The 50,896-nt window shown below is 55.5% G+C and carries 52 protein-coding genes and 3 pseudogenes; 13 read left to right on the plus strand and 42 right to left on the minus strand.

Annotated features, from left to right (window positions below; all coding sequences use genetic code 11):
• Positions 1–191 precede the first annotated feature (191 nt).
• The 10 genes from OCV69_RS11185 (at position 192) to OCV69_RS11230 (ending at position 11,416) form a co-directional block, all read left to right on the plus strand.
• Positions 192–1,160 carry a helix-turn-helix domain-containing protein gene (locus tag OCV69_RS11185; protein ID WP_009260270.1) on the plus strand — a complete coding sequence of 323 codons (969 nt, stop codon included), beginning with the start codon at positions 192–194 and terminating at the stop codon, positions 1,158–1,160.
• A gap of 175 nt (positions 1,161–1,335) precedes the next feature.
• A complete protein-coding gene (locus OCV69_RS11190) occupies positions 1,336–2,277 on the plus strand; it encodes an ABC transporter permease (RefSeq protein WP_081029069.1) in 942 nt (313 codons plus the stop codon).
• Positions 2,274–3,092 (plus strand): ABC transporter permease, encoded by an 819-nt coding sequence (locus OCV69_RS11195; RefSeq protein WP_009260272.1) that lies wholly within the window; start codon positions 2,274–2,276, stop codon positions 3,090–3,092. Before OCV69_RS11190 ends, OCV69_RS11195 begins: the two co-directional genes overlap by 4 nt.
• Entirely contained in the window at positions 3,082–3,852 is a 771-nt protein-coding gene (locus OCV69_RS11200) for an ABC transporter ATP-binding protein (protein ID WP_009260273.1), read from the plus strand. Before OCV69_RS11195 ends, OCV69_RS11200 begins: the two co-directional genes overlap by 11 nt.
• Before the next feature lie 6 nt (positions 3,853–3,858).
• Complete coding sequence (locus tag OCV69_RS11205; RefSeq protein ID WP_009260274.1) at positions 3,859–4,626, plus strand: ABC transporter ATP-binding protein; 768 nt, start codon at positions 3,859–3,861, stop codon at positions 4,624–4,626.
• 50 nt (positions 4,627–4,676) lie between these two features.
• Positions 4,677–6,335: a nickel ABC transporter substrate-binding protein gene (locus tag OCV69_RS11210; protein WP_009260275.1), complete on the plus strand. Its 1,659-nt coding sequence runs from the start codon at positions 4,677–4,679 to the stop codon at positions 6,333–6,335.
• A gap of 145 nt (positions 6,336–6,480) precedes the next feature.
• Positions 6,481–8,256 carry an ABC transporter ATP-binding protein gene (locus tag OCV69_RS11215; RefSeq protein WP_044945071.1) on the plus strand — a complete coding sequence of 592 codons (1,776 nt, stop codon included), beginning with the start codon at positions 6,481–6,483 and terminating at the stop codon, positions 8,254–8,256.
• A gap of 10 nt (positions 8,257–8,266) precedes the next feature.
• Positions 8,267–10,006, plus strand: a complete 1,740-nt coding sequence (locus tag OCV69_RS11220; RefSeq protein WP_009260277.1) for an ABC transporter ATP-binding protein — start codon at positions 8,267–8,269, stop codon at positions 10,004–10,006.
• Between the two features lie 18 nt (positions 10,007–10,024).
• Positions 10,025–10,396 carry a metal-dependent transcriptional regulator gene (locus OCV69_RS11225; RefSeq protein WP_009260278.1) on the plus strand — a complete coding sequence of 124 codons (372 nt, stop codon included), beginning with the start codon at positions 10,025–10,027 and terminating at the stop codon, positions 10,394–10,396.
• 57 nt (positions 10,397–10,453) lie between these two features.
• Complete coding sequence (locus tag OCV69_RS11230) at positions 10,454–11,416, plus strand: helix-turn-helix transcriptional regulator (RefSeq protein ID WP_009260279.1); 963 nt, start codon at positions 10,454–10,456, stop codon at positions 11,414–11,416.
• Positions 11,417–11,518: 102 nt separating this feature from the next.
• Here the strand turns inward: OCV69_RS11230 and OCV69_RS11235 are convergent, their stop codons facing one another.
• From OCV69_RS11235 to OCV69_RS11255, 5 genes and pseudogenes are all read right to left on the minus strand, one after another.
• Positions 11,519–13,609: a C40 family peptidase gene (locus OCV69_RS11235; RefSeq protein WP_009260280.1), complete on the minus strand. Its 2,091-nt coding sequence runs from the start codon at positions 13,607–13,609 to the stop codon at positions 11,519–11,521.
• Between the two features lie 30 nt (positions 13,610–13,639).
• A pseudogene (locus tag OCV69_RS11240) lies at positions 13,640–14,029 on the minus strand (TraG/VirB4 family ATPase); the annotation flags it as partial.
• Positions 14,030–14,135: 106 nt separating this feature from the next.
• On the minus strand, positions 14,136–15,947 hold the full coding sequence (locus tag OCV69_RS11245; RefSeq protein ID WP_007489947.1) for a reverse transcriptase/maturase family protein: 1,812 nt from the start codon (positions 15,945–15,947) through the stop codon (positions 14,136–14,138).
• Between the two features lie 584 nt (positions 15,948–16,531).
• Positions 16,532–18,526: pseudogene (locus OCV69_RS11250) on the minus strand (VirB4-like conjugal transfer ATPase, CD1110 family); the annotation flags it as partial.
• Positions 18,519–18,872, minus strand: coding sequence for a PrgI family protein (locus OCV69_RS11255; protein ID WP_044944356.1), 354 nt, complete (start codon positions 18,870–18,872; stop codon positions 18,519–18,521). The gene OCV69_RS11255 and the pseudogene OCV69_RS11250, both read right to left, overlap by 8 nt.
• Positions 18,873–18,979: 107 nt before the next feature.
• Here OCV69_RS11255 and OCV69_RS11260 point away from each other — a divergent pair, with 107 nt between their 5' ends.
• Entirely contained in the window at positions 18,980–19,324 is a 345-nt protein-coding gene (locus OCV69_RS11260; RefSeq protein WP_009258932.1) for a hypothetical protein, read from the plus strand.
• Here OCV69_RS11260 and OCV69_RS11265 read toward each other — a convergent pair.
• The 37 genes and pseudogenes from OCV69_RS11265 to OCV69_RS11445 form a co-directional block, all read right to left on the minus strand.
• Positions 19,321–20,166, minus strand: coding sequence for a VirB6/TrbL-like conjugal transfer protein, CD1112 family (locus OCV69_RS11265; protein WP_055270877.1), 846 nt, complete (start codon positions 20,164–20,166; stop codon positions 19,321–19,323). The genes OCV69_RS11260 and OCV69_RS11265 overlap by 4 nt on opposite strands.
• A gap of 65 nt (positions 20,167–20,231) precedes the next feature.
• The gene (locus tag OCV69_RS11270; RefSeq protein ID WP_226928282.1) at positions 20,232–20,501 is read right to left on the minus strand and encodes a formate hydrogenlyase; all 270 of its coding nucleotides are present in this window, start codon (positions 20,499–20,501) and stop codon (positions 20,232–20,234) included.
• A gap of 38 nt (positions 20,502–20,539) precedes the next feature.
• Positions 20,540–22,285 carry a VirD4-like conjugal transfer protein, CD1115 family gene (locus OCV69_RS11275; protein ID WP_009258927.1) on the minus strand — a complete coding sequence of 582 codons (1,746 nt, stop codon included), beginning with the start codon at positions 22,283–22,285 and terminating at the stop codon, positions 20,540–20,542.
• Positions 22,286–22,359: 74 nt separating this feature from the next.
• Positions 22,360–22,818, minus strand: a complete 459-nt coding sequence (locus OCV69_RS11280) for a recombinase family protein (RefSeq protein ID WP_009258926.1) — start codon at positions 22,816–22,818, stop codon at positions 22,360–22,362.
• Positions 22,819–22,905: 87 nt separating this feature from the next.
• On the minus strand, positions 22,906–23,553 hold the full coding sequence (locus OCV69_RS11285; protein WP_009258925.1) for a DUF3801 domain-containing protein: 648 nt from the start codon (positions 23,551–23,553) through the stop codon (positions 22,906–22,908).
• Positions 23,534–24,940 carry a relaxase/mobilization nuclease domain-containing protein gene (locus OCV69_RS11290; RefSeq protein WP_055270879.1) on the minus strand — a complete coding sequence of 469 codons (1,407 nt, stop codon included), beginning with the start codon at positions 24,938–24,940 and terminating at the stop codon, positions 23,534–23,536. Before OCV69_RS11290 ends, OCV69_RS11285 begins: the two co-directional genes overlap by 20 nt.
• Positions 24,941–25,249 (minus strand): plasmid mobilization protein, encoded by a 309-nt coding sequence (locus tag OCV69_RS11295; RefSeq protein ID WP_009258923.1) that lies wholly within the window; start codon positions 25,247–25,249, stop codon positions 24,941–24,943. It abuts the gene before it with no gap.
• Between the two features lie 212 nt (positions 25,250–25,461).
• Positions 25,462–25,791 carry a DUF6329 domain-containing protein gene (locus OCV69_RS11300; protein WP_009258922.1) on the minus strand — a complete coding sequence of 110 codons (330 nt, stop codon included), beginning with the start codon at positions 25,789–25,791 and terminating at the stop codon, positions 25,462–25,464.
• Between the two features lie 129 nt (positions 25,792–25,920).
• Positions 25,921–26,631 (minus strand): annotated as a pseudogene (locus OCV69_RS11305) (DNA-methyltransferase); the annotation flags it as partial.
• 7 nt (positions 26,632–26,638) lie between these two features.
• Entirely contained in the window at positions 26,639–26,968 is a 330-nt protein-coding gene (locus tag OCV69_RS11310) for a hypothetical protein (RefSeq protein WP_158359195.1), read from the minus strand.
• A 1-nt stretch (position 26,969) separates the two neighbouring features.
• Positions 26,970–27,743: a DUF7768 domain-containing protein gene (locus OCV69_RS11315; RefSeq protein WP_009258919.1), complete on the minus strand. Its 774-nt coding sequence runs from the start codon at positions 27,741–27,743 to the stop codon at positions 26,970–26,972.
• Complete coding sequence (locus OCV69_RS11320; RefSeq protein ID WP_009258918.1) at positions 27,740–28,453, minus strand: DUF1281 family ferredoxin-like fold protein; 714 nt, start codon at positions 28,451–28,453, stop codon at positions 27,740–27,742. Before OCV69_RS11320 ends, OCV69_RS11315 begins: the two co-directional genes overlap by 4 nt.
• Positions 28,454–28,470: 17 nt before the next feature.
• Entirely contained in the window at positions 28,471–29,109 is a 639-nt protein-coding gene (locus OCV69_RS11325) for a phosphoadenosine phosphosulfate reductase (RefSeq protein WP_243208555.1), read from the minus strand.
• 101 nt (positions 29,110–29,210) lie between these two features.
• The gene (gene metK / locus OCV69_RS11330) at positions 29,211–30,368 is read right to left on the minus strand and encodes a methionine adenosyltransferase (RefSeq protein ID WP_470207085.1); all 1,158 of its coding nucleotides are present in this window, start codon (positions 30,366–30,368) and stop codon (positions 29,211–29,213) included.
• A complete protein-coding gene (locus tag OCV69_RS11335; protein WP_009258915.1) occupies positions 30,352–30,732 on the minus strand; it encodes a DUF3846 domain-containing protein in 381 nt (126 codons plus the stop codon). The genes metK and OCV69_RS11335 overlap by 17 nt, the downstream gene beginning before the upstream one ends.
• A complete protein-coding gene (locus OCV69_RS11340; protein WP_009258914.1) occupies positions 30,722–31,120 on the minus strand; it encodes a hypothetical protein in 399 nt (132 codons plus the stop codon). Before OCV69_RS11340 ends, OCV69_RS11335 begins: the two co-directional genes overlap by 11 nt.
• Positions 31,121–31,138: 18 nt before the next feature.
• The gene (locus tag OCV69_RS11345) at positions 31,139–31,681 is read right to left on the minus strand and encodes a gamma-glutamylcyclotransferase family protein (protein ID WP_009258913.1); all 543 of its coding nucleotides are present in this window, start codon (positions 31,679–31,681) and stop codon (positions 31,139–31,141) included.
• A 1-nt stretch (position 31,682) separates the two neighbouring features.
• Positions 31,683–31,931: a hypothetical protein gene (locus OCV69_RS11350; RefSeq protein ID WP_009258912.1), complete on the minus strand. Its 249-nt coding sequence runs from the start codon at positions 31,929–31,931 to the stop codon at positions 31,683–31,685.
• A 4-nt stretch (positions 31,932–31,935) separates the two neighbouring features.
• Positions 31,936–32,889 carry an amidoligase family protein gene (locus OCV69_RS11355; RefSeq protein WP_044944401.1) on the minus strand — a complete coding sequence of 318 codons (954 nt, stop codon included), beginning with the start codon at positions 32,887–32,889 and terminating at the stop codon, positions 31,936–31,938.
• A gap of 5 nt (positions 32,890–32,894) precedes the next feature.
• Positions 32,895–34,034 (minus strand): DNA (cytosine-5-)-methyltransferase, encoded by a 1,140-nt coding sequence (gene dcm, locus OCV69_RS11360; protein ID WP_009258910.1) that lies wholly within the window; start codon positions 34,032–34,034, stop codon positions 32,895–32,897.
• 14 nt (positions 34,035–34,048) lie between these two features.
• Positions 34,049–34,345, minus strand: a complete 297-nt coding sequence (locus OCV69_RS11365) for a hypothetical protein (protein ID WP_009258909.1) — start codon at positions 34,343–34,345, stop codon at positions 34,049–34,051.
• A complete protein-coding gene (locus OCV69_RS11370; protein ID WP_009258908.1) occupies positions 34,338–35,267 on the minus strand; it encodes a ParM/StbA family protein in 930 nt (309 codons plus the stop codon). The genes OCV69_RS11365 and OCV69_RS11370 overlap by 8 nt, the downstream gene beginning before the upstream one ends.
• Positions 35,264–35,926 carry a DUF4240 domain-containing protein gene (locus tag OCV69_RS11375; protein WP_009258907.1) on the minus strand — a complete coding sequence of 221 codons (663 nt, stop codon included), beginning with the start codon at positions 35,924–35,926 and terminating at the stop codon, positions 35,264–35,266. The genes OCV69_RS11370 and OCV69_RS11375 overlap by 4 nt, the downstream gene beginning before the upstream one ends.
• Positions 35,927–35,946: 20 nt before the next feature.
• Positions 35,947–36,609 carry a hypothetical protein gene (locus tag OCV69_RS11380; protein ID WP_187333578.1) on the minus strand — a complete coding sequence of 221 codons (663 nt, stop codon included), beginning with the start codon at positions 36,607–36,609 and terminating at the stop codon, positions 35,947–35,949.
• A 1-nt stretch (position 36,610) separates the two neighbouring features.
• A complete protein-coding gene (locus tag OCV69_RS11385; RefSeq protein WP_009258905.1) occupies positions 36,611–37,015 on the minus strand; it encodes a hypothetical protein in 405 nt (134 codons plus the stop codon).
• Positions 37,012–37,749 carry a hypothetical protein gene (locus OCV69_RS11390; protein ID WP_009258904.1) on the minus strand — a complete coding sequence of 246 codons (738 nt, stop codon included), beginning with the start codon at positions 37,747–37,749 and terminating at the stop codon, positions 37,012–37,014. Before OCV69_RS11390 ends, OCV69_RS11385 begins: the two co-directional genes overlap by 4 nt.
• Entirely contained in the window at positions 37,746–38,642 is an 897-nt protein-coding gene (locus tag OCV69_RS11395; RefSeq protein WP_009258903.1) for a ParB N-terminal domain-containing protein, read from the minus strand. The genes OCV69_RS11390 and OCV69_RS11395 overlap by 4 nt, the downstream gene beginning before the upstream one ends.
• 5 nt (positions 38,643–38,647) lie before the next feature.
• Positions 38,648–39,022, minus strand: a complete 375-nt coding sequence (locus tag OCV69_RS11400) for a single-stranded DNA-binding protein (RefSeq protein WP_009258902.1) — start codon at positions 39,020–39,022, stop codon at positions 38,648–38,650.
• A gap of 90 nt (positions 39,023–39,112) precedes the next feature.
• The gene (locus tag OCV69_RS11405) at positions 39,113–42,382 is read right to left on the minus strand and encodes an S-layer homology domain-containing protein (protein ID WP_226928278.1); all 3,270 of its coding nucleotides are present in this window, start codon (positions 42,380–42,382) and stop codon (positions 39,113–39,115) included.
• Between the two features lie 61 nt (positions 42,383–42,443).
• Positions 42,444–43,337: a DUF3991 and toprim domain-containing protein gene (locus OCV69_RS11410; RefSeq protein WP_148337871.1), complete on the minus strand. Its 894-nt coding sequence runs from the start codon at positions 43,335–43,337 to the stop codon at positions 42,444–42,446.
• Positions 43,338–43,457: 120 nt separating this feature from the next.
• Positions 43,458–43,781 carry a hypothetical protein gene (locus OCV69_RS11415; protein ID WP_154040042.1) on the minus strand — a complete coding sequence of 108 codons (324 nt, stop codon included), beginning with the start codon at positions 43,779–43,781 and terminating at the stop codon, positions 43,458–43,460.
• Complete coding sequence (locus tag OCV69_RS11420) at positions 43,768–44,199, minus strand: hypothetical protein (RefSeq protein ID WP_070103425.1); 432 nt, start codon at positions 44,197–44,199, stop codon at positions 43,768–43,770. The genes OCV69_RS11415 and OCV69_RS11420 overlap by 14 nt, the downstream gene beginning before the upstream one ends.
• 113 nt (positions 44,200–44,312) lie before the next feature.
• Positions 44,313–46,349: an ATP-dependent DNA helicase gene (locus OCV69_RS11425; RefSeq protein ID WP_262563104.1), complete on the minus strand. Its 2,037-nt coding sequence runs from the start codon at positions 46,347–46,349 to the stop codon at positions 44,313–44,315.
• A gap of 296 nt (positions 46,350–46,645) precedes the next feature.
• The gene (locus tag OCV69_RS11430; RefSeq protein ID WP_009258896.1) at positions 46,646–47,140 is read right to left on the minus strand and encodes an AsnC family protein; all 495 of its coding nucleotides are present in this window, start codon (positions 47,138–47,140) and stop codon (positions 46,646–46,648) included.
• Between the two features lie 251 nt (positions 47,141–47,391).
• Positions 47,392–47,592, minus strand: a complete 201-nt coding sequence (locus tag OCV69_RS11435) for a hypothetical protein (RefSeq protein WP_009258895.1) — start codon at positions 47,590–47,592, stop codon at positions 47,392–47,394.
• A gap of 54 nt (positions 47,593–47,646) precedes the next feature.
• Entirely contained in the window at positions 47,647–48,246 is a 600-nt protein-coding gene (locus OCV69_RS11440) for an ImmA/IrrE family metallo-endopeptidase (protein WP_009258894.1), read from the minus strand.
• Positions 48,247–48,262: 16 nt separating this feature from the next.
• A complete protein-coding gene (locus OCV69_RS11445) occupies positions 48,263–48,640 on the minus strand; it encodes a helix-turn-helix domain-containing protein (protein ID WP_009258893.1) in 378 nt (125 codons plus the stop codon).
• Positions 48,641–48,921: 281 nt separating this feature from the next.
• Here OCV69_RS11445 and OCV69_RS11450 point away from each other — a divergent pair, with 281 nt between their 5' ends.
• Together OCV69_RS11450 and OCV69_RS11455 are read left to right on the plus strand one after the other, a co-directional pair.
• The gene (locus OCV69_RS11450; protein WP_009258892.1) at positions 48,922–49,161 is read left to right on the plus strand and encodes a hypothetical protein; all 240 of its coding nucleotides are present in this window, start codon (positions 48,922–48,924) and stop codon (positions 49,159–49,161) included.
• Between the two features lie 20 nt (positions 49,162–49,181).
• Positions 49,182–50,819, plus strand: a complete 1,638-nt coding sequence (locus OCV69_RS11455; RefSeq protein WP_009258891.1) for a recombinase family protein — start codon at positions 49,182–49,184, stop codon at positions 50,817–50,819.
• Positions 50,820–50,896: the final 77 nt, after the last annotated feature.

Consider the following 50,896-nt stretch of genomic DNA (forward strand, 5'->3'; position numbering starts at 1 on the left):
AAGGGCCCGGCCGCATAAGGGTATCATTTAAAACCGTCCAGGTTCAGTAAGTTGGGACACATGCTACACACCGTGTGGCATGTGTCCTGCTTTTAATTATACTTCAATTACATATCCTTGTTGAAATTAGAATACACTTGCGTTATCATTTTCTTTAGTCAATCACGATTTCCAAGAAAGGGCAAATAAGTATGGCTGATGTTGTTGATATTCCGGAATTCAGAGCATTTTATTATACAGATGATACGCCCCGCCAGTTTTATACCCTCCGGCGATACGAGGATGAGAGCGGGTCTGGGAAAATGCACTGTTATAATATTGCGCCAGGTATTCAACTGTCTTTTAATGATCTAAATCTAAGTTCTTGCTATCAGCCACTAAATGTCCAAAAAGATTTTTTAGAAATAAATTATTGCCTTGAGGGCGGACACGAAGTTGAAATGGTCGGAGGCGGAATTACCTTCTTGGGTGAAAAGGATTTAAGTATATCTGGCCTATACCATGATAAACGGGTTATTGTCAATTCAAGAATCCCTTTCAATAAATATAAAGGTATAACCATTCTCTTGGAGCTAGAAACAGCCCAGACGACTCTCGACAATGAATTCTCTAAGTGGCATATAGACTTGCAAAAAATCCGCACAACTCTATGTCCGGAAGGACGTGTTCTTTTAATAAAATCCAAACAAAAAATCGACCATATTTTTGCAGAGATCTTGAGCGTTGAGAACCAGATAAGATTGCCGTATTACTGGCTGAAAATCCTGGAAATCTTACTTTTATTAAGCCAACTGGATAACAGTTATGTGGAGCCGCCCCAACAGTTTACGGAGAAAGTATCCCGGCGGACTCAACAGGTCTATCAGTATATTATTGAAAATCCTTTTACACAAAAAAATATTTCTGAGATAGCAGAGATTTATGGGGTTTCGGAATCAAGTATGAAACGCTGCTTTAAGTCAATTTCCGGTGCTTCTCTAGGCACGTTTATGAAAAGGAAACGGATGGAGGCTGCTGCGGAATTACTTAGGTCAGAGCCGACATTGAGTGTGGGTGAAATTGCCAGTCTTGCAGGGTATGAAAATCAAGGAAAGTTTTCTGGGGCATTCAAATCAGTATACGAAATGACTCCTATCGCATATCGTTTGAAATACTCGTGACCTAAATGGATTAAGACTTGACCTAAACAGTTATAGACGAATATATGATCTTGTGCTATCATAATTGACGTTAATTAGAGAATGGTGAAAAGAGCCGCGTTCAGCGGTTCTTTTTAAGGGTGTTAGTTAGCGATGTCTAACCTCGAGCGAATGGGGGGCAAATCAGTTGTTCAGTATGGGGATCAGTGCGCGAATTGTAAAACGTATTATAACCTTGCTAATTGTGACTTTGGGAGTCGTTACTCTCAGTTTTTGCTTGCAGATATTTACCGGTACAGATCCGGCAGAAATGCTTGTAAGAAAGACTACATTGTTCGCAACAGAAGAGCAAATCCAAGCAATGAGAGTTGAACTTGGCCTGGATGGTACACTCTCTGAGCAATATGCAGATTATATAAAAGGACTACTTACCGGGGACTTGGGTATTTCAATTACCAATCGAAAGCCTGTCATTGATAATATTAGAAATGCCCTTCCTGTTACATGTATGTTAGTTATTATGTCTATGCTCTGGGTTGCTATTTTAACCGTTTTAATATCAGCGTTTTCTGTCATATGGAAAGACAAAGCATTTGACCATGCAACAAGAGTTATCTGCATAATTGGTATATGTGTTCCGAGTTTTTGGCTGGCACTCATTCTGCTAATTGCTTTTGCAGTTGAGATTCCGATATTTAGTGTGATTTCAGACGGGAGTATTAAATCCCTTATATTGCCATCTATTTCTATTGCCATTCCAATTGCTTGTATTTCTATCAGAGTTTTGCGCGCTGCTGTAATAAACGAATTAAAAAGTGACTATGTTACTTACGCTAAAGCGAGGGGGTTTTCCACATCTAAAATTGTATACGGCGAGGTCCTGAGGAACGCATTTCCATCGGCCATAACACTTTTCGCACAATATTGCGCATCAGTTTTTGGAACCTCTGCACTGATAGAAACTGTCTTTTCCATTCAGGGTCTTGGATACTATTTAACTGAAGCGTGCGAAAGTATGGATGTATATGGAATATCGGGTGTGGTACTTATTTGCGCAATCCTATTTGTTCTTTTTAATACTGCAGCAGACATCTTCTCGGGCATTATTTGCCCTGCGTATAGGAGGAAACGTGTATGAGGAAACATCCACAAATTGTCATTGGTGTTTTGCTTATTGCGTTATTTATTTGTATTGCGATAACTGCACCCCTCCTTGCCCCAAATGACCCAAATGCAACAAACCTTGCACTAAAAAATGCCCCGCCATCAGCCGAGTATCCTCTTGGATGCGATCAAATGGGGCGGTGTGAACTTTCGCGCTTAATTTACGGAGCGCGATATTCACTAAGCCTTACGGTGCCTGTGCTGATAGTACTAGCAGCGATTGCATTGTTTATTGGATGCTACACTTCTTATAAAGGTGGCCTAATAGATGAGGTCATCCGATTGTTGTGCGATATATTTATGGCATTTCCGCTTTTAGTAATAGCAATGTCATTAGTGTCAGTTATTAACAATTCTGTTGCGAGCATTATCACTGCAATTGGTATTTCTATGTCTGCGTGGTTCTTACGCATGGCGCGTTCTTATGCAAAGACCGAGTGTGGAAAGGGGTATGTAGAATCCGCAAGAGTATCTGGTGCATCTGCAATGCGGATCGTACTTCACCACATTATCCCGAATGTATTGCCACAGTTTGTTGTCTATTTTACCACGGGAATAGCATCAGCAATTCTATCGGTATCAAGTTTTGCATTTTTGGGTGTGGGCCTTATTGCTGGTACTCCGGAGTGGGGAGCCATGCTTAATGACGCTCGAAACAGCATTTATACAAATCCCGCCCTAATTGTTTATCCCGGCATATGCCTCATTATCTGTTGTGCGGGCTTTAATTTATTAGGTGAAGGTATTCGGGATTTTATTGGCAAGGAGGACCAGATCAGTGTTTCTTGACGTCAGAGATCTCACTATTACTCTCAAAACGGGTGAAGAAATTGCAAAGGATATTTCTTTTTCAATAGATGGAGGAGAAATGTTGTCCATTGTGGGCAGCTCTGGGGCAGGAAAAACGACGGTATGCAAGGCCGTTATGGGCTTACTTAGTTCTAATTATTCCATTTCAGGTGAGGTGCTTTATAGGGGGGAAAACTTGCTGCACTGTTCAAAGAAACGATTGCAGGCAATCTACGGTAAAGAAATATGCTATATTATGCAAAACCCCATGACAGCATTTAATCCATCGCTGCGTATTGGAAGGCAATTAGAAAAAACATGTTACTTACATAACCCCCAAATATCGCGGCAGGAATTACAACTATTAGTGAGCAACACACTACAACAGTTGGGCCTTGATGATTTGAAACGGATACTGAAGAGTTACCCTGATGCCCTTTCAGGTGGGATGTTGCAGCGGATTATGATTGCAGCAGCACTAATCAATCAGCCTACTATATTGGTTGCTGATGAAGCGACTACAGCAATAGATGCCTGTAACCGAATTGAATTGATGCAATTACTTAGGCAGTTATGCAGTGGCGGCATGGCGATCTTATTTGTTACACATGATTTAAGAGCGGCGTCAATGGCGGATCGAATTTTAATAATGAATGATGGCCAGTTGGTCGAGGCAGGGACAACAGAGCAGATATTCAATGAACCTAAAGAAGAATATACAAAATATCTGCTTAGTGCTTGTACGTTGGAAAGGCGGTGATTATCTATGATTGAGGCGAAAGATGTAAGTTGCACTTTTGCCCGCAATCCGTTTTCCAAAGAGGGATTCATGGCGGTTTCCCCAGTTTCAATCCAATTCATTGATGGTGAACGGTATGCCATCGTTGGTGAGTCAGGGTCAGGTAAGACAACACTCGCCAGAATGATTGCGGGCCTCCAGCGTCCTACGACGGGGAATATCTATGTCGATGGGATGCCTGTTTACGGTAAACACAAGGTTCATACAAATTACTTCAAGGAAGTCCAAATTATTCAACAGGACTCTTCATCTGCATTAGATCCTAAAATGTCCGTGGGTAGATCAATCGAAGAACCTCTTTTGTGTTTTTTTCATTTAGACAAAGGAGAACGCAAAAAAAGGTGTCATGATCTGATGGATTTATGTAATTTGCCTGTTGAATACTACTCGCGTCTTCCCGCAGAATTATCTGGGGGCGAGCAAAAACGAGTCGCTATTGCAAGGGCCTTGGCAGCAGAACCTAAGTGTCTAATTTTTGATGAGGCAACAAATGGCTTTGACCTTCCTTTACGCAAGAAGATCATTGAAGAAATTGTTGACTTGCAGAGGAAACTCGCATTTACCCTTATATTTATTACACATGATATGGAGTTAGCCGTCGTTATTGCTGACGTAATTTTGGTTATGAGAAATTCCACCTTGATTGAACAGGTTGAATTTTCTGGAGATATATCAGTATTTACAAGCGAATACAGCAAGACGCTTTTATATGCGAGTGGAATTACTGATACATAATCATTGTTGGAATTGATCATAGCAGAAATAAAATGAAAGGATAGTTTGCGATGAAATTCAAAAGACTTGCAACGATTCTTATGGCTGCGGCCATGATGGTTTCGTTGGTTGCCTGTACAGGCGACAATGGCGAAAACTCAGAAACGCCTGTTACTTCGGGCAATGATGTTGTGGAGGAAACGGAAACCAACCACATCACTTTGGCCGAAAGTTGGGGATTTGAAAATTTCTATACAATTATGACGCCCGATGTATCGGCAAGCAACTTCGGTATCACATATTATCTTAGCAATTTCTACGATGTGCTTGTAGAATATCAAGATGGAGAATACGTTGGTGGTCTGGCCGAGGATTGGACAATTAGCGAAGATGGAACGGTCTACACATTCAATCTACGGCATGATGTGAAATTTTCTGATGGTAGCGATCTGACTGCGGAAGATGTTGCCAAATCGCTTTTGGCCGTTCCCATCAATTTGGGGCAATACAATGGAACCTATGGCCGCCTGTCTACAATTATTGAAGATGCAGTGGTCGTTGATGACTATACTGTTGAAATGCATCTGACGCAACCTTATTATAATGCGCTGCGGGAGCTGTGTTTGGCGAATCCATTCGGAATCGTATCGAGTGAACAACTTAATGATGATTTAACGAAAAAGGATACTTTTGAAACTGCAACCTATGGTACAGGTCCCTATATGTATGCTGGAGATAATGACGGGCAGACCTGGAATTTCGAGAGCAATCCCTACTATTGGGGTGAAAGACCTGATGTTGAGAGTTTTTCTATCAAGAGCATTCCTGACAATGATGCTAAAATTCTCGCATTGAAAAACGGGGAGATTGATTTTGTCGCAGGAATCACGAACGTCTCCAACGAAAGTTTTGTGGAAATGCAAAACACTGAGGGATTTGGCGCCAAGGTTGACGACAAATCTTTCCGCACCGGATATATTGGTTACAATTTAAGTAGCTCTATGTTCGGTGATGAAGTTGTTCGCCAAGCCATTACATTGGCCTTAGACAAAGATGCAATTTCTGAGAGCATTTATGGCGGCCTGTATGAAAAAGCAGATACATTCTTCCCGAAGACCCTACCCTATTGTGATGTAGAGCAAACCGTATACTCTTATGATATAGACAGGGCAAACCAATTGCTTGATGAAGCAGGATACATTGATACGGATGGCGATGGCATCCGTGAAAAGGACGGTGAGAAACTATCCTCTCCGTTCCAGTACCAAGCAGGCTCCGCTTCTGATGATAACTTGGTTGTTTATATCTGCGACCAGTTAGGGAAAATCGGAATCGAACTTACACCGCAGTCTGCACAAATGATGGACTGGTATGCAATGATTACAACTGGAGAGTACGGCCTTACCTTATTTAAAACACAAGGCGGTTTCTATGATCCGGGCAATACGATCGGTAATATCGATCCCAGCATGGCCATGGACCCAATTATCTCCCAGGTCGCTGCATACTTGCCGGGCGGTGCCGATCTGATTACAGAATTGGAATCTACTACTGACGAGGAACGAATCCAAGAGATTTATGGAATTATTTTGACTACGATGGCGGATCAGTGCCTTACTACACCTCTGGTGTATCCTCACCAACTTGCAGTATATAGTGATAAGATTGCAAACTACGATTTTCCGCCTGATGCAAACTTTACTGCTGTACAAAATATCACATTAAAGTGAGCATTTTCCCATTCTGCAAACGGCGTGCTATGCAAAACATAGCACGCCGTTTGTAGAAAGAGAAACGACATATTGCAAATAGATTACAGAGAAGTTATGTTAAACCATATATTTGCTCTGCCGGTTGAAAGGAGTCCAGATATTGGTGAGCAATCAATCAAAAGGAATTAAGCGGATTCTCAGTTTTGCCGGCAGATACAGGGGCCTCTTGACTTTTGCCCGTTGCCTTTCCGGCATCAGTGCGTTGTTTATTATAGGCCCTTTTATCTGTGTATATTTTGCGGCAAGAGAACTTATCGCTGTATTTTTAGGCGATCAATTGAATGGCCAAGCATTATTGAATTGGGGCCTTTTTGCATTAGGATTAGAACTCGTGGGAGTAGTACTCTACTTTTTGGCTTTGCTATCTTCTCATATCGTTGCGTTCCATATTCAAAAAAACCTGCAGATGGCAGCATTAAGGCACCTTGCTCATATGCCAATTGGCTATTTTAATGCCAATCCAAGCGGAAAATTGCGTAAAATAATTGATGAAAACAGTTTTCAAACGGAGACCTTTATTGCACATCAGTTGCCAGATTTAACAGGCGCCCAAGTAACCCTGATTGCTGGTGTTTGCTTTATGATCATTTTTGACTGGCGTATTGGAGTTCCACTTATTATCTTATATGGAATGGCCTTTTATCTGCAAAGCTCTCTCATGGGAAAGAATAGTGCTGAGTTTATGAGAATTTATCAAGACGCTCAAGAAACAATGAACCATGAGGCTGTTGAATATATTAGAGGAATCGCCGTTGTCAAGGTGTTCGGACAAACTGTAAAGTCGTTCGCCAAATTTCATAATGCGATAGAGACCTATAAAAAGTACGCACTTGCTTATACTATGTCTTGCAAGAAAGGCATGGTTGCATTTAATGCTATCGTAAACTCATCCTTTTTAGTGCTGGTTCCGATTGGCTTTCTAGTTGGATTTACGACCCCGACACTCAGAGATTTTATTCAAAGTTTTCTGTTTTACGTGATTTTCTCTCCGGCATGCGCAGTGATGCTTAATAAAATTATGTATATGACTAGTTATAAAATGCAGGCAGAGGAGTCTATGCGTAGAATCGATATGATTTTAACTTCTAAACAGCAACCAGAACCAGCGATCCCCCAATATCCTGATACATATGAGGTCGCTTTTGAAGATGTGACATTTGCATATGATAATACCGATCACCCCGCAGTTTCACATCTCACTTTTATGGCAAAAGCAGGAGCAATAACGGCCCTTGTGGGACACTCCGGGTCAGGTAAAAGCACAGCGGCCAGTCTGATCCCTCGGTTCTATGACGTGCAGGATGGCGCAGTAAAAATTGGCGGCGTTGACATCAGGGAAATCCCACAGGGTGATTTAATGAAAATGGTGGCATTTGTGTTCCAAGACCCCAAGTTGTTTAAGGATAGCCTATTAGAAAACATAAGAGCCGGAAGACCATCGGCAACCCGTGAGGAAGTTCTAAAGGCAGCTCATCTGGCGCAGTGCGACGACATACTGAAAAAGCTTCCAAACGGAATAGATACAATTATTGGAAGTCAAGGTATATACCTGTCCGGGGGCGAAACACAGCGCATTTCTATTGCCCGCGCTATTTTAAAAGATGCTCCTATTGTAGTTTTAGATGAGGCGACAGCATATGCTGACCCCGAAAATGAGCATCAAATCCAGAAGGCCTTTGATGGACTTATAAAGAATAAAACGGTTATTATGGTTGCACATCGGCTTTCGACTGTCCAGGATGCAGACCAAATATTGGTGATGAAAAACGGTGCGATAGCGGAAAGCGGAACACATTCTGATTTGATAAAGCATCAGGGCGAGTATGCTAAAATGTGGGACAATTATAACAAAACGGTGCAGTGGCATATAGAAAGTTGAGGTGCTGTCTATGCTAAAACGTGCGTTTGCATTAAGCGATCAAGGCGCAAAAGATTTAGCGAAAGGAATTATAGCAACTGCCTGCGCCAATTTGATACAGATCATTCCAGCAAGTTTGTTGTTGATGGTAGTAATGATGCTTTTAGAAAAAGCGGCGGGGACTCAAGTTAATGTAGGTCGGAATATTCCGTTCTTTGTCGGAATTACCCTGGTGCTTTTTGGCATGATCGCGATTGCCCAATTAGTACAATACAATTTGACATACACTGCTGCATATAAGGAAAGTGCAAACCGAAGAATTGTGCTGGCTGAAAAACTCAGAAAACTTCCACTGTCATTCTTTGAAAAGAAAAATTTAGCCGATCTGACAACTACTATTATGGGGGATTGTACAGCATTAGAAAGGACATTTTCTAATGCGATTCCACAGTTGTTAGGCACAATTCTTATGTTTGTTATTATGTCCGTGGGGCTGGCAGTTTTAGACTGGAGGATGGCTCTTTGTATTATTGTCCCGGTACCAGTTGCCTCAATTGTTGTTGTTCTTGCTCGTAAGGCACAGAGTAAGGCGGAACTTGAAAATCTGGAGGCAAAAAGGTGCGCCTATGACGCAGTACAAGAATATATTGATACTATAAAAGAATTAAAAGCATACTCAAAAACGGATGTATACTTGGATGAACTTGATAAAAAGTTAGAGAATGTTATTCGTTGTTCCTTCCGAAATGAGTTAGCCCCCGGAGCATCTACAACAGCTGCTCAGTTCATCCTGCGCTTTGGTTTAGTTGCTGTTTTGCTTATAGGGGGAAACTTGGTGATTGAAGGTATGCTTTCTATTCCCATGCTCATACTGTTCCTTCTTTTCGCTGGTCGAATCTATGATCCATTCACCAACTGTTTCATGCTATTAGCGGAGGTTTTTGCCGCACTTGTAAGCATTGGCCGGATGAAACAGATAGACAATACACAGGAACAAACCGGCTCAGACTGTTGCAATAACATTGGCTGCGATATTGAGTTCAAGGATGTTTACTTTTCTTATAACGAGGAACCAGTTCTGACAGGAGTATCTTTTGTAGCAAAGCAAGGCGAAATAACTGCTTTAGTCGGGCCATCTGGCAGTGGAAAATCAACAGTTTCAAAATTAGCAGCGCGTTTTTGGGACGCCGATTCCGGACTCATAACACTTGGAGGCATAGATGTCAAAACTGTTGAACCAGAAGTATTGTTAAAAAACTATGCAATCGTATTCCAGAATGTCACCCTTTTTGACGAATCGGTAATGGAAAATATACGGCTTGGCCGTAGCGGAGCTTCTGACGAAGATGTTAGAGCCGCAGCAAAGGCCGCCCAATGTGATGAGTTTATTGATCGTTTACCGCAAGGCTATGACACGAATATCGGGGAAAACGGAAGTAAATTATCCGGTGGCGAGCGCCAGCGCATTTCTATTGCCCGTGCCTTGCTAAAAAATGCTCCTGTTATTCTTCTCGATGAAGCAACTGCATCTATGGATGCAGAAAGTGAAACAATGGTACAAACTGCCTTGTCAGCGTTATTAAAAGGTAGGACAGTGATAGTTATTGCGCATCGAATGAGGACCATAGCAAATGCAGACAAGATAGTTGTTTTGGACAAAGGAAAAGTGACTGAAGTGGGGACTCCCAGCGAGTTGGCTAAAAAAGGCGGGTTGTATGCGCATTTGGTTGCACTCCAGCAGAAACAGCAAATGTCTTCCTTACCGACATGAACGTCCTAAGAGGGAAATATGAAAAGAAAACAGCAAGCCACCACATCGGGTGAAGATTATTTAGAGGCAATTTTAGTGCTCCAAATGCAGAAAGGAACAGTGCGCTCTGTTGATGTCGCCCGGCATATGGAGGTGTCAAAGCCCAGCGTGAGCCATGCGGTGGCGACCCTGCGGGATGGAGGTTTTCTGACGATGGACAGCGACTATTTCCTGCACCTGACCGACATTGGCCGGGAAGTGGCGGAACAGATTTACGAAAAGCACCGTTTCTTTACCGAGCGTCTGATTGCCGCCGGCGTGGATCCGAAAACCGCAGAGGCAGATGCCTGCCGGATTGAGCACGTCATCAGCGACGAGAGTTTCCAAAAATTAAAGAAACAACTCATGTAACCTGTGGAGATCGAACTCATTACACCAAGAGTGTCTTCGAAATTGAGGATGACCAATATGCAAAACGATCCGCGCTCCCGAATTCTCCTATTGCTACAACTTCTCCTGAAGCAGACAGATGAGCACCACTACGCAACTGGCGCGGATATTCTCCGTTTTTGGGAGACTCATGGCATCCAGACCACCCGGAAAAATGTGTACAGCGATATCCAACTGCTCATGGACTTCGGCCTGGACGTCATCTGCATCAAAAGCACGCAAAACCGCTACTTCGTCGGTTCCCGGCTGCTTGAGCTGCCGGAACTGAAACTGCTGGTGGACGCTGTGGAGTCCTCCCACCTCATCACAGAGAAGAAAAGCACCGCCCTCATTGAGAAGTTAGGCCATCTTACCAGCAGACACAACGCCGCGCTCCTGAACCGCCCCGTCTACATGGACGGCACGGCCAAGCCGGACAACGAGGCCGTGTACTACGCCATCGACGCGATCCAGACGGCGATTCACAAACAACGGGCCATCTCCTTCCAGTATTTCGAGTACACGCCGAAAAAGGAAAAGGTCCTGAAACACAAGGGCTACCGCTATGGATTCAGCCCCTATGTCCTCATCTGGAGCCGGGATTTCTATTACGCCGTGGGCTGGTCGGAAAAGCACGGCAAACTGGCCCAGTTCCGGGTGGACCGCATGACGGCCATCCAGGATTCAGATGCCCCTTACATAGCGGATCCGTCCTTTGACCCAGCGTCCTACATCCGGGAAATCTTTGGCATGTATCACGACATGCCCCAGCGGGTGACGCTGCTGTGTGAGAACCGCACCATGCGAAACATCATAGATCACTTCGGGGAGGATGTGGACACGGAGGTGGTGGACGCCAACCACTTCCGGGCCACCGTGGATGTGGCGCCCACGCCGCCGTTCTTCTCATGGGTATTCACCTTCGGCGGCGCTATCCGCATCGAGGGGCCTGGGGAGGCGCTGGCGAAGATGCGGGATATGGCCTCGTGGCTGCATACATAAAAGCAAGAGGGATCCGCCCAGGAAACGCTGGGCAGATCCCTCTCACCTTTACGGGGCAGGAGGACCGCTGCGGGGTGTATCCCCGCAGCGGTCCTCCTGATTTTAGTCCGAAAAGTATACCGGCCTGCCAATGGATGTAAAGCCCTCGATGCCGGTGATCACCACATTGTTGTATCCGCTGGCGCAGTGGATGATGAGCAGATTGCCGCTCTCATCCCTGCCGCCTACGATGCCCACATGGGAGTCCTCTGGGTAAAATACCAGATCGCCGGGCAGCGCCTCGTCCCAAGAGATGGTGGTGCAGTAGGTGTGCTGCGCGGAGGCCCCTCCCCCGTGACCGATGATATACTCGCCGCCTGTGGCATTATAGAATACCCAATCAACGTACCCTGAGCAATCCATCCCGTAGGGCCGGTAGGTGCCGGAACTGGAGCTGCCGGGGGCAGTGACCTGCATGGTGGTACCCCAGCGGGAGTCCCAGCCGAGGACCAGGCTCTTGCCGCCCCAGAAGTAGTTGACCTTACCCACCAGTTGGCAGGCGGTTTCTATGATCTCCCGGCGCTCGGCGCTCAGGCCCGCCGGCAGCGAGGCAAGCAGTTTTTTGGCGTCGGCCTCCGTCACGGCCAGATTCCCAATGGCCCCGCCCAGCAGGTCGAGGTTCTCTAACAGGTCATCCAGCATGTCGTTCTGTTCGTCGGTAAAGGCGTAGTGTTCCCGCATCTCGTCCACGGTCTTTCCCGTGACGGAGATGGTCAGGATGGTTTCCGTCCAGCTGTCGTCCTCGCCGTCGTCCGGGTCGCTGTCCGGGTGGTCTATGGTTTCCGCCTCGGAGGAGAGGGATACCATATCCCAGAACACCTCCCGCAGACGCTCCACCCGGCCGGCGTCCAGGGTGACCACATCCACGCCGTCATTGGTCCCTGCGGTTTTCACCGCAAACACCGCCACGACCTCCCGCCAGTCCGGCGGGGCGCCGTCTATGATAATCTGGTCGTAGTCCCCGGCCTGCAGTTCCTCCAGCTTACCAGCGTATTCCTCATTGATCTGGGCGATGGCCGTACTGAGCGCCACAGAGGTACTGTCAGCAGGCTCGTTGGCGAACAGGATACCAAAGGGGGAGGCGATTAACAGGCCGACGACACAAATCAGGACCAACAGGGCAAGGACGACAGATCCTCCCGCAGCCGCAGCGGCGATCAGGCTCTTGGCGGCGGCATAGATGGCCCGCAGGGCGTTTCCAGCCTTGGCAGCGGCCTTTTTCGCCGCACTCCCCGCCTGTTTTGCCGCCTGCCGGAACCGGGCCGTTTGCTGTGCCACATGGGCTGCTTTGGCGCTCTGGGCGGCACGGGTGGCCCCACGCCCCGTCTGGGCCGCAGCCCTCCCAGCATGGTCCGCTGTTTTTACCACCCGCCTGGAGGAGCCGGCAACCGGCTTTGCGTGGCGCACGGCCCTGCCACGGCCTGCCTCCTTTATGGCAGGTGTTTTGCGTTTCCCTTTTGGCAGGGGGCCGGCATCTTGGGCAGGCTCCACCTTTGGCCGCATGGGCGATACAGTCCCGTCCCGCCTGCCCCCATTCCCATGTGCAGTTCTGCCGGAAGACCGGCGATCTCCTACAGGTTGCATAGGCTCTTGCCCGCTGCCTGCTGGCTGACGCATCCGCTCGACTCTGTCCTGCGCGGACTTCTGCGCTGCCTGCCGCCCGCGCTCCCGGATGAAGGGTTGCTGGCCCTGGGTGCGCTCTGGTGACAGGCCGGAAACCTGCGTTTCCGTTTGAGCGCGCAGGTATGCGTCCTTGGTCTTGATCCGCTGCCCGGCTTTTCCGACCGGTTCCGCCGGCTGGTCTGCCGCTGCGGCGTTGACACGGCTTTCATGCTCCCGTGTACGGATCTCCGGCGCGGGATCCCCAGCGGTGGAATCCGCGGAACTGCCGTCGCGGGAGGCACGGTTCTTCCGTTTCTCCTTAATGAGCTTTTCCGCACCGCGCTCCATGCGGCGCATGCTGTCCGCAGTGGTATCCTCGATTTGGTCGCCGCCATAGTCATCCCGCCGCCCCTGCTGGGCGGCGTCACGGAGCTGCGTCCGCAGGCGGTCCGTCCCATCCTCCAGGCCGCGATGGACCAACTCCTTCGGTACGGCCGTTATCTTCTCCCGGATGGAGGATGTGGCCTGCGGCTTCTCCTTGATCTTATCCATCCAAGCACCTCCCCATGGAAACGGGCCGCGTCACGCGGCCCGCCCCATCCCGATGGTGCCATCTGTGTCAGAGGGCTTGGTAGTCATCAATTTATACAGTCGGTTCTTCGGGAAGTTGTCCATGAAGGGTACGATAGCACTGCCGCACTTGATGAGGCCGCGGCCGGAGTCCACATTGGTGATGTAAGAGAGCTGGTTGTCCGAGATATTCAGCAGCCGGGCCAGTTCTGTCCGGTCCGTCGCCGCCTGGTTGAGCATGACGAGGAACTCGCTGTTGGCCAGCATGGTCCGGGCGGTGTGGGACTGGAGGAGGTCGTCCACATTCTGTGTGATGCCGGTGCAGCAGGCCCGGTATTTGCGGACGCGCTTCCAGAGGGTGAACAGGAAGTTCGCGCTGTACTCATGCTGGAACAGCAGGTGGGCTAAACTATAGACGCCTTACCGCCTCGCGGCGGCGGGTTTTCCATAGCTCGCCCCCGAACCGTACTTACACCTCTCGATGTATACGGCTCTCTATTTATCCACCCTACGAATTTGTGATTGTTTTGTAGCAGTCCTCGCACACAATCAGCGTCTTGCGGCGCTTTTTCAACATAAATTGTTCCCAGGGCTCGTTGCCGGAAAGACTTTTCAGGTTCTTCACCTGGTAAATCATAACCGGGAGTTCATTTTTACAGCACAGCTCACAGTATCCGGTCATAAATCTGGCAATGACTTCCTTGGGTCGGATGGAGTATCTATAGTCCGGCGTTGTGTCCATGTCTAATTTAGACGGCGCACTTTTCCGGAAACCGTTATGGTAGAACTCGGCCCGTTTTATCCCGTGTTTTGTTTCGTATTCTATGCCAAATATGCGGTCTCTCGTATATTTCTTCTTGACTTTCGCTGCGGAGCACCGCATTTTCCTTGCGATAGTCTTATACATGCTGTACTCCATGACATAGCAAAACTTGTTCAGGACAGATACATTCCGTGCCAGACGATAATAGTTGTAGATACCCCGGATTTCTCCGTTGAATTGTGCGAGGATTTCAATAGGTTCTTTGTTTTGCAAGCCGTTCCTTGCCACAGGCATCCAAATTTCTTTCCCCGTGCCATCCTTTTGTATATTAAGCGCCCTATACTCTTGCAGTTTACCCATCCATTTTTCCTTTGGAAGCAGGAGGACAACGCGCCCATTATAGGCTCGCTTTACGCCGCCCTTTGTCTTTTTGACCGCCTGATTCTTGCTGATGGTGATGTCGTATCCCAGGAATCTTGCCTTGTCATGTCCGTGGGTAATCAGGGTTTTCTCAGGCGACATGGTGAGGTTCAATTCCTGTTTCAGAAATTCACTGACGGCGGTCTTGATTTGTTCGGCGTCCGCTTTATTTCCAATCACGCCAATTAGAAAATCATCGGCGTAACGGACATATAGAACTCTGCGATAGTTGGGGTCCATTGGCTCCCGACTGGGGGTAGATAGCAGGATTGCCTGTAATTTCTTCTGCATGACTTTGGCGTCTTTCCGTTCTTCTTCGCTCATGGTGTTCCATTTTTTGGCGTTTCGTTCTCTGGTTCGCGCATAGTGGTGGTTGGCATTGACATAGTCGTTGCTGAACCGCCGCTTGTCGCCCTTGCCGAATTGCGCCCGGAGCTTTTCCATGAACAGGTCCAGCTCGTTCATATAGATATTCGCCAAGAGTGGACTTACCCCGGAGCCCTGCGGCGTGCCACTGTAGGTCTGGTGCTTCATCCAGTCCTCCAGATACCCGGCCCGGAGCAGCTTCCAAATCAGGTCTATGAAAGCCTCGTCCTTTATCCTTCGTTTCAGAATGTTGACCAGGATGTGGTGGTCGATGTTGTCGAAACACCCTTTGATGTCGCCCTCCACAAACCAGCTGACGCCGGTGAAGGTTTTCTGTATCTGCGACAGGGCGGTATGACAGCTTTTTCCGGGCCGAAAACCATGAGATGTGCTTTGAAAGGTCGGTTCATAGATGCTTTCTAAAATCATGCGAACGGCTTCTTGTACCAGTTTGTCGTCTGCCGCCGGGATACCCAGCGGGCGCAGCCCGTTTCCACTTTTCTTGGGGATGTACTGCCTCCTGGCGGGGTGGGGTTGATAACTGCGGTCCCGCAGTTTTTTAATCAGGGACTCAATTCGCTTCAGGCTCATACCGCTGAGGGTAGCGCCATCTGCTCCAGCCGTCGTACTCCCCTTGTTCGCATATAGGTTCTGATAGGCCAGAAGGTAGAGCTGAGGGTTATACAGGTTGCGGTAAAGACGCTCATACTGGTAATGCGCTTTCTGCGCGTGCTTTCGTAGGGTTTCCAATACTGTCTGTGGACTTCTCATAGTGCCTCACGCACCTTTCCTTTTCAGTATCAGGGGATAAACTGCCACCCTTCGCCATGTGGACGCCATTAACGCCCTCGGACTACTATGGTGGCTCCGTGACCGTGCCGGATATTCAGGCCCAGGCCATAGCTGTTTCCAGCGTTCCGGTTTAGGTCATCTCCGGTTAGAACTATGCAAATTGGCCTGTTCTGCTGTCGGATGCGACTTCCGTCATTTCCCGCTGACTGCGGGCGGCTGATATGGATGTGTACGCATTTGGCGATTTACCTTCACCACTTGCCCATATCACACGGCGCATATAGTCATCTTTTCGCCGTGGCGGACGATAACGCTCCTCTGACTATCGTTCAGGCAGTTTGGCTTTCATCCTCATGCAGAACTTTTCATCTTGGCACTCAGTCGCAGCGTGATGACTGGCTGACTTATGCCTTTTCCGGCGTGCTGTGTTCCCCTTGGGATTTCTCTTGCGGGTAAGCCGGATGATGACAGGGTTTCAGATTTCACATTTTCCCTTCCACTTGCCAAAGGTGGAATTTGCATAGTCCCGCGCTGCCTGCGTTGCTTCAGGCGGCTTCCGGACGCACATAGATCTCGTCAATATAGATCCAGGTATTCCGCCCCTGCTGGCGGTTGCGGATGATACGGTTGAAGATGCTGTCCAGCACCACCAGCATGCCCACGGGCAGAAGCTGACGGCCCAGGTCCCGGATGTCATAGCAGAGGATGCGGGAATTGGTGTCCACATTGGTGGGTTTGGCGAAGGTGTTCAGGCTGCCCTCGGTGAACAGTTCGATGGCCAGCGCCACGTCCCGCGCTTCCGGCTCCGGCTGGCGGAGCAGCTCGGCATGGAAATCCTGCAGGGTGGGCACCGCGCCGGTGTAGCCCCTGCGGATGTACTCCCGATAGCACTGGGCGGCGCAGCGGTCGATGATGGACTTCTCCTTGGCGGAGAGTTTCCCGGATCCCATGAGCTGCTCACACAGGGACAGCAGAAACTCGGACTTCAGCACCACCGGGTTCTCCCCGTCGCCGTAGCCCTGCTCCATATCCATGGCGTTGATGTGGTTGGGCGAGGTGGCGGACACCTCGATCACCTCGCCGCCCAGCCCCTCGATGAGTGGCCGGTACTCGCTCTCCGGGTCGATGACGATGATGTCGTCCGGCGCCCCGCCGTCACCATTCTCCGCCGCCAGGGCCAGCCCCACCATCTCCCGCTTGGCGGTGAAGGACTTGCCGGAGCCGGACACGCCGAGGACAAAGCCGTTGGCGTTGAGCAGCTCCCAGCGGTTGGCGAGGATGAGGTTCTTGCTGATGGTATTCTGGCCGTAGTACACGCCGCCCTGATGGAGGATCTCCTGGGCCTTGAACGGCATGAGGACGGCCAGCGCCTCGGTGGTAAGGGTGCGGAGGGCATCGATGCGGCGCAGGCCCAAGGGCAGCGCCGTCACCAGCCCCTCCGCCTGCTGCCAGTTGAGGGTGGAGAGCTGACACAGGTGCTTGCGGGCAATGGACTGGAGGGTTTCTGTGTCGCTGTCCAGTTCTTCCTTGCTGTCCGCCAGATGCACCAGCGTCACTACGGCGAACATCATGCGCTGGTCACGGGTGGTGAGATCGTCCAGCATCTCACGGGTTTCCTTGCGCTGCTGTTCGAGGTCATATGGTACAACGGCGGAGAAGTTGTTGTTGCTGTTCTGCCGGCGCTGCCAGTTGGTCACATTGGTTTCCACGCCCAGCAGCCGGTTCTGCATCTCACGCACCGCCTCGTCCGTGGGGACGGGGATCACATCGATGGACAGCATGAGCGTCCGGTTTAGTTCCGTCAACTCGTTGATCATGGAGTCTTTGATGTAGGAGGCGTACTCCTTGAGGAACAGGACCCGCCCGAACTTATCGCCCATGACAAAGTGGTCCTTCTTGAACTCCATGCTGTCCGGGCAGATGGCATCCTTATAGGAGGCCCCCTTCCGCATGCTGTCCTTCAGGTTGAAGTGGAACTCCGTTTCCTCACCTACCCGGTAGAAGTCGTGGAGGATCCGCAGACGCTCGATGGCGTCCAGTTCCTCGCTGTGGGAGTCCAGCTTATTGAGCCGGCTGGTGACGTCGCCGATGACACGGTCAAAAAAGGTCCTGGCCTCATCTACATTTTTCTTATGGGTGGATACGGTGATGTACCGCTCCTGCACCACGCTGTTGGACGAGTCGGTGACCTTGTCCGTGAGCATGGCATTGTACTCGGCCCGGTATCCGTCCAGAAAATCCCCGCGGGGCGGGAGAAGGATGGTTTCCTCGAAGTTCTGGCGGTTGAGCCGCTTGTTGTTGATGGTGATCTTGGTGGTAGAGCCAGTGTCCAGCGCATTGAGCAGTTCGGAATAATTTAGGAACATCGCCGTCTTGTCCTCTTTGGAGGCGATGGCGTAGTTGATGTCCGAAAAACGGATGCACTTGGAGAACTTGCTCCCAAACTGAAAAACCCCATCCGGCCAGATACGGCGAATGGGGATGGCGTCCTGTACGGATTTTGGCACGGTAAATTGTTCTTTGTCCTGCTTTAATGTATTTTGCAGGGTTTTAATCAATCTTCAGGGCCTCCTTCATACTCGAACGCTCCATGAGTTTTGCGTACAGGTTGTCCGATTGGAAGACGAGCCGGTGAGGATATATAAATTCCGTGCGGATATAAGCAAGTAGAAACCGCTCCAGCGTCATGCCGTTATACTGGAAAAATCCGCCGAGAGCGAACGGGAAAGCGCACAGGACGCAGACCCATCCGATCTCGGCGGTCGCCAGCACAGAGCGCAGGCCAAAATACACGCCTACGGCAACAGCGACGGCCAGCAGCGCAAAGATGAGCTGGCGGAGCGACAGCCCGAAAAACAGGCTCTCCTGATAGTTTCGGACCTCTTTGTTGATGCGTACCTCGATTGGATTTCACCTCCGTTTCCGTTCCTGGACTTTTGGCAGACAGGAGTTGCCATGTCCGCCGGGGTATGCTAACATCAAAGTGAAAAAATAGCGAGAGGGGTGTACCCATGTTCTATGCATATATTTTTCTGGGGGCCGGGATCCTGATCCTGTCCATCCTGTTCCGCCTGGCCGCGGTGTTCCGTCTGACGATCCCGCTGCTGTATGCGCTGGTGGTGCCGACGCTGCTGAGCGATTGGTACTACGCCCACTACACGCTGGCCAATGTGATCTGGTACATCCTGCTGGCGGTGACGGTCCTGTCCTGGGTGTACTCCCTGGTGCGGAAACTCTCCGCCATCATGGAGCGGCGCCGGCGCGGGAAAGAAAAAGAGGAAATTTTGATCCAGCGGGTGCGCGAGGCCGGCCTCAACGGCGGCGGTATCGTCCATATTGACGACCTGCAGGATTAACCAAGGCCCATCAGTTCCCGCACCAGCCGGTCGCTCATCTTGATGGCGCCCACCAGAACCAGCATATTGAAAACCAATTCCCCGATATAGTTCCAAACGATGGTAGCGGCAGCCATGGTGTCGTCCGCAATAGCGGGAGGCGCCGCGGCAAATTGGGAAAAGATAATACAGGCCAAAACGATCATACAGCCCTCCAGGCAGATGGCGGCGTAGCTTTTGATAAAAGCCACGCCGATGCTGCTGGAGGGCTGCCCCGCGAAACTGGCCAGGGGGATGGGCGCGATGGCCGTCGCCATATAGAGTTTGAAAAAGCGGGAATAGACGGTCAAAATCATGACCAGCGACAAAACCCAGATAAACAGGGATCCCAGGAGCGTTACCGCCCACAGCGGGATACTCTCCAGAAAGCCCACGTCCTCGATGATGGTCACCATCTCGTCTGGCAGGGCCGTGTCGGACATGGCCGTGAGGCCGGAGGCGTCCATAATGGTGGACACCGCGCCCTGGGCGATGCTGAACAGGGTCATCATCAGCTCCAAGCCGTAGGTGACGGCCCCCTGCGCCAGCGCGAACCGCACAAAGGTCTTGACCGCCACCTCCGGGCGCTTGAGTTCCGTAAAGCTGCCGCAGGTCTTGACCACGCCGGCGACGAAAAACAGTACCAACAGAGCGTAGCCGATGGCTCTCAGCGCGTCATGGATGTTGAGAATGACGTCCCAGATCCCGCCGCCTTTGAATTCTTCCGGCGACGTGGAGATGAGCGTCCAAATCTCGGTGAGTTTTTCATTCCAGGTAGCAAGGGCTGAGTTCAGGTTGTCAACGATCCAGTTTCCACTTCCCATTGTGCATCACCTCCGTGTGGGAAGGGAGCGGGAGGACGCTGTGTGCGCCCTCCCGCTTTGCCCACTCAGCCGGTGATGAGGGTGAGGATCTCCTTGGTAAACGTGATCACAATGCCGCCCGCGATGGTGAGCATGCCGTTGGCGCGCTGGGAGGGGTCGTGGCTCTTGAGGGACAGGCCCAGCTGGAGGACGCCGAAGCCCAGCAGGATGAGGCCGATGGCCCGGATGAGGGAAAAAATGAAGTCGCTCAGATTTGTCACAACCGCCAGCGGATCGTCCGCCGCGAAGGCAGGACAGACGGTCATGACCGCGACCAGCACAAAGCAGGAAAGCATGGCGTAAATGCGCTTGACCCGCTTTTCGAATTTATGATTCATGCTGCATTCTCCTTGTTTTCATTGGCGTCATCGGTGGAAAATGCCGCAAAAAATTCATGTCCAGAAATCACCGGTGCTTGGTTCTGCCTGTGGTGAATATAGGGTGGCCCGCCAGCCAGTGAGGTTTGCCGGACGGCGGGATGTTTCATTAAATCGTATTTCAGGTCCATGACCGGTCCGGCACCGCGAATGAGCAGGATGGCGTACCGGTTGTCCAACCGGCGCACTTCGTCCGGCGTCAGCAGCTCCCGGCCGCTGATCTGCATGTTGGTGGACCATGAGCCGGACTTACCTTTGGTTTCCCCATGAGTCTTGGTATCGATGGTGGATTTGCCCAGGGCCTCGGAAATGTACTTGTGGGTGCTGGACTCGTTGCCGCCGAGGTACAGCAGGGTGTCCGAGTTGCCGGGGATGGTTTCCCAGGAGTCCTTGAACTGCTCCTTGATCTGCGCCATGTTTTGGATGATGGTGCTGCAGGAGATGTTTCTGGACCTCATGGTTGCCAGTTCGCGGGGCAGCCCCGGCAAATTGACCGAGGGCGCCTCATCCAGGATGAAGTGGACATGCCGGGGCAGCGGACCGTGGTGGATCTGGTCTGCACAGTAGTAAAGGGTCTGGAACACCTGGGAATAAAGCAGACTTACCAAAAAGTTATAGGTATTGTCATTGTCCGGGATAACAGCGTACAGGGCACATTTCTTCTCTCCCAGCGTGTACAGATCCATATCGTCGTGGTCCGTGATGGCCCGGATCTGGGGCAGGTTAAAGGGGGCCAGACGCACAGCGGTCGACACAAGGATGCTCTTGGAAGTCTTGCCCGCCGCCATCTTAAAGACCTTATATTGCCGGACGGCGACGCTGTCCGGCTTCTCCCGTTCAATGGCGCTGAACAGCAGATCCAGCGGCGAGACGTGGTCCTCGTCGTCCTCTTTTACCTCCGCGTATTCCAGCACCCGCATGACCATGGAAAAGTTCTGCTCGGACTCCGGCGCCTCCTGAAACAGCATGAGGATGATGGCCTGCAGCAGCGCCGTTTCGGCCTTGGTCCAGAACGGATCCGACTCATGGCTGTTCTTGGGTGTTGTGGCTTGAATGAGGTTATTGACAAGCCGCAGGGCATCCTTCTCGTCCCGGATATAGCGGAAGGGGTTGTATCCGTCCGACTGCTCCAGATTGACAAGGTTCAGCACCCGCACATCGTAGCCCTGGCTTTTGAGGTAGCCGCCGGTGGCAGTCAGCACCTCCATTTTGGGATCGGTGATCACATAGTTGGTGTTGGCCTCCAAAATGTTAGGCAGGACATAGCTGCGGGTCTTGGCCGCGCCGCTGCCGCCGATGACCAGTACGTTGAGGGACCTGCGGTGCTTGTGGGTATCCAGCCCCAAACGGACATTTTGTGTCAGGGGCTTATTCTGCTTTTGACAGAACATAGCGTTGACCTGTTTGGGAGACGCCCACTGTGCCGAGCCGTGTTCCTCGCCGTCACGGGTGCGGCCCTGTGTGGTGCAATACAGGCAGATGCCTATGATGTACGCGCCGGTGCAGGCGAGGATGCTCATCAGGCTGTGTTCCGTCCAGCGGATCTTCAAAGGAGTCTGCAGGGCCGCGGTCAGGTTCGTCAGCAGCTCCGGCAGGCCGTTCCCGAGGGACTGGGCAATCAGGAGAGCGGCCCAGACCACGGGGATGTAGAGAAACAGATACGGGAGGATCCCTCCCGATCTGCCCGGTTTATTCAGCGGCATTCACCTCCAACTGAAAAACAGGGGCGCACCGCATTGGTACGCCCCATAGGCTGTTTGGATGTATGCCTGTTTGCTTAGTCCTGTTCGAAGGGATACAGGATGTCCACACCGAGGGCGTGCATGTGATCCTCATACTGCAGGAGGCCCCGCAGGTCGTGGCCCCGGTAGATCCGATCCTGTTTACAGGACAGGATGTAATCCATTTTCTTTTCGGCAGCCTCCCGCGCCAGGAACCGGAGGCTGGGCCTCCGGAGGTCCCATCCGCACATATAATCTTTGTATACGCCGACGATCTGCATGCTGTTTACTTCTGCAAATTGGCGCAGGTAAGTGTCCTGTCCGCTGATACCGATCTCGTCTGCTGCCGGATTGTTCGTGTTCACCCGGAGATACAGCCAGCAGCGTTTCCCTCGCAGCTGCGCTTTGGGCGGCAGGCTCCCGTGCGCAAACAGCCTTTTCAGCAGTGCCATATCCTCCGGGAGCAGGAATCCTGCGCTGCCGGTGCGTCCTCTGTAGTAGTAAACGACCTTCATGGTATCTGGCCTCCTTCACTTTTTCTGTAACGCAACCATACCTGAACCGGCCCGGAATATCCAGCACTTTCCCCAAACAGCACTCAATTATCTGGTCTTGGTCCGCGTCTTGGTTTTCTGCCTGGCCGGGGCGCGCCGCCGCTGTTCCTCCAACTGTGCGCGATAGTCCTGCAGGCGGCCCTCAACGGAGGGCCGCTCATCACTCGTCGTCCTCGCCGCGCTCCCGGCGTGCATAGGAGAGCTGGTGCTGGTATCGCGCGAGGCGCGTCCCGACCGGGAATCTTTTTTTGGCGTTCCAGGTTCCTTCTCCGGTTGCCGCTCCCGTTCCGGCTGCTCCTTCTGGGGGGCCTCCGGCTGCTGGTACATCATCTTCTGGAACACCAAGTTGGCCCGTTCCACCTCTGTGGCCGGCATGACAACATCTACCATGCTTTTGGGGTCATTGGGATCTCTGGAGTTTTGGATGGCCGCATAGAGCAATTTCGGTTCCCGCGCCTTGTGCCTGAACTCCCGGTATTCCTCCTGCGTCATGGGGAATACCCGCAGATCCCGTGTCTGCTGCAGCATTTTGCCCATGCGGACCTTGCCGCTGATCTTCTTGTGGCTTTTCGCCAGCGCCAGCGATATGGCCAAAAGATTTTTCACTGCCGAACCGGTCAGCCGAACTGCGACCTCACCACCAGAGAGCATCATGCGGACCAGTTGGTCCGCAGCTTCACCGCCTCCGATATTCATCTCGTTCCACCTCCTTTGCCTTGGCCTCGGCCACATGGATGTCGTGTTCCATCTGAGGCCGGTTCCGCTCAATGGTATCGCACATGGAAATCTCCTTCCGCGCCCGCCGGATCTCACGGTTGACGTCCGCCAACTGCCGGTACAACTCCGCCTTTTCCGCCATGAGCTGCTCCCTATGGATCCCACACTGCTCCAGCGCGGAGACGGCGTCCATGTAGCGGGCGAAGGGTTCCTCCATGCCGGGCATGCCGGACTCATAGCAATCCCTTGCCGGGGCGAGGGCCTCCGCGTCGGAGAGGGCGTCGTAGAGCGCCCGCCGTTTCTTCTTCCGCACGTTGAGGATGGTGCGCTGTTTCATCAGGCTGGCCAGCGTTTCCTCTGCGCGGGCGCGGACGGCACTCAAATCCTCCGCCGTAGTAATACCATGCGCCCGCAGGAAGGCGAACTGCTCCTTGTAACTCTCGAACTTCATGATCTCCCGTCTGAGATGGGGCGTCATCCTCGGCGGGTACTGCCGCTGCCCGGCCTTGCCCAGCAGATAGAGGTAATGGACATACAGGGCCATGAATCCGGTGTACTTGGGATGCCTGCGGTACGGCTGGTACCGCGGCCGGTAGATGATGGCGGGGCGCGTACCTGCGGCAATGGCATCCAGATTCCCTCCAATGGCGGCGCGGATGCCGTCCTCGGTGAACAGCGGGTTTTTTCGGCCCGGTACCATGAACCGATCTTGGCCCCGCAGACGGAAACCGAGGCGATTCCCATGCTTGATCTCATATCCCTTGTGCTCCATGATGAGGAAGAAGTGACCGATATCGTTGGCATCCTCTATGGCCTCCCGCAGATCCGCCTCCAGCATTGCCCGGAAGGTGGGCTGGCCCCTGCTCTGCCGCAGCCACTCAATGTAGCTGACGGCCTTATCTGCTTTTCCCTCCATGATGACGGACAGGCCATGTTCCCGGCACAGCCGGTCTGAGATGGCGCGAATCTGGCTGTAGTAACTGCGGGCATTGCTGTGGTACTTCTCGCCGGTATCCGCATTCACGGAATTGAAGATGGTATGGGCATGGATGTGCTCCTTGTCCACATGGACGCCGATGACCGCCTGGTAGCCGGGCAGATGCTCTGCCGCGAACTCCCTGGCGATCTCCAGCGCCAGCTCCGGGGTGACCTCGCCGGGCTTGAAGGACTGGATGATGTGATAATACTGGACGCCGTCTGTTTTGCCCATTGCACGTTTCGTATCCAGCATCTGCCTGCATGCGTGGCCGGGATCGCAATTCAGATAGGCTGTAAGAATCTGTTCGTTAGTCTTATCGCCATTGAGCACATAGTGGATGCCGACATCCAGACGACCTTTCCTGGCAAGAACTTTTGTAACAGCCATTTACTTTTTCGCCACTTGGTACATGAGTTCATAGACACGATCCAGCATATACAGCCCGTGTTTGGCATCGTCCGGTTTGGCAATTCCAGCATTGACACTGCGGGCGATTTGATTGATATTGTTGCCGATATGATGGATCTCCGTGCGGAGGGCTTTGATCTCCTGAGAAGGGAGCGCGCGAACCTCCGCCCCCAGAATGAGGCGCCGGAGGTAGGCGGTTTTGGAAAGGCCGCAACATCGGGCGCTGTTCTCCAGCAGCGTTTTTTCCTCTTGGGACAGCCGTAGGCAAATCTCGTATTTCTTCTGCATGCTCACTCCTTCCACGGCTCACAGCCGGCAATTTTCCGCCTGCAGGCGGCATTGGGGCCAGGGGGATCCCCCCTGCAAGCGCGCAAAAGATATCTTTGCGCTATGCTTGCGCCATCGCCGCCGAAGGCGGCGGTGGCCTCGCCGCGCAGGGCGCGGCCATTTTCAAGCGGTAGGTGGATTTCAATTCCCTCTCCTGCGGAAAAGAAAAATGCTCACCGCTCATGGGCCTTGAAGTCCAGGTTATCCCGCGGGACGCCGGCCAGTTCCAGTTCGCGCTTGTCCCGCACATACGCCGCATAGCGGGCGTAGGTGTAACCTTCGCTGTCAACGAGGATGCCGTCCTGCCGCCTGCGGGCGGTGACCAGCAGGCAGCGGAAGCGGCCGAACTTCTCGCTGTACCCGGTGAGCTGGGTCCTTGCGGCGATGAAAGGGGCCTCGGCCAGCAGGTCCGCTTGAAAGCGGCGGTATTTGGATTCCGGCAGGATGATCTCCCGCACCACCGTAAAAGGCGCGGTCTTGATGATCGGGGTGTCGTTTTGCAAATCAGCAACAGAAGCCGCCTTTCTGAAAAATCGTGCTTGCTGCTCTTTTGCTATGGTGCAGACCTCCCTTCAATGGCAGGGCGTGTCATTGGACGTCCTTGCCGTCCACGGTTGAAAAGCAAGGGCGTGTCATTGGACGTCCTCCAGCGCCTGGCGGATCCGGCCTCTGGCCAGTGCGGCATAGGCGTCCGTGACTTCGATGCCGGTGGCGGAGTAGCCCTCCAGCACAGCGGCCAGCACCGTGGTGCCGCTGCCGGCAAAGGGGTCCAGGATCCGTCCGCCCGGCTCGGTGATCTTCACGATGTCCCGCATAAGTTGCAGGGGCTTTTCCGTCAGGTGGATGCGGTTCTGGGGGTTGCCGTACTTGAACACGCCGGGCAGGCAGGGCACAGGCCGGCTGATGGGCATGTCCCCGTTGGATCCCCAGACGATGTACTCCGCCTGCTGGCGGAAGCGTCCCTTCTGGGGCCGGCTGTTGCCCTTGTCCCAGACGGCGGTGCCGCGCCAGATCCAGCCAGCCCACTGGAGGGCGTCCGTAGCTGCGGGAAGCTGCCGCCAGTCGATGAACATACACACCGGGGCGCCGGGCTTACAGATTTTTCTGGCGTCGTACAGCCACTCCGCCGCCCAGCGCGTCCATGACCGCTGGTCCTTGGCGTCCCCGTCAAAGGGCGGCGGAGCATGGTCGCCCATGTTGGAGTATTTCTTGGCCGTGGACTTGTTCTTTTCCGCCTGGGTGCGCCCGCCGGATGCGTAGGGCGGGTCTGTGATCACCGCGTCGAAGGTCCCAGGCGCAAAGCCGGACAGCACCTTCAGCGCGTCGCCTTGGATGATTTCCCACTGGGGGTTATCGCTCATAGGCAGGTTTCTCCTTCTTCTTATTCTTTTTGGGTGTTTGCAGTACAGGTTCCTGATATTCTTCCAAATGCACTGTTCCGTCTTTTTCCGTTATGATTGCAGGCCGGTGGACCCGCTGGCCGAGATCCAGCAGTGTTCCTTCGATGGCATCCGCTACTTCGCCTATATAATGCATATCCCAGGGAAATTCATCTTCCGTCTTGTTGAGGAAGGTGAGGATCGTTTGGTAAACGGTATTGTCAATCGCATCTAACTGCTCGATCTGCCTGCCTGATAATTCGATCTCCAGTTCTTCTGGCGGAATGTTGTCCACCATCACATCATCGCTCCTTCCCTTGCTTGGTTCGCCGGCGCGGGGGCTTTCCCAGCTCCTTTTGGTCTGTCAGGACAGGGATCCCCAGCCTCTCGGCGTGGTTGATCTCCGCCCACATGCCCTCCGTCCAGACGGGGCCGTAGACGTTGACCTGCTGGCAGGACTCCACCAACCGCAGGCCCATCTCCCGTGCCGCCTGATCCTGTGCCGGGTTTTCCGGGTCGGCAATGGGCGGAAACATCAAATGGGGGCAGATGGGCACGTTGCCCGCTGCGAATACCTCCCGCGCTTTATCTCTGGCGAAGGCGATATTCTTCTCCACCTCGCCGCGGAGCGGGGCGCAGATGTAGACGAGTCTTGGGCCATCCTGCCGGCGCTCCGTCACACGATCCCGGAACACTCCCAGGTACTCGCTCACAGCCTGCCGCATGGCGGAATAGTCCGCCGCGGATGGGCGGAAGGCGTACCACTCCACTTTCCCGCTATCTTCCCAGATATGCGGCGCTACGCCATTACGGAAGTTGGGGTTGCCCGGCACTTGCTTGACGCCGAGGACGTCCTTCAGCCGGAGGCGGAGCTTATCTACTACGCCGTCTGTGCGGTTCAGCACCGTAACGCTGATGACGTCATAGTGGTCCGCGTGGCCTGATGTCACAAACTGCACACGGGCACGGAGATCCTTTCCCAGCGTTCCCAAACAGGCCCGGCCTGTAAACTTGGGGCTGCCGATCACCGTGCCGTCTGCAAACAGTTTCCGAAGTTCCTGTTCGTAAAATGTCATCTCGCCGGCCCATCCTTGGTGCGTTTTGTTTTGGATGGGTCCTCATGGTACTCATAGGTGCTTTTATCCGCAGAGAGATAGAGGTCAAAGTCTGCAAGGTCGATCCCCATGATATCCGACGCCAGTTCATACGCCTCTCTGGATCCGGGTTCCGGGATGTTTGCATCGATCATTTCTCCGTTTTTGTATACAGCCTCTCCCACATTGCTCCCGATGTCCTCGTCTGCCCAGCAGTAGGAGATAGTCTGATCCGGGTACTTTCTCGAAAGGGCCTCCAAAATTGTCGGGACGCTGCTCCAGGCAGTAAAGAACTCCAGGGTATCATCATCCTTACCCAGTTCCACACAGGAATACGCATTCCATTTGGTTCCCCAATTTTTATTACACCACTCGTACCAGGTGGGGGAACCGTACTGCTGAATATTCTCATACGCCTGTTTCCCAAGCGCCCATTCCTCCGGATGTTCTTTTTGGAAAGCTTCCGCGCCGGCTTTGTCACCAGTTATAAACCGGCGATATGCGTCAAGGCCGTTGGTTGTCCTGGTTCCGGATTCAATGTCTAAGGCTTTTGGCATAGGGATGAGTTTGTTAAAATCGATGCTCCCGTAAACACCATCCTTCTGGCGCAGATCCCGCAGCATTTGATGGAAAGCGGCGACCTGCTCCGGCTGATCTCCAAATGAGATCAAATTTGTGATATGATTTGGCATGAAACCTCCCTTCACCGCTATGCGGCGTTTTTCCATAGGCTGAGTTGTTCATCTTCACGCCGAAAACCTGCGTCAATTTCCGAAAATGTCGTGGTCCGGTTAAACTTCTCAGTGACCTTTCCCGGCAGGGCCTGCAGTTCCAGCATCCTGGCCCACAGATCCGGGTGGTGGTCATAGAGATGGCGGAGTTCCCGTCGCCTGGCGTTGGGGCAGAACCAGCAGCCGCCCCTGTCGGTGAAGTCATAGACAGGAGAAAGCAGCCCCGCCTCCCGGCAGAGCTGCTTTGCGTCCTGTTCCGTATAGCCATACTTGTCCAACAGGGAAACACGGCGTCCGTCCAGCCGGAGCAGCCGCTCCTGCTCATCCCTGGCGATGCCGATGTATTGGACCGTGTCCGGCGGGAGGCTTCTCTGGTACCGTAAAATCGGTTTCAGTTTGCAGTCCCGCTGGACGGCGCATCGCCCACAGATGGGAAAGGAGCGGAGCAGGCCCTTTTTCGGCCCGCGGGTGATCCGCCCGGTGAACAGCCCCACATAGGTCTGCAGCCCACGAAGAATGCGGATCTTTACGCCCATGCGCTCCAGTGCGGGGATGGCCGTGCCATAGATGAAGTCCCGGTGTTCCGGCACCTCGCCGGAGATATGGCTGTCAAACATAACTTAGCAGTACACCGCCTCATCCAGCGGTTCCCCGTAGCGGAGCGCCAGCAGGATGGTGGCGATGCTGTCCTTACCAAAAGAACAGGATGCTATATATTTCAGCCGCCACCATCTCCGTGATCCAACTGCGCACACAGCTCCGCAAACTTTCCGGCCTGACCGGTCTGCTCCCACGGCAGGTTTGCCCTGGTAAAGTGGCCATAGTTGCAGGCGTCCGCAAAAATCGGCTGGTTCAACTGCAGGGTATGGATCATACCTGCGGGCGTGAGGTCAAAGAAACAGCGGACCGCCTGTTCCAGCAGTTTGTCCGAGTATGTACCGGTGAGGTGGGTATCCACGTCGACGGCCACCGGATCGGCCCGCCCGATTGCATAGGCCAGAGCGACTGTGCATTTCTCCGCGAGGCCGGCGGCCACAATATTCTTGGCGATGCAGCGGGCCATGTAGGCGCCGCTGCGGTCCACCTTGGTCCCATCCTTGCCGGACAGCGCGCCGCCGCCGTGGGGGGCCAGCCCTCCATAGGTGTCCACCATCAGTTTGCGGCCGGTCAGGCCGGTGTCCGCCTCGATCCCACCCAGTACAAAGCGGCCGGAGGGATTGATGAAAATCTCCGTGTCCTCATCCGCGGGGAAGATGCGGAGGGCTGGCTGGATGACGAATTCCAGCAGTTCCTCCCGCAGTTGGGACAGATCCTTATCCTCCGCATGCTGGCAGGAGAGGACGATGGCGGAGATCCGCCGGGGTGCGCCGAAGACATACTCCACAGACACCTGCGCCTTTCCGTCCGGCCGCAGGCCGCTGATCCTGCCCATCGTCCGCGCACAGGTAAGCAGGGCGGTCAGGCGGTGGGCCAGCACTACCGGCAGTGGCAGGAGATTTTCTGTTTCACTGCAGGCGTAGCCGTACATGATGCCCTGATCGCCGGCACCTGCTTGGCCGCTGTCTGCGACAGCGTCTGCAATGTCCGGGCTTTGGGGGTGGATGAGAACCTCCACATCAAAGTCCCTGCAGTTGTATCCGGCCCGGCGCACCGTGTCGCGCACGATGGAAGAGATATCCGGGATCGTCAGCGCGCTAATCTCGCCGGCCACCACAAATTTGCCCGCCGTCGCCAGAACTTCACAGGCGACGCGGGCGTTGGGGTCGTGTTCCAGGCAGCAGTCCAGCACAGTATCCGCTATGGTGTCGCACAGCTTGTCCGGGTGGCCCGCTGTGACGGACTCCGCTGTCAGAATGGTCTTATCTTTCATGCTCATTCCTTCTCTCTTTCTTTTTGGGGAGTGGGAACAACATCTCCCGGCTGTACAGGGATTCATATTTTCGAAGCTGTTCCGGCGTCAAAGACACAAAGGTTTCCCCGCCGAGGCCGGCGAGGAAAAAGGTGCCGCACACAACATCATACGGATCCCCGTTTTCCAGCCGGAGGAGGCGGTTTGGCTGCAGGCCAGCAAACTTGCCGCTGCTGTTAAATATAAGCGCCACGGGATCCTCATAGGGGTATGTGGCGTCGATGTCCCCGCCGACAATCTCCTGCATGGCCTGCAGGGTGTCTGGGATCTGCCGGGGATATGGCGGTTTCCCCGGCTCTACAACGAGGATTGTCAGATGGTTATCGCTCATGGCAATCCTTCCTCTTGGCGGGAGCGCCCTGTTGACTGCTGCGGCCTGTATCCCGTTGCACAACTTCGCGCTCCCGTTCTATCTGTTGGAACATTTTTAGCGTTTCCCGAAATGCCACATATTGCCGGATCCGTTCCGGGTCATCTGTAATGGTACGCACGGTTTCCCAAAAGGGACTTCCATGCAGGCTGACATCTTCCTGAACAACCAGTGCCGGCCGCTCACCATTCTCCAGTGTGACACGGCAATCCCGCAGATCTTCCGCATGGTCATAAACACCATATGCGATACCAACGATTTTCAATGTTTCCAGTGCATCTACGGTTACGGAAAATCCTGTGGCATTCATGTGTAGTTCTCCCGTCAGAGAGATGGTTTTTCTTGCCATACCGCGCCTCTCTTTCCTTTATCGCTCATGGTGGCCCTTCTTCCTGCCTGGCTTTTCGCCGAAAAACAGGTCCATTTCCTGCATGCGCTCAAAGTGCCGGGCCTGCCGCACCTCGTCGTGCACATTTTTCAGCGCGGCCTCCAGTTCCGGCACCGGCAGGCCGTTTTGGCGGTATCCCTCCAGAATGCCGCCATAGTAGGCGGGAGAAGGGATAGTGGGATCCCGCCATAGTTCCCCTGTCATGATGTAGGCCATGACGACCACGTCTTTGCCGTCCCCGGTGCGGACCGTGATATTCTCTTTCTCATACAGGCGCGGGTATCCCTCATAGACGTCCAAGGATCGCTCACACTCCGGCGTCAGCTTCCACAGAAGGCCGTGGACCTGGCTGCCAGGCAAAGGCTCGATGGTAGCGACGCCGGTTCCGCGCCGGTTGCCGCGGAACAGCAGTTCATAGCCATCCAGCACCGCAGGTCCAACCACTTGAGCGGCGGGACAGCGGACAGCCATCTGCTCCAGATTGATATTGCTGCCATAGGCAAAATACAACCGTTCCGCCATATCAGTCCTCCAGAATCGTGAGGGCACCTACTTTCGCCAACTGGGAGAACATCATGCGGGCCTGCTGCTCCACATCCCCCTCTGGCAGTGGGAAGTCCAGGCCGGTGGTACGCACCACATTGTTTCGCAGGAACCAGATGTAACTCTCCGTGTCAGGGAACTCCGTGGGGTCAAATACACGGGCGCGCAGCTGGTCCATGATCTCCGCCCCGGTACCGGACAGGATATCTTCTTCAATGCGGATCTTCATCTCGTCACCTCTCCATCTCTCGGTTCTTTTTCTTCTTTTTGTTGACTTCGTAACTGTCCTTGTCGTAGCGCCAGGCACGGTCACCATCTAAGTTGGCCAGCAGATGGTCGCGGGTGTTCTTAAACTCCGGCCCGTTGAGGCCCAGGCGCACCAGCCATACACGGAAAGTGAATAGTTCATTGTCGCTGTGGGTTTTCCGCATGACAGTGCTGCGCTGGGCTATGGCCTGGGCCGACATGGCGAGGCACAGGTTGATGTACGCCGCGGCACGGCCTGCATGGAGGGTGGAGTTGAAACAGCGCCACTCCACCGTGCCGCGATAGAACACCGAGTGCAGGTTTAAGGCATAATAGCGTGTCCAGTTGTAATGCTCTCCTGCGCTGACCTCCCCTTCATACCAAATGCTCTCCAGCTGTGTCAGATCCTTGGTTTCCTCAGCGGAGAGGGTGCGGGCCTGCCGCAGCATGGGTTCCCGCACCTTTTGGCACCAGCGGGCGGCACGGGCCTCATTCACCTGCAGGGCCTTGAACAAAATGTCCTCTTTGGCGTACATGATGCTCAGGAGGTTTTTCAAGCTCTGGCGGTTGTGGTTGGCCGCGTCCACATGGATGTGCAGGCCGCAGGAACTGTTGACCTTTGCCCCCGCATGCCGGATCTGCCGCACACACTCTTGGAACTTTGGCAGCTCCGCATAGGTCAGTTTGGGCGAAACCATCTCCACTTTATATTGCCTGTTATTTGTTTGTTCGTAGCCATGCAATGTCTTTCGCTCTGCACGGATGCTTCCGTCACTCATCAGTTTCCACTCTTTGTTTTCTGTGTCTTTGACGACCCATGCATCATAAACCCCACCTTTGTACTGTGGGATCGTTCCGAAATAATCTGCCAGCGCCTGCGCGGCCTGTTCACGGGTGATGCCGGTCATCTCCACCTCGACGCCGAAATACTGGTCCTTCATCCCGGTCACGCAGCCGCCTCCTTTCGCAAAGCCTCGTCCACGGCCCGGATGCGCCGGCCAATGGCCTCGATCACTGTAACGGTGACGCTGTTGCCTGCCTGCTTGTAGGCTTGGGCGTCCGAGTTGATGGCGAGGATCTTGTCGATTTGCTCATCGTCAAAGCCCTGCAGGCGCAGGCACTCCCTGGGCATCAGGCGGCGGATGCGTCCGCCGCGCTCCACAATGCCCTGCACACTGGCGGCGTCATGGGCGACACCGACCCCGACCCGACCGGCGCGTGTGGCGCTGCCCGGATAGCCCAAGTCCACGCTGTCGCCAGGCGCCGCCTCCTGATAGCCTTTTCGGGTGGCTTCCTTGATCAGCAGCGCCCCGGAGCGTTCCGCCTTATGATTGGACAGCGTCGTCTGCCCATAGCGGGCAGTGATGCATCGGGATTGCTGCGTCCGTTTCGGATGCCCCGCACACAGATCCACAAAGGGCGCGTCCGGCGGCAGCAGGTATAACCCGGTTTTCACACCGAGGCCGCCACCACCGGCTGTCTGGGTACAGGCTACTCCTTCTGGGTCATAGACCCGGTGTCCTTGCGCCCCGCCGATGAGTTGTATAAGAGCTTTTGCACCATTTCCGAAGACAGGTAATATTTTTCCGGCGCATCGGGGATCAAGATAGCAGATAAGGAACACCCTCCTCCTTGACTGCGGGACTCCAAAATGTTTGCTGTTAAGCACAGCCCATTCGACATGGTACCCCAGGTCAGAAAGCGCGGAGAGGATGGCCGCAAACGTCCGGCCGCCGTCATGGTTAAGCAGTCCTGGCACGTTCTCGAGCAGAAGATACGAAGGCCGTCTGGTTTCAGCCAGGCGGGCAATTTCAAAGAAGAGAGTACCTCTTGCATCGTCAAATCCTTTTCTGCGGCCAGCGAGAGAAAACGCCTGGCAGGGGAATCCCCCACACAAAAGGTCGAAGTCGGGCAGGTCGTTGGGGTCAATGGCTCGGGCGTCTGGATAGTATCGCTCCTCCTTCCTGATGTCGTGGATCGCGCGGTAACTGGCTTCGGCATATTTGTCGATCTCGCAGTGTCCGACGCACTGGAAGCCGCCGACGCGGGTCAGCCCCGCCCGAAAGCCGCCGATCCCGGCGAACATATCAAAATATCGAATCAGATGGTATCATCTCCCTCCTGCAGCGCACGGAGAAAGCCGAGGACGTCCTCATCGACGGCCCCGGCCTGCTCCTGCTGCGTAGTGGTCTTTGGGAAGGAAACGCCTGCCAGTTCCTCCCGGATAGCGCCGCGAATGGCCTCCAGCAGTTCCTGTTGTTCCATATAGCCGTTGATCATCCTGCACACGGCGTCCATGCGCTGTCCGGGCGCAACGGCGGACAGGCGCTCCCATGCGTTCCGCTGCTCCCGCTGAGTCAGGGAGAAGGAAAGACTGAGCCGTCGCTTTTCAGGCATGGGCGCCGCTCCCCGACATCTGCCGTACAAGCCGTTCATAGCCCTTGGCGTTCAGGGATACATCATCGAGGATCACGGGCCGACACAGGCCGTTTGTGGCCGAAACACGCCGCTTCATGAGCGCCGCTCCGCCGCCTATAAAAATAGTAGGCATGGCGCGGGTGTCCAGGCCGCACTCCGTGATGGTGGAGAGCAGGTTCTGCACATACAGGTCCGCCTGGGCATGGATGATTCCTTTCGCCTCGTCCGGGAGGCTGCTGGCATCACCCCGCAGGACGCACTCGATCTGCGCCGTTGTCAGAGAAAGACCCAGGACGCGTCGCACCTGTTCGCTGATCTCATCGATGCAGCGGATCATGCCCCACTCCAAGCTGCGGCAGGTGGCGGCATTGGGGAGGCGGTTGTCCAAGCGCATCAGGTCCACTGTCCAGCCACCGATGTCCGCCACGATGACGGACGGTTCATCCAGCAGCTCCGTCTGGGTCAGCACAGCGGCATAGCCCTGGGGGAACAGTTTCACATCCCGGACGGTGACGGTATAGTCCCGGCCCTCATAGCGGAAGGGCACCGGTTTGCCGTCCCGCAGCAGATAGGCACGGAACTTCTTCTTGTCCCGGCCAAAACTGGTCAGGGGCAGGCCGGCAGCCAGAATGACGGAGCAGGTGCGCTCGGCATTGCGGCAGTCCAGTTCCCTGGCGATGGCTGCCAGGGTCAGCAGATAGTAGTCCTCCGTCCGGGTCTTGTCTTTCTGCAGAGGCTGCCTGCCGCTGCCTACCACATAGTACGTACCGCCGTATTCCAACACATTCTTCTGGGTGTACGGCTCGTGCTCATAGGCCACCAGCCCCGAGGGGAAGGAACCGTGGACAGTTTTCATGGCTGCGTAACCGTGGTCCACGCCGATGACGTATCCCTCGCTCACCGAGCGCCGCCCCCTTTCTCTTTTTTGGTAGCCATGTCCTGGACCTTGCCCTCGTCCAGCAGCCGGCGGATCTCATGGAGGTCGTAATTCCATGTGGATGGCGCCGCCAGGAAACGCTCCGGCCCGCCGTATTTTTCGCACAGCCGGGGTAGGAACCGTGGCAGGTCCTTCGGCTCCCTGGGGTATTGGATGCCGTCTTTGTAGACGATATCCTTTTTTAGCTCGTCCCGCATCTTCTCGATCCTGTCTGGTTCCATCTCGTCGTAGGCGCTGCGGCCGGTGAGCTGCTCATAGGCGTAATCGCCCACATAGGACAGGCACTCGAAACAGCAATCGCCGTATGGCTCTATATCCGCCAGCGTGTCGGGATCCCTCAGCGCATTCATGTACACCTCTTTGCCCTGGGCGATCAGCCAGGCGCGGAAGTCGATAAAACCGTCATCCGAACAGCCATACTCCTTGATCACGCTGACGGCGTCCCACAGGCCGTATTGGTCCGCCAGATCCTCATAGGTTTGCAGAATGTCATGGAAATTTTTCGCCGCGGCAGGCCCCATAGACACAAGCTGCTCCCGCAGGTAGTCCTCCATAGCGTTCAGATCCTGGCCGCAGGCGGTTTTTGCCTCCTGAATCAGCGCCCAGAAGGCATCCTTGCTCATCCCATTGTCAGGTTTCTGTTCTATCGCTCAGCACCTTCCTTCCGTTTTTCTTTTTGCTTGCCGATCCGCCGTTCCTGCTCCTGGGGCAGAAGGCCCTGAAAACCTAAGTCACGCAGGGCCTGCGTATAGAGCTGCTTTTCAAAGGCCCGGTACTCCGGGGTGGCGGTGTCCACATCCAACAGGACAGCCTTTTCATAAGGTGTCCCCGGCACGACCTCCCACCGAACGGCATGGAAGTGCAGGGCGGTCAGGTACTTCAGCAGTTGATGACCGTCCGCCTCATCAAAGACACCGCGGTTGTCCTCATAGGGGAACTCGCCGGGGAGATTGGGATAGCCGGAGATCGCCAGGGCGGCGTCGTAGAGGCGGAAACCACCATCATCAAAATCCGGGGCGATGGTGTCATAGAACCGCCGGAGCTGCTCCGTGCTGTCCAGGGCCGGGCAAAAGGACGCAAGGGCTTTCTTCAGTGTTTCCACTTTCTGGCGCTCCTGATTGGCGGCATATTCCTTACCGCAGCTCTCCTGGTAGTATTCATCGACGAGCGGTTCCAGTTCATTGATCTTGCTCTGCAGTTGCGCGCATTCCATCCGGCTGAGGTCCAATTCAGTGTTGGATTCCTCCAACGCCTGCCGCAGAGCGGGGTAGTCCCGGACCGCGGCGATCAGATCCTTGATCTTCATGTCACGCCGCCTTTCTGAGCCGGGCGATCAGGCGATCCAGCACAGCGATGCGGGATCTCACCTTGCCGGCGGAAGCGTTCAGGCCATGCGCCTGATTTTGAATGCGGCGGCGGATGGCCGCGAGCTGTTGGCGATCCCTGCAGCACTCCAGCACAACATACCGCCCCTTCCCATTGGACAGGACCTCGCGCTCACCAGAGGCATCCCGGAGGCTGGCCATGAGGCGCTGGCCCAGCTGCCTGCGGTAGCGGTCCTGCAGGACGTCGGCGTCGCAGGAGACATGGTGTTTTTTCAAAATGGCCGCGATCTCGTCGCCGCTGATCTCCATGTTGGCAAACAGCACATGGAGGATCTCATCCTTGGCGTCGGGCGGCAGCGCGGGGCGGCCGTGGGATCTCCTGGTCATCGCGTCTGCTCCTTCCTGCGCTGTGCGCGCCGCACCACATAGTCGGCCCTGTCCAGAGCGGGGGCCTTGCTTGGGAAAACATAGAGCATGCCGTGCTGTTCGGCCCGCTCCGCGGGAAAGCCCTGGGGAACATTCTCCGGAGAGTCCGAAACCGCGACAGTCCGATATTTCCAGTCGCGGGAGGATTGGTAGGCGAACAGGTGATCCCCCTCCCGCCGGATGCTGTAGGCGGCTTTCCCTTCATGCTGCCGGACATATTCCCCCACAGCCGCTTTCTCCAGCACGAAGCGAGGCTGGATCCCCTGGGCCAGTTCCGGCGCCATGGCGTTGATATAGGCGGTCATCTCCCGCACATTCCCGCAGCAAAACTCCGGCGCGTCATAGCCATACCGCTCTGTGTACAGCGTCCACTTGATCAGTTCGTGGTGGCTGTCCAGGGCAACAAGAAAATATTTCCCGTCGCGCTCCCCGGTGAGAGGCTCAAACCGGACGTCGTCATAAAGCGGTCCCTCCAGCGGGCAGTTGTTCTTGAACCACACATAGTAGTTGTCCAGAATGAAGGGGTCCGTGATCCCCAGCACCACGCTGGAGATCTTCTTCAGGCGTCCGGCCAGGGCGTCGTCCCGGCAAAACCAGTCATACCAGCCGGCCTCGCACTGCACAGCACGGTCCCGGCTGCTGAAATCCCCGGCACGGAACCGCTCCTGCCATGTTCGCACACTCATCTCATTCATAGCGTCCCCCTTTCCGGCAGGAGGTGTTCCATGAGGCCGGCAATGGAGGTAAACACCCCGGCCAACTCATGGGACTCCTGGATGGTATCCTCCATTTCTTCCTTAGTCATGCGGGTGCATTTGACCCAGATGCGCACATTTTCCTCTGTGGGCGTCAGCAGAACGGCCTTTTCATAAGCCTTGCAGAACACGCCGGCGATCTTGCTCTGGCGGTCGATCTCCGCATCCTTCTCCCGGATCTCCTTTTTCGCTTTTTCCAGCTCCACCAGGTCCAATGCCGCCTGCCCCTGCTCGTCCTCCGGCAGATCCTGTACCTGCCGGGTGATCTGATACCCTTGGTTGACGGACAGTTCCTTTTTATCCAGGGCCTCCTTCACGGCGGCGGGGGCGTGTTCGTCGATCTGCATCACCTTGCCCATCGTGCGCTCTCCGAGGCCAACGGATGCAGCCAATTTTTTGCGGGTGTCCACAGGTGCGGAACCTTCCGGCAATGTTGCCGAAAGGTCTGTACGGGCACCCTGGTTGGCCTTTGCCCTGGCCTCGATCTCCGGCCGCAGTTTCAGGGCGATCTTGCCCAACTCCCATTTGTCCAGGTTGCGGCGGCCCTTCTGGGTATCCAGCGCCCACTGCTTGGCCTCCAGCAGATCGTCAAAGGCAAACACCGCCATCTTGTAGGGCAGGTCGTGCCGGGTGCAGATCTGCTGCCGGTTGTGGCCGTCTACGACGACCAGATCCTCATTGACAATGATGGGCGCATAGCAGCCGTTTTGCAGGATGTCCTTCTCCAGCGCGGCAAGCTGCTCCCCGCTGAGAGGGGGGAGCAGTTCCGCCAGTTCCGGTAGAATGGTGGGGGTGCGTTCCGCACTGGTGTATTCAATGCCTGTATTACGCATGGCGCTCAGGCCGCAGCCTCATCCATACCGTCCGCAGGCATGGACACGGCGCTTTCCTCCACGCGGCGGGGAGACAGGAACTCCACCTCCGTGGCTTTGATGAGGAAACCGGGCTGACGCTCCGGCTCGTCCGCGAAGGTGATGGTTTCAAAGTCGCCGGAGGCGGCCAACTTGCAGCCCTTCCATGCAAACTCCGCGCAGCGTTCCGCCAGCGGGCCGCGGACCTTAATGGAGATGAAATCCGTCAGGCGGTTGCCGTCCTTGTCCCGGTAGCGGCGGTCCGAGGCGATCCGCAGGATGGCATAGGGCTTGCCGGTGGCCTCATGGACCTTCAGTTCCACATCGTTTGTCAGGTTTCCGATTGCTACGATCTTCAGCATAGGTGCATTTCTCCTTCTTTATTTAATGTAGAGTGAATTGTGGGATAAAAGCGCCGCGGCCCACAGTGGGGCCGCGGCACAGCGGTTGGATCACTTGTCCCAGGTTTCAGGGGCGGTGAGGATGGCGGTGTGGGCGTTGGCGGCCTCCAGCACGTTGTAGTAGGCCCAATGGCGGGAGGACACGTCGGGGAACATCACCAGACGGCGGTGATTATCGGCAATATAGTCCTCGTCAGCCTCGCGGCCCAGCAGGCGGTTGACAATGGTGACGACTTCCGCCCGGTCAATGGGATCGTCGGCCCGGAAGGTGCCGTCGCCGTAGCCCTCTACCCAGCCGTGGATGGCGGCGTCCTTGATATACTCAGCAGCCCAGTAGCCGTCGCTCACATCGTCAAAGCCCTCGTACTGCTCCATGATTTCCTCGGCTCCATCGCCGTACACATCAAAGAACCGCGCCGCCATAGCGGTAAACTCGGCGCGGGTGATGGCCTTATCACCCCGGTAGGTGCGGTCATTGTAGCCCACGGCCACGCCGTAGCCAGTGAGATATTCCACATAGCCCGCATACCACATATCCGGGTCAATATCCTTGAACTTCACATTATTTCCGCTGGGGATGCGCTCGTCCAGCCGGTCAGAGAGCAGGCGGGCAAAGATGGCTGCGGCCTCGCTCCGGCTCATGCTGCGCTCCGGGCCAAAGGTGCCGTCTGTGTAGCCATAGATATAGGCCCCGTGGTACTCAGTTTCTGTGACAGCGGGGACGGTGAGTTTGCCGTCCTCGTCGGTTTCTCCGCGCTCACTCTGGCCCAGATCACCCTTGACGATAACCGTCACACCCTCCTGGGGGTCGCGCTCATTGTCCGTGACCGTGACGGTGATGCGGTTATCCTCATCCATATCGGTTCCGTCCGGCAGGGTGACGGTAATATTGCCGCCCTTGCCGATGGATACTTCCGCGTCCTCGATGGGGCGTCCGGTTTCGTAGTCCTCTACAGTGACGGTCAGTGTCCAGCGGTCGCCGTCCTCGTCCTCCCAGCCAACGGTGGTATTGCCGTCCTCATTGGTCTTGCCGCTGGTGCCGGGAACAGTGACCTGCCCATTGCTGTCAGTGTTACCGGCACAGTAGTTATCGTGCTTGTCAGTCATAGTAACGAACATACCCTCCACGGCGCTCTTATCCTTGGTGAGCAGGACAGTCACGGTAGTCTGGTCGGCATAGTCCAGCTGGCGGGAATTGGGGAGACGGATGGACAGGGTATCGTCCGCATGGAGAGTGACAATAGCATTGGAAACGGGGTCTTTAGTGTCGGTATCCGTGACAATTACCAGATAGCCGCCCACAACGGCCTCGCCCTTACTGTCCGTAGTGGCCTGATTGTAGATCTTCTCAATGGTTTCTTCCTCTAACTTCTCACCGCAGACCTCGCACTCCCTGTGCTTGCTGCCCTCGCTGTCGGTGGTAGGCTCCTTGTCGATGATCCAGTCGCCGGGCTTATGGCCTGCCGCCTCGGTGTAGTCGCCCTTGTAGGCGTCGCCGCAGCGGGTGCAGGTATAGGTGGTGTAGCCCATCTCGGTGCAGGTCGGCTCGGTCACTTCCTCGGCATAGTCATGGCCCAAAGCGTTCTCAATGACGGCGCCGCAGCGGGTGCAGAGTTGAGGATCGGTGCAGGTGGCCGGGTCGCCGGGGATATGGCCCGCGGCCTCGTCGCCCTCCAGACGGGTGGCTCCGCAGCGGACGCAGGTGTACTCGGTCATGCCCTCGCCGGTGCAGGTGGCCCCGGTGATCTCCTTGCCTTCGTCCCAACTATGCCCCAGCGGGTCGGTGTAGTCGGTGATGAACGAACTGCCGCAGCCCTCGCAGATATGGAGGGTGCGCCCGCCGCCCTCACAGGTGGCCGGGGTGGTCTTGCTTACATAGTTGTGAGGCAGCGCGGCGGTGATGTCCTCGATGTGGCGCTCCCCACAGACGGTACACTCCCGCAGGGTGTAGCCAGGGCTGGTACAGGTTGCCGGAATGACGGTGGTGGAGAACTCATGCTCGGTCTGAGGCAGGTCGGTTTCTTTCACATTGCCGCACCGCTCACAGATGTCAATGGTCTTACCGGGGACTTCACAGGTGGCGTCCCGGATGACCACACTCTGATAGGCGTGGCCCAGCGCGGCCTCATAGTCCCGCTTTTCAATCATGCCGCAGTCCACGCACAGATAGCGGTCATAGCCCAGGGTCAGGCAGGTGGGGTCTACGCTATCCAGCAGTGTCCAGTTGTGGTTCTCGCCGCAGCCCTTGTCGTCACAGCAGCAGCCGTCACAGTCCGGATCCTGGCAGCCGCAGTCAGGATTGCCGCAGCCGCAGGAGCAGGAGCCGTCCTCGGTGGTGGTTTCATCCCTGAGATGGACATACGCCACACCGTCCTCCACCATGTCCGTGTCGTGGTAGGTGTAGGTGATCTCGTAGTAAACCGGGTAATCCCCCGCCTCGGTGTAGTTGGGTGCGCTGGTCAGGGTGCAGGCATCTGCGCTGTGGCCGTAGCGGATAGCGGTGGTCACGCCGGCCTCGGACAAGTCCGACACGGTGACGGTGTGGGGCTGGCCGTCCACCACGCCGAAGTAGTCCGCAATGACGGCCTTGGCGGCGGTGTAGGAAGTTTCAGCATAGCCGCAGTCGGCGCAGGTATCCATCTCCACAAAGCGGTCATGGGCCAACTCGGGCCGGATGGCATTCTCCATGTGGTGACGCTCCAACGTGGAATTTTCCTCCTTGAATGTGCCGTAGCAGAACCCGCAGTATTCGCCGCTGGTGGTGATGACGCGGTGATACTCGCTGTCCGCTTGCTCAATGGTCTGGGTTTCCGGCAGTTCCTCGAAAAAATTGTTCGCGCAATCGTAGAGCCAATAGACGTTCTTCAGGTAGCCGTAGTCCGTCTTGGCCATGTTGGTGTTGATGCTGCCGCAGGTTTCACACACGGCTTTGGTCCAGTGATAAGCCGTGTAATAGGCGTCCTGTCCCGGTACGCCGTCCAGAATGGAACCCTTGCCGGAACCATCTACAAAGGTGCCGTCCGAGTATTTCACATTCCGGCTCATGGCCGTCTGGCCATCCCTGGTATATTCCGGGGTGCGGAACACGATAAAGGAAGTCTGCTGCTTGCAGACTTTGCAGTTAAAGGTTTCGTGGGTCACGGTGGCGTTGGCGTCCAGTTCGTTGGTGCGGTTGTTGGCCTCCTGCCAGTTCTCAGCGGGGTCGTGGTAACTGTCCTGCTGGGCGGCAAAGGCGGTGGGCACCATGCCGACGCACAGAACCACGGCCAGCAGCAGGGCCGTCATGCGCTTCAGGCCATGCCTGGTTGTCTTGCTTTTCAAGCGTTCTTTCCTCCTTTTGTGTAGAAATTGCTGGTTCAGGTTTTTATTTTCGTTTACTTGGTCACCGCCCCCTTTCCCGGAACTGCTGCACAAAGGTCAGATAGGCGTTCCAGTCCTTCCGGGAGGGAGGGGACAGCGTCTGCACGACATATCCCTCCGCCGCGTATTTCCGGCCCATGCGCTCCGCGGCCTCCTGGCCGGGGCGGTCGTGATCCAGGCACAGGACAACCTTCCGCACTGTGGGATGCTCCCGAAGAAACACCGACAGGGCGCGGTCATCCAGGCAGCACAGGGCAAGTGCATTGCTGTGGAACTCCCGGTGCAAAGTGCAGTAACTCATGAGGTCGATAGGTGCCTCGAACACATACACGGTCCTGCTGTCCGGGGCATACGGCAGTCGGAAACCGATGGATTTGTCGCTGCCGGCGGCGTCGCCCTTGAAACCGCTGCCGTCCCGGTCGTAGGTGCCCCGCAGGCTGGCGAAGGCAGCCTTGCCGTCCCTGTCATACCCTACGAACACGCAGTTGTGATGCTCGGAGTCCTCATACAGCAGTCCTGCGGAAATAAAACTCCGAATAATCTGGGGAGAAACCCCGCGCTTTTTCAGGTAGGCGTACACTCGGCGGGCATCGGTGTGCCTGGGCGGCAATGCAAACGGTTTCGGCGGTTCCGGCGCCTGCTCAGTTTGCCTGCTCCGCTCCGCGGGGGCGTCCCTGGCGCGGCCGTGGAATGCCAGCAGATCCTCCACCGCCTCCGGGAAACTTCTGCCGCAAAAATGCTGTAGGAAGGTGATGGCATCCCCGCCCACTCTCTCGGAGTAGCGATACCAGGTGCGGCGGTTCTTGATCCGCAGGCTGTCCATCTCCTTGGTGGAGTAGTAGCGGCCTATCCGCGTCACGGTGTAGCCGAGAGACGCCAGCAGGTCCGGCAGGTCCGTCCCACGGGCAATCTCCAACTCCTGTTCTGTGAAACGATTGGCTCTCTGTTCCGACGTTTTCTCACCTCCGGTTCTCTTGTGAAACAGACCGCCCGGAACGTCCCTGTCGGGCGCTCCGGGCGGTTCTGGGATCCTGATTTACTCGGTTGTTCTCTTCCTGGGTGGCCGCTCCACATACTCGGAGATGTCGCAGTCGCAGCTGATGAGCTGCCCTCCGCACACCGGGCACCGCTCCGCATCACACCCCACATGGTGGTAATGCCCAGGCCTGGCGCCGCAATCGTGGCAGCGGGCATCGCCATGCGCCATGCCATCCTCGCCGTACTTAATGCGGCGGTAGTACCGGTTGCCGCATTTCACATGGGTCCAGGTGCAGCCGTCCGCTTTCAGCATCCGCTGGCCGCAAGCCCTGCAGGGCGCTCCGCCGGCCGCAATCATGGCCTCCAGTTCATTCTGCCACATTCTTGGCTCCTCCTTCCGTTTCTTCAGCCTCCCAGGACGGGGCGCTGTCTGCCGGCTCATCTATGGGATCCAGCGTGTCAGTTGGTGCGCCGGGATCGGCATCCGCTGTTTCCTGCTCCCACCGCTCCAGAGCGTCCTCGATCAGCCCAATCACGAACTCCTTCTGGGTCACTTTCCGGCCCTGGCGCTCATTCTCGTGGGCCAGATAGTCCTTGATCCGCTGGAACAGGTCCTCACTGATTTGAAATGCCATTGTCCTTGTCTGTGCCATGTCTTTTTTTCCTCCATTTTCATAGTAGTTGGTAAGTAGTCCCGTGATGTACTCGCTGAGGGACTGGTTTGCCGCGACGCGCTCCGCCGTCACCCTGGCATGCAGGGATTCCGGGATTTGGCATGAGAGGCCCTTGGTCTGCTCCATGTCTGACTGCCTCCTTTTCTTGATTTGCAACGCAAGTATAGCCGGAAAGCATCACGAAAGCCATTACCAACACCACCAAGGAATGGCGAACAGACGCAGCAAAGGCAACAATTTCATCCTGCGTTGGGGAGCCGGAAATAGCCGGCGTCCTTGTGGGCACGGTAGAAATGTTCCACGGCCCGCAGGCTGCCCGTCACCGGCATCCCCGGCAGGGCCTCTGCCATGCTCTGGAAATATCTCCGGCCGCGGGCGGCGCGGGGATCCAGCACAGCGACAACGCAGGTGTCCGTTTCTGTGCGGATGGCCCGGCCAAAGCCCTGCCGCAGTTTGATCTGCATTTCCGGGACAACGACGGAGCGCAGGAACTCCCGCAGGTTCGGGTAGTCCTCCCGCTCTTTTTCTTTTACAGCGTCCGGGTAGGCGAAGGGCAGGCATGGGATGATGAGCATGGACACGCCGTCGCCAGCGAAGTCCAGCCCCTCCCACGCCGCGCCGGTGGCCAGCAGGATACTGCCGGGAGCGGCGCGAAATGCCGCCAGGGTGAGGGCCGGGCGTTTGCCCATCGTAAATACAGGGAAGGGCAGCGCCGCGGCCTGCAGCCGTTCCTTGACCGCCGACATGGCGAAGTAGGAAGTGAACAGCACCAGGGCGTGGCCGTGGGATGCCGCCGCCAGCTGCCGGATCTGTGCGGCCAGCCGGTCGTAGTAGTCCGCCGCGTCCAGCGGGATCGGGTCCGGGGGAAGATAGAGGAGGCAGTTGTGCTGATAGTCAAAGGGTGACGGACACACAGTTTCCGTCACGGGCCGTTCCCCTGTCAGGCCGGCGGCGGTGCGGAACCGGCTGAAATCCTTCCCAACGGCAAGGGTGCCGGAGGTCAGGACAATGGGCTGTTCCTGCCGCCAGAGCGTGGCCTGGAGCTGCGCGGCCAGTTCCGACACCGTGCCGCACAGCATGGCCCCGCCGTGGTCGTCGTCTGCCGCGTAGAAGATCATCTCGGGATTCCCCAGGTAAAAGAGGGATACTGTGGAGGCGACGGCGGACAGCAGGCGCCAGGTTTCCCTGGTCAGCAGGCCCTCCAGCTGCCGGCAGATCACCGTCAGGACCTGATGCGGCCGCTCCAGGAACATCTGGTAGGCGTCAAATCCGGCCCCTTCCTCCACCGGGAGCGACAGTTTCTCCGCCAGCGGCTCCACGGCCTCGGACAGCAGTTCCGCCGCGAGGACATACCGCTCCACATGCAGGCTGCGGATCAGCTCCGCAAAGTCCTGGGCATTCAGCGTTACGCCGAACATCTGCCGTGCGGTTTCCGGCAGCTTGTGGGCCTCGTCTATGATGATGGCCGCGCTGTCCGGCAGGAGGGGCTTTTTCTTTTGGCTGCGGTGGATGAGGTCCGCCAGCAGGAGGTTGTGGTTGCAGATCTGAACCGTGTACTGCCCGCTCTGGCAGGCGTCCAGGAAACAGCGGTATCGGCAGTCCTTCCGCCGGCAATTACACCGCTTGGGAACGCAGATCCGCCCCCGGTCATAACTGCTCATCCCGGACAGCTGGTCCAGATCCAGCACATGCCAGGCGGTGTGCAGGGCTTGGCGGGCGGCGGGATTCTTATGGCTGCCCTCCACCTGACGGACCCGCCGTTCCAGCCGGGCGTCGCAGGCGTAGTGAGCCTTGCCCTTGCGGATGACCGCCTCAATGGGCGCGGAGATCAGCCCCTCGGACAGCAGCACGCTGGACAGCAGGGGCAGGTACTCCTTCTGGATGGCGCTCTGCAGCGCGATGCTGGAGGTGGAGATCAGGATAGGACGCTGCGGTTTACCCTCTGCCGCCCGGCACTTGCCATGCAGGATGCCGGCGGTCAGGTAGGCGAAGGTCTTGCCGATGCCGGTCCCCGCGTCGCACAGGGCGATGCTGCCGTCCAGCATGGCGTCCAGGATGCTGTGACACAGCCGGATCTGTTCCGGCCGCTCCGCCATGCCCCTCTGAGGCAATAGGGTTTTAAAAATATAGTCGATTTCCTCATGGGCCTTTTCATGGGTATATTTCTTCATGGATACTTCCGTCCTTTTATCTTTTTTCGTGTTCCCATCGTATTCGCACTCGCCCCCCCGATGGGTTCGGGAACAATGCGGGCAGGCCCCTGGCCGGGGCCTCACGGGCATATTTCCGGGATCTCTACTGCTTTCAATCCCGGAGCAGCGCCGCCTGTCTTACGCGCAGGCCGTGCTTGGTGTGTCATTATTCGAGCCGTTCCATCTCTTGTCCGGCCTGCCAGGGCCGACCGCAGGCTGGATCGCTCGCCGGCCGCTGGGGCCGGGTCTTGGCGCGCGCTGTGGGGTGGGTACGGCTGCGTGTTACCCGCATTGCTGGTATGCACTTTTCAAGGAGCAGCGAAGGGGGAGGTATTTCCCCCTTTCGCTGTCCTCCCGAAAAAGGGGCTGGGTGAATACCCTCACGCCGCAAATTTTTCAAAATATTTTTTCATGTCCCGCAGGATCCGGTCCCTGCGCTTGATGACGGCCCGCTGGGTCACGCCGATTCGCCGGGCGTATTCTCTGGTGGAGAGGCGGTCATAAAACAGCGCGGTGATGAGCTGCCTGTCCCGGTCCTCCAAGGCGATAAGCGCCGCCAGCAGCAGGCTGGTCAGTTCTTCCCGCTCCCGTTCCGACTCCCGTGCAAGGACGCAGTCCTCGGCGCTGGGCGCCGTTTCCGCGCCCACATAGTCCGGCAAAACGCCGTCCTCTGCCAGCTGTTCCATGGAGAGGACCTTGCCAGTGGGCAGATCCTCGCTGAGATACCGCTCCCGCCGGTCCATCTGGGCATACGCCGCGAATACGTCCTCTGTGACCGCCACATCCCTACCATCCACGGTGATGATGTTGGCGATGACAGTTCCATTCTCGTCCCTGATTTTTCTGTAGTTGCGATTTTCCTGCCATTTTTCCATAGTCGTGATCTCCAATCTCAGATTTTTTAGGGGAAACTTCTGAGTTGGGGATCACGGGTACTTTGCTATGTAGGGCTGCCAGGCGTTCCGCATTTCGTGCCTTTCCGCTGTTCTGCCGCGGAAAAGCGCAAAAAAGAGCCTTACAGCACAGCAGAACTGCTGCCTGTAAGGCTCCGAACACGGTGGATCCCGCTGCTGATGCGGGCGGTTGGTGCACTTGACGAGGTCGATACTCTATATTTTATTTGCTTTTAGGAATGTCCTGCCTTTTCAAAGGAGATGCCAATCTGCAGCCCGCACTTTGGACATTTGGAGAACAGCTCCGCCTTGTCCGCATGCTCCGGGCCGTAGAGGTGCAGGCGCCCCGGATCCACGTCGGCTGCGGCATCAATGACGCGCCCTTTACCGCACACAGGGCAGCGCACCGCATGGGTTCTTTTCACTTGTTGCATGGCGTTCCTCCTTCCAAAGTGTTCTCAATTTTGAGAACACCACAGTAAAAAATTTTACAGCAGATGGTGGTTGGTGAGCCGGATCCGCATGGCCTGGCGGGATACCTGAAACACCTCCGACATGGCCTGAACAATGGCCTGATTATCCCGACCGGACCGCATTTGGTAGAAACACCGCTTGACCATTGGCATGGGCATGAGCAGGGCGGACCCAAGCATATTCGCCTGGATCTCCATACTGGTTTCCCTGACGGCAGGCTGCAGCGCCGCGCTCTCCCCGGTGCCTGTGTACAGCCCCTTGTGCAGGATCCAGTGGGACAGTTCGTGGGCCTCGGTAAATCGCAGGCGGCCGGTGCTGGTTTCTTCTTCACACAGCGAGGCATCTATGAGGATCGTGCCGGCTTTCACCGGGAACAGGGTATACTCGCCCAGTTCCATGTCGTACACGGCCTCCAGGCCGGTGTCAAAAACGGTTTTCCCTAGGATCCGGCCATTTTTGCGGAGGTACTGGAACTCCAGCGTCAGTCCGTGGCGCTCGATGAGGTCCTCGATGGGGATGGCGCGGGGCTGCCCCCGGTAGAGGCGCTCATCGTAGGCATCCAGCACACGCCGGGCGATGCTCTCCATCGTCTGCTCGGTATAATACTTCCGCATGTGCCTGCCTCCTATTTCAGTTTCCCGGTTTCTGCCGCTGGGTGATGCGGTCTATAAACTCCTGCCATTCCTCGTCTGTGGCGTCCACTTCCTTGGCTGTCCGCAGGGCGGCCCGGACGATATCCCGTTCCATGATGTACTCCGGCAGGTCCGCGGACACCCGTTGCGTTTTAGATTTGGCGGCCAGATCCAACAGCAGTTCCGTGTCTGCCTGGCATAGCCCCAGGATCTCAATGAGGCGGTCCATCTTCTCCTTGGTGGGAGCCGGCCTTCGGTCATTCTCCATGTTGCTCATGTAGACCGGGGATACCTCCAGTTTCGCCGCCAAACCGCGCAGGGACAGTCCGCGGGCCATCCGCTTTTCCCGCACATAACTGCCGAATGTCTGCTCCATTATGGCGTGCCTCCTATTCTGTGTTCTCTTTTTCGAGAACGGCTACGCTTAGTATACACGCCTCCATCTCATGCCGCAAGAGGCCAAACGCGAGGTGCTCCTTTTATGGAACACCTCGTGCCTTTTCTTAATATGGGTATTCACTTGCCCTGTTTTTCGGGAGGTGGATGAAGGGGATTTTTCTTTTCGGGCATAAACGTAAGGCGGGACCGGGTTTGGCAACGCTGCCGGACCCGATATGCCGTTTCCTGGCCCCTCACATTTTGTAGAGGAGGGACGCAATGCCCAAAGTTATTCCCATGCCCGGCCGGGTGGAAAAAGTTGTGGCCGAGCGCGACCAGCTGAGCCACGGACGGCTGATTCATGTGGTTTCCGTGTTCCCCGCGGACGGCGCCTGCTCGCCGGAGGACAAACTCAAAACGCTCATTGACATGGATCTCAAAAATTCCCACACAGTTGCGGAAAGGGGTGGACAAACCGCCCCGTCAGAGGTAACATCACACAAACTCTGGACGGTTTGACTGGAGAGAAGGAGGCTTTTATGAGTCAGTCAAACCAAGGGAAAATCACCGCCCTGTACTGCCGCCTGAGCCAGGACGACGGTCTGGACGGGGAGTCCAACAGCATCCAAAACCAAAAGAGAATATTAGAGCAGTATGCCATTGACCACCGCTTTCCCAACATCCAATTCTATGTGGACGACGGATACTCCGGGGCCAGTTTCAACCGACCGGATTTCCAGCGCATGATGTCCGACATGGAGGACGGGAAAATCGGGATCATCATCACCAAGGATCTCAGCCGTCTGGGGCGAAACCAGTTGCACACAGGGCTGTACATCGAGGAGCGGTTCCCGCAGTTCGGCGTCCGCTACATCGCCATCAACGACAATGTGGACACGGAAAACGCCGAGAGCAACGACCTGATGCCCTTCAAAAACCTGTTCAACGAGTGGTTCGTGCGGGACACCAGCCGGAAGATCCGGGCGGTACAGCGGGCCAAGGCTCAGCGCGGGGAGCGCCTGGGAACACGGGCACCCTACGGCTACAAAAAGGATGAGAATGCCAAGGGCAAACTCGTTGTTGATGAGGAGGCCGCCGCTGTGGTGCGTCGCATTTTTGCCCTCTGCGCTGCCGGCCGCGGCCCGAGTCAGATTGCTAAACAGTTGAGAGCCGAAAACGTGCTTTGTCCGGCGGTCTACACCTACCGCAAGTTGGGATCCGGCCATACCTGCCTCGATCTGTCCCAGCCCTATAACTGGTCCGACAGCACCATCGCCAACATCCTGGAGAATGAAACCTACCTTGGGAACACGGTCAACATGAAGTTCACCACAAAATCCTATAAGGACAAGCGGTATGTGCAGCATCCCAGGGAGGAGTGTCTGGTGTTTGAGGGGACCCATCCGGCGCTGATCACGCGGGAGGTTTGGGATATCGTCCAGCGGGTCCGGCAAAACCGGAAGCGCCCCACAAAGATGGAGGAACTCAACAAGTATTCCGGCCTCGTCATCTGTGCCGACTGCGGTTCCACAATGGTCCTGCATAGGGCGCGCACCATGAAACCAACGCAAAACAATTTCACCTGCCGAACCTATAAGAAAGCAGGGTCTGAGGTCTGCACGGCCCACTACATTCGGGAGTGTGTCCTCGACGAGATTGTGCTGGAGGACATCCGCAGGGTGACGGCGATGGCGCGGGAGCATACGCAGGAGTTCGCCGCCTATATCTGTGACCGGCAGTCCGCTGAACTGCGGCGGGAGATCCGCAGGCAGGAGTTGGAACTTTCAGGGATGAAAAAGCGCGAGGCGGAATTGGAGGCCATCTTCAAGCGACTGTATGAGGACAGCGTACTGGGCCGCATCACCACGGAGCAGTTCCAGACCCTCTCCGCCAGTTATGTGGCGGAGCAGGAGCAGTTGAAAACTGCCATCCCGCAAAAGGAGCGGGAGGTCGCCAAACTGAAGGCCACGGTGTCCGGCGCAGACAACTTCATTGCCAGGGCCAAACGCTACACAGACATTCAGAAGCTGACGCCGGAGTTGCTGCGGCTGTTTATTGAGAAAATCGTGGTGCATGAGAAGGATGTGAAGTGGTCCAAACACGCCAGCCAAACGGTGGAAATCCATTACACGGATATTGGCGTGATTGGGAATATGAACATCACGAAAAGTGCGTAAAGGAACAGGCAGGTGCTGCCAATGCAACACCTGCCTATCCTTAAAATTTGTAGTTGTCCCTGTCAGGCCGGACCTAA

The sequence above is a fragment of the Alitiscatomonas aceti genome, from assembly GCF_025567195.1.
In the GTDB taxonomy this organism is placed as follows: Bacteria; Bacillota; Clostridia; order Lachnospirales; family Lachnospiraceae; genus Alitiscatomonas; species Alitiscatomonas aceti.

What these genes read in the sequence shown, in the direction of transcription:
- OCV69_RS11210 (WP_009260275.1), top strand. Translation starts at nt 4,677, where the DNA reads ATGAAATTCAAAAGACTTGCAACGATTCTTATGGCTGCGGCCATGATG.
- OCV69_RS11220 (WP_009260277.1), top strand. Translation starts at nt 8,267, where the DNA reads ATGCTAAAACGTGCGTTTGCATTAAGCGATCAAGGCGCAAAAGATTTA.
- OCV69_RS11395 (WP_009258903.1), bottom strand. Translation starts at nt 38,642, where the DNA reads ATGCGTAATACAGGCATTGAATACACCAGTGCGGAACGCACCCCCACC.
- OCV69_RS11375 (WP_009258907.1), bottom strand. Translation starts at nt 35,926, where the DNA reads ATGAGCAAGGATGCCTTCTGGGCGCTGATTCAGGAGGCAAAAACCGCC.
- OCV69_RS11365 (WP_009258909.1), bottom strand. Translation starts at nt 34,345, where the DNA reads ATGCCTGAAAAGCGACGGCTCAGTCTTTCCTTCTCCCTGACTCAGCGG.
- OCV69_RS11205 (WP_009260274.1), top strand. Translation starts at nt 3,859, where the DNA reads ATGATTGAGGCGAAAGATGTAAGTTGCACTTTTGCCCGCAATCCGTTT.
- OCV69_RS11430 (WP_009258896.1), bottom strand. Translation starts at nt 47,140, where the DNA reads ATGGAAAAATGGCAGGAAAATCGCAACTACAGAAAAATCAGGGACGAG.
- OCV69_RS11445 (WP_009258893.1), bottom strand. Translation starts at nt 48,640, where the DNA reads ATGGAGCAGACATTCGGCAGTTATGTGCGGGAAAAGCGGATGGCCCGC.
- OCV69_RS11280 (WP_009258926.1), bottom strand. Translation starts at nt 22,818, where the DNA reads ATGAAGGTCGTTTACTACTACAGAGGACGCACCGGCAGCGCAGGATTC.
- OCV69_RS11335 (WP_009258915.1), bottom strand. Translation starts at nt 30,732, where the DNA reads ATGAGCGATAACCATCTGACAATCCTCGTTGTAGAGCCGGGGAAACCG.
- OCV69_RS11285 (WP_009258925.1), bottom strand. Translation starts at nt 23,553, where the DNA reads ATGAATATCGGAGGCGGTGAAGCTGCGGACCAACTGGTCCGCATGATG.
- OCV69_RS11275 (WP_009258927.1), bottom strand. Translation starts at nt 22,285, where the DNA reads ATGCCGCTGAATAAACCGGGCAGATCGGGAGGGATCCTCCCGTATCTG.
- OCV69_RS11390 (WP_009258904.1), bottom strand. Translation starts at nt 37,749, where the DNA reads ATGAATGAGATGAGTGTGCGAACATGGCAGGAGCGGTTCCGTGCCGGG.
- OCV69_RS11435 (WP_009258895.1), bottom strand. Translation starts at nt 47,592, where the DNA reads ATGCAACAAGTGAAAAGAACCCATGCGGTGCGCTGCCCTGTGTGCGGT.
- dcm (WP_009258910.1), bottom strand. Translation starts at nt 34,034, where the DNA reads ATGTTCGCCGGGATCGGCGGCTTTCGGGCGGGGCTGACCCGCGTCGGC.
- OCV69_RS11265 (WP_055270877.1), bottom strand. Translation starts at nt 20,166, where the DNA reads ATGGGAAGTGGAAACTGGATCGTTGACAACCTGAACTCAGCCCTTGCT.
- OCV69_RS11350 (WP_009258912.1), bottom strand. Translation starts at nt 31,931, where the DNA reads ATGAAGATCCGCATTGAAGAAGATATCCTGTCCGGTACCGGGGCGGAG.
- OCV69_RS11340 (WP_009258914.1), bottom strand. Translation starts at nt 31,120, where the DNA reads ATGGCAAGAAAAACCATCTCTCTGACGGGAGAACTACACATGAATGCC.
- OCV69_RS11440 (WP_009258894.1), bottom strand. Translation starts at nt 48,246, where the DNA reads ATGCGGAAGTATTATACCGAGCAGACGATGGAGAGCATCGCCCGGCGT.
- OCV69_RS11325 (WP_243208555.1), bottom strand. Translation starts at nt 29,109, where the DNA reads ATGTTTGACAGCCATATCTCCGGCGAGGTGCCGGAACACCGGGACTTC.
- OCV69_RS11450 (WP_009258892.1), top strand. Translation starts at nt 48,922, where the DNA reads ATGCCCAAAGTTATTCCCATGCCCGGCCGGGTGGAAAAAGTTGTGGCC.
- metK (WP_470207085.1), bottom strand. Translation starts at nt 30,368, where the DNA reads ATGAGCATGAAAGATAAGACCATTCTGACAGCGGAGTCCGTCACAGCG.
- OCV69_RS11195 (WP_009260272.1), top strand. Translation starts at nt 2,274, where the DNA reads ATGAGGAAACATCCACAAATTGTCATTGGTGTTTTGCTTATTGCGTTA.
- OCV69_RS11455 (WP_009258891.1), top strand. Translation starts at nt 49,182, where the DNA reads ATGAGTCAGTCAAACCAAGGGAAAATCACCGCCCTGTACTGCCGCCTG.
- OCV69_RS11235 (WP_009260280.1), bottom strand. Translation starts at nt 13,609, where the DNA reads ATGGATAAGATCAAGGAGAAGCCGCAGGCCACATCCTCCATCCGGGAG.
- OCV69_RS11415 (WP_154040042.1), bottom strand. Translation starts at nt 43,781, where the DNA reads ATGTGGCAGAATGAACTGGAGGCCATGATTGCGGCCGGCGGAGCGCCC.
- OCV69_RS11400 (WP_009258902.1), bottom strand. Translation starts at nt 39,022, where the DNA reads ATGCTGAAGATCGTAGCAATCGGAAACCTGACAAACGATGTGGAACTG.
- OCV69_RS11185 (WP_009260270.1), top strand. Translation starts at nt 192, where the DNA reads ATGGCTGATGTTGTTGATATTCCGGAATTCAGAGCATTTTATTATACA.
- OCV69_RS11295 (WP_009258923.1), bottom strand. Translation starts at nt 25,249, where the DNA reads ATGCAGAAGAAATACGAGATTTGCCTACGGCTGTCCCAAGAGGAAAAA.
- OCV69_RS11385 (WP_009258905.1), bottom strand. Translation starts at nt 37,015, where the DNA reads ATGACCAGGAGATCCCACGGCCGCCCCGCGCTGCCGCCCGACGCCAAG.
- OCV69_RS11260 (WP_009258932.1), top strand. Translation starts at nt 18,980, where the DNA reads ATGTTCTATGCATATATTTTTCTGGGGGCCGGGATCCTGATCCTGTCC.
- OCV69_RS11320 (WP_009258918.1), bottom strand. Translation starts at nt 28,453, where the DNA reads ATGCCAAATCATATCACAAATTTGATCTCATTTGGAGATCAGCCGGAG.
- OCV69_RS11230 (WP_009260279.1), top strand. Translation starts at nt 10,454, where the DNA reads ATGCAAAACGATCCGCGCTCCCGAATTCTCCTATTGCTACAACTTCTC.
- OCV69_RS11190 (WP_081029069.1), top strand. Translation starts at nt 1,336, where the DNA reads ATGGGGATCAGTGCGCGAATTGTAAAACGTATTATAACCTTGCTAATT.
- OCV69_RS11380 (WP_187333578.1), bottom strand. Translation starts at nt 36,609, where the DNA reads ATGAAGATCAAGGATCTGATCGCCGCGGTCCGGGACTACCCCGCTCTG.
- OCV69_RS11355 (WP_044944401.1), bottom strand. Translation starts at nt 32,889, where the DNA reads ATGAAGGACCAGTATTTCGGCGTCGAGGTGGAGATGACCGGCATCACC.
- OCV69_RS11225 (WP_009260278.1), top strand. Translation starts at nt 10,025, where the DNA reads ATGAAAAGAAAACAGCAAGCCACCACATCGGGTGAAGATTATTTAGAG.
- OCV69_RS11315 (WP_009258919.1), bottom strand. Translation starts at nt 27,743, where the DNA reads ATGACATTTTACGAACAGGAACTTCGGAAACTGTTTGCAGACGGCACG.
- OCV69_RS11290 (WP_055270879.1), bottom strand. Translation starts at nt 24,940, where the DNA reads ATGGCTGTTACAAAAGTTCTTGCCAGGAAAGGTCGTCTGGATGTCGGC.
- OCV69_RS11420 (WP_070103425.1), bottom strand. Translation starts at nt 44,199, where the DNA reads ATGGAGCAGACCAAGGGCCTCTCATGCCAAATCCCGGAATCCCTGCAT.
- OCV69_RS11245 (WP_007489947.1), bottom strand. Translation starts at nt 15,947, where the DNA reads ATGAGAAGTCCACAGACAGTATTGGAAACCCTACGAAAGCACGCGCAG.
- OCV69_RS11345 (WP_009258913.1), bottom strand. Translation starts at nt 31,681, where the DNA reads ATGGCGGAACGGTTGTATTTTGCCTATGGCAGCAATATCAATCTGGAG.
- OCV69_RS11270 (WP_226928282.1), bottom strand. Translation starts at nt 20,501, where the DNA reads ATGCTTTCCTGCTTTGTGCTGGTCGCGGTCATGACCGTCTGTCCTGCC.